This is a genomic window from Faecalitalea cylindroides, assembly GCF_028321995.1.
Taxonomy (GTDB): Bacteria; Bacillota_I; Bacilli_A; order Erysipelotrichales; family Erysipelotrichaceae; genus Faecalitalea; species Faecalitalea cylindroides.
In genome coordinates, this window is the sequence record NZ_JAQLXG010000008.1 from 1 (window position 1) to 57,671 (window position 57,671).

Below are 57,671 nucleotides of genomic sequence, written 5' to 3' on the forward strand. Positions count from 1 at the left end.
GAAGTTAAGCACTTCATCGGCGAAAATAGTTGGGCCTGCCCCTGCGAAGATAGCTTGCCGCCGGGTCCCTTTTTTTTTGCCTTTTTAATGATTCTAGATTATTTTTTTGTTATACTGTAAAAGCTGATAGGATGGTGTTTATGTATATTTCAACGATTCATTCTTTAGAAAGCCTTGAAAAACTTAAAGAAGCAGGAATTGATGCCGTTATTATAGGTGTTCAATATTATTCGATTCGTCATTGTATTGAAGTGGATAAAACAAACTTAAAAGTATGGAAAGACAAATGTAAAGAATTAAATATCAAGTTATATGTTAATTTTTTGAGAATGTGCTCTGAAAAGGAAATAGAAAAGGCGAAAGAATGGATGCAAATATTTAAAGATATTAATATAGATGGTATTTATTATGCAGATGAAGGCATTTTATATATCGCACAGGAAATGAATATCCAAAATAAACTTATCTATCAACCAGAAACTTTGGTTACTTCCAGCATGGATGTAAATTTCTATTTGGAACAAGGCATACAGGCTGTCAGTCTGGCTCATGAGATGAGCTTAGATGAAATTATGATGATTGCTCAAGCTGCTGATCATCTTGAAGTTTTAGTAAACGGCTATTTTTCTATTATGTATTCTAGAAGACCTTTGATTTCCAATTATCTAGATGCGATTAATTCAAATGCTATTAAAGAAAACAAACGTTACGATTTAATTGAAAAAACACGTGTTGAGCGAATGCCTATTTATGAAGATCATGCAGGCACACATATATTCAGTGCCAATCCTATATCTTCTTTTGAACAAATGGATTCATTAAAAGAAGCAGGAATCAAGCGTTTCCGTATTGATTCTATATTTTTCGATGATGGTTATACGATTCAAGTTTTGAATGCATATAAAACAAAAACGAATTTAAATATTGGTTGTGATCGATGGTATCATGAAACAACGATAAAGAAAAAGGAGGGGCAGTAATGAAAAAGATAGAATTATTAGCTCCTGCAGGAAATCTTGAAAAGGCAAAGATTGCGATCCTATATGGTGCAGATGCAGTATATATTGGAGGAAAACAGTTTTCATTGCGTTCACGTGCATCTAATTTCTCTCTTGAGGAAATCAAAGAGCTAGTTGATTTTGCCAATGCACATGATTCTCATGTGCATGTCACAGTCAATATGCTACCACATGAAAACGATACAGATGGACTACGAGAATATTTATTAGATCTTGATCATGCGGGTGTTCATGCAATCATTGTGGCAAGTCCAGCTATCATGACTTTGGCAAAGGAATTAAACTGTTCTTTTGAGGTTCATGTGTCTACGCAACATTCATCTACGAATTCCAGTGCTGTACGATTCTGGAAGTCTAAAGGAATGGATCGCGTTGTTTTAGCACGAGAATGTCAATTGGACGAGATACGACAGATTTGTAAACAAGATATATTACCAATCGAAGTTTTTATTCATGGAGGAATGTGTATTTCTTATTCAGGGCGTTGTGTCTTAAGCAATCATATGACTTTGCGTGATGCCAATCGAGGCGGATGTGCACAAAGCTGTCGTTGGAAATATCATTTAATGGATAAAAATGAAGAGATCTCAGATCCTTCCAATCTTTTCTCCATGTCATCAAAAGATCTACAGGCAGTTGATTATATTGAAGATTTCATCAACATGGGAGTAGCTTCCTTAAAAATAGAAGGACGCATGAAGAGTGCATATTATTTGGCAACTGTTGTTTCAAGTTATCGTTATTTGATCGATAAGATTTATGAGAATGGTCATGCGACACAAAATGATATTGATTATGTAAAAAAAGAGATTGCCAAAGCAGAGAATCGACCAACTGGTCCGGGGTTCTATCAAGGGCTTCCGAATTATAAAGTGCAATTATACCAAGATCATGATGAAACAGTTACACAGGAATATGTAGCAATTGTACTGGATTATGATGATAAGTCATCTATTGCGACATTACAGGTGAAAAACAATTTTATGCCGAATCAGATTATGGAAATTTTTGGGCCAACAATTCCTTCTACAAAAGTTATGATCAAGGATGTTTATGATGAAGATGAAAATCTTTGTGAAGTATGTAATAAACCAATGCAAATTGTTCATACAAAATGGACGGGTCCGATTGAAAAACACGCAATGATTCGCAAAATTCGTGTTGTATAAAAACACAGTATATGAGAGAATATACGAGTTGAAAAGAGGGACAATATGAAATTAAGTAAGAGTTTCTTTTATACATTAAGAGAAAATGCAAAAGATGAAGATAGTGTTTCCAGCAATTTACTAGTTCGTGCTGGAATGATCAAAAAAAGCTCAAATGGTATGTATATGATCATGCCTATGGGCAAAAAAGTATTAGCCAAGATTGAAAATATCGTTCGTGAAGAAATGGATGCAAAAGACGCTCAGGAATTATTGATGCCTGCTTTGATTCCGGAAGAAGTTTATATTAAATCTGGTAGACGTGAAGTGTTTGGTTCAAATATGTTTACAATGAATGATCGCTATATGAAACGTTATGTATTAGGACCTACACATGAGGAATTATTTGCTGTTGCGGCAAGTATGGATGGCAAGAGCTATAAAGATTTCCCTTATAACTTGTATCAGATCCAAACTAAATTCAGAGATGAAACACGACCACGTTATGGTTTGATTCGTGTACGCGAATTTATAATGAAAGATGCTTATACTTTTGATATCGATGAGGCTGGCTTGGATGAAGCCTACGCAAAGATGTATGATGCATATTGTCGTATTTTTGATCGAATGGAATTAGAATATAAGATCGTAAAAGCAGATACAGGGGCTATGGGTGGTCTTTTAAGTGAAGAATATCAGGCTATTTCAGGTATTGGAGAAGATATCGTTGTTGGATGCGAAGGTTGTGATTTCTCCAGCAATTTGGAAATCACAGAAGTTGTTGATACCTTACAGGATTCTCAGGAAGAAGAACTTGAGATTCAGTTAGTTGAAACACCAAATGCGAAGACTATTGAAGAAGTGGCTGCTTTCTTTGGCAAAGAGCCTAAGGATTTTGTTAAAACGCTTCTTTATAATGTAGATGGTAAAATTGTAGCTTTCTGTATTCCAGGAGATCGTGAACTAAATGAAACGAAAGCTTTAAAACTATTGAAAGCTAACGAGATGGAATTAGCATCTTTTGAAGATGTTGAAAGAGTAACGCATGCGCGTGTTGGTTTCGCCGGGCCTGTTGGTTTGGATTGCCCAGTATATATGGATCGTATGATCAAACATATGAAGAATTTTATCATTGGGGCAAATAAAAGCGATCATCATTATGTAAACGTGAATCTATCTGATTTTACACCAGAACTTGTAGCTGATCTATGTCAAGTAAAAGAAGGGGATATTTGTCCTGTATGTGGTAAACCATTAACATTCCAGCATGGAATCGAAGTTGGTAACTTGTTTAAACTGGGTACAAAATATGCCCAATCAATGAATCTATACTACACAGATGCAAACAACCAGTTACAGCCAGTATGGATGGGAAGCTACGGTATTGGATTGGAAAGATGTATGGCGGCAATCGTTGAACAACACCATGATGATAAAGGTATTATCTGGCCAAAAGAAGTAGCACCATTTATCTTATCAATTGTACCTATTTCTTTAAAAGATGAAAAACAGATGGAAATTGCCAATGATCTATATAACTATTGTACAAAGAATAAATACTCTGTATTACTAGACGATCGTAATGAAAGACCAGGAGTTAAATTCAAGGATATGGAACTTATTGGTATCCCATACCGCATAACAGTAGGACGTAAAGCACAAGAAGGCATTCTTGAATTCTCTAACCGTTATACAGGAGAAAAAGAAGAAGTTTCAATTGATTCAATCAAATCTATGATTGATGAATTATATAAGGCCTAAACGGCCTTTTCTTTAAAAAAAAGTTGAAAACGCTTACTGTATCATTATTGTTTACATTTGTTCATAAATCGTGTATCATTCGCATATAAGGAGGAAATATATAAAATGGATAAAAAAATATATCTAACAAATAATCAAGTAGTATTGAATTACAATAAAGCATACCCTAAATCAAGAGAGGTATTGTTGAAATCAAATACATTCAGAGTGTATCTACAGCACTTTATCAAAACACAAGAAACTCTGTATCCTGAGTTATATAACTATTTAACACAGAATGGAAAATATGATTCAAAAGAAGCCGCAAATAAATTCAGCAAATGTTTGAGAATGCTGTCTATTTTTAATATGGATGAAATCGAATCTGAATATTTAGAAGATAAAAAGAGTCTTTTAACTGTTGTACGTGAAATCTATAAAACATGGAGACATTTACAACGTTTTGCGTTTATCAAGAGCGATAGTTCAGATGACTTTGGAATCAATACTTTAGTACGTAGAGATTCTGAAATGAATGATTTGATCTTACGTACATATCGTTTATTTGAAGAAAGAATCATGGATCGTCCAAACTTGGTGTATCGTCAGATTCAGGCAGGTACAAATGCTTGTTTTTCTATTCATAACAGGGATAGTATCTGGTCAGAGCATTACAGTGCGTTAAAGGATATTCCGATTATTGACCATGTTATGTTGCGTACACCAATGATTCTTCACCCAAAATCAAGTAAACGTACAGGAACATTTACAGAAACAAAAGTTGATCCAATGACTTATTTTGAGGGTGATTCAGAGTCTTTCTTCTGTTTCCCATGTAAAGTCGGTAAATTACTGTGTTTTGTATATTTTAATGCTAAATATACTGCCAGTGCTTTAAGTATGGCTAACTTATTTGAGCTTGCGACAAAAGAAGAAGCGAATCAAAAACCAGATTTGGTTTTATTATTTGGTAATCCAGATGGTAAAGATGCAACTGAATTCTATTATGATGAAACTGAAAACATTTGGCTTGGTTGTATTAGTGATGATCCAAGAATTGAATATTTTGGTTATTTAAAGAAAATGTGTCTAACATTGCACAATCTTGCCGCTATGCAACAAGGATGGTTGCCTATTCATGGAGCATTTGTTAATATTACATTAAATGATGGTCGTAAAAAAGGAATTATGTTGATGGGAGATTCAGGTGCTGGAAAATCTGAATCAATTGAAGCCTTGAAGAGTGTAGGAAAAGATGTTATCAAAGATATTGAAGTGGTATTTGACGATATGGGAACAATTCATATTGAAGATGGTATCCCTTATGGACAGGGAACAGAAATTGGTGCCTTTATTCGTCTAGATGACCTTGATCCAGGAACTCCTTATCGTGACATGGATCGTTCTGTGTTCATGGCTCCGGAAAATCCAAACTCTCGTATGGTTACACCTGCTGCATCTTATGATGTTATCACTACTAACCACAAAATTGATTTATTTGCTTATGCAAATAATTATACAAATGAATTTGGTCTTAAGAAGTTAACGGTAGAAGAAGTAAAAGATACTTGTGTCATGGGTAAACGTATGGCATTAGGTACTACACAAGAAGTTGGAATTAGTACTACTTACTTTGCAAATCCATTCGGTCCAATGCAGAAACAGGAACTTTGTGAACCATTGATTACTAAAGTATTCAGTTCATTAGAAGAAAATGGAACTTTTGTTGGAGAAATTTATACACATCTAGGATTTGATAAGACTAATCGTCACGGCCTTGATATTGCGGCACATCAATTATTAGAATTTATTACAAAATAGAAGGTGATATCATGTATGAAAATACGTATTATCCACAAGAAACTTTGCGTAAAGCATTAACAACTTCGTTCGTGTGGATGGCTTTAGGGCTTTTAGTTACAGCTGCTACATCTTATCTATGTTATTCAACTGGCTGGTATTTATGGATGCTGACATCTATGCCTATGATTGGATTGCTGTTGTTTATTGTGCAGATTGGACTTGTATTTGCGTTTCAATCAGCTATGCAAAGATCTACAGCAACAGGAATTAAAGTATTGTTCATGGTGTATGCCGTAACGTTTGGCATTTCTTTAACTAGTTTGTTTTATACGAATAGTCAAGCTCAATTAACTGCTGCATTCTTAATTAGTGCTGTATATTTTATCTGTCTTGCTTTTATTGGATTAACGACAAAGAAAAATCTGAACAGCATAGGAATGATATGTGTTATTGGTTTAACTGTTTTGATTATCTCACAAGCTGTAATGCTTTTATTTGGTGTTTCTTTTGATACACGAATGATTTCTATTGTTGGATTGTTATTGTTTACGGGAATTACAGCCTGGGATATACAACGTATGAACAAGATCTTGTATCTCAGCAATGGGGATGTAGTGAGTCAAGAAAAAATTGCTATTTACATGGCTTTGGAGTTATATCTTGATTTCTTAAATATTTTCTTATATATCTTGCGTTTATTGGGATATAACAGAGATTAAAAGATTTGAGGAGTGTTTACTCCTCTCTTTTCTTTCCAGGAGGTTTTATGAAATTTTGTTTTGATTGTGATGACACACTTTACGATTTATCATATCCATTTAAAAAAGCATGCAATGAACTTTTAAATATAGATGAAACATATGATTTAGAGTCCATGTATACAATATATCGCAGCTGTGGAGATGAAATCTTTGATAAGATTCAGGATGGATCTATTTCTATTGATGAATCAGGAATTTATCGAATTCGTCAAATGTGCAAAATCTACCATATTGATGTTGAAGAAGACTTATATCGTGAATTTCAAAGAGTATATAAAACACTTCAAAAAGAAATATTTATGAGTAATGTTTTTCATGATTTTTTTAGATCGACAATATCAGAACTTGCGATACTGACAAATGGACAGGATGAACATCAAAGAATGAAACTTAAGGCATTAGATGTTTTTAAATATTTTAAAGAAGAAAATGTCTATACTAGTGGTCAATTAGGATTTGCCAAGCCTGATCCGAGGTCGTTTAAAACGATGTTTTCGAATATGAAAGAGAACATTTCAGATTGGTATTATATAGGGGATAATTATACAAACGATATGGAAGGAGCTAAAAAAGTTGGAATGAAAACCATACACTTTAATCGTCATCATGGCTTAGAGGGAACAAGCAGTGACCATGTTGTTTATAGTGAAAATGAATTGGTAAATCTGTTAAGAAAACTAGAAAAATAAAGATTTAGATTTTGATGAAATTATAAAATTTTTATTTGCAAGCTGTGTTATAATAGAATCACTAAAAGGGGATCAGAATGGATAGAATTATTCTAGAATTAAAAAAGTATAAGAATATCATAATTGGTATTGTTGTTGTTTGTGTTGTTATTGTTACGCTTTTTTTGTTATGGCCAAAGCATTCAACAAATGGTGTAGATTACATTAAAGAGTCTGAATCTAAGGATCCTTCAGCACTTTCTGAACAGTTAAGCGAAAGAAGGCTTGAAGAAAGAAAACGGGCTATTCAAGATGGGAAACTGGATGTATTTGGCTTGTTTGATGATTATTTGATTTTAGGAGATTCAAGGGCAACAGGTTTTTACTTGTACGGGTATTTGTTGGAAAGTCGTGTTTATGCTTATAATGGAGCTACGATCTTAAATATTGATGAGTGGATCGATTCGATTCAACAGTTACAGCCACAGAATATCTATATCGCTTTTGGCATGAATGACATAAAGAATAATTTAAACAATACCTCAAATGGCAGTTATTCACAATTATTGTCCGAACAAATCAAAAAGATTTTAAATGTATGTCCACAGGCAAATATATATGTGAATTCGATTATTCCTGCCAGTCAAAGTGTTACACAATCAAATAGTGATCTTTGGTCTCAAATTGATGTCTATAATGCACAGATCCAACAAGCTTGTCAAGATAATGGATGGACTTATATTGATAATTCTTCGTTGGTACAAGATCAAAGTGAACCTATCTATGAATCAGATGGTATTCACTTTGTGTCCTCTTTCTACGAAAAATGGGCACGTAATATCATGGGGGTTCTATAATGAAAAAAAGATTAAATGAAAAATTGGATATTCTTAATATCTTAAAAGGTTTGATCATTGGATTAATGTGTATATTCTTATATTTTACTTTTTCAACACCACAGGCATCGACAAAAGATTTTACAAGTGTTCAAAACGGAATGTTGAATAATATTGATCTTAGTACGATGGAATTAAAAGACAATATCTCAATCAAGAGATTTTTGGATTTGGAACCAGAGATGTTTGAAAATATTATTTATTATAAAAGTCAAGATGCATTAAATGCAGATGAAATTGTGCTGGTGCAATTCAAATCATCCAATGATGCTAAAACATTTGAAGATAAGATGAAGGCTAGGATTGATGAACAGACTAATATTTTTTCCGGATATGCACCTGAGCAGGCGGATAAATTAAACAATTCGGTCATTGATATTCAAGTTAATTATGCATGTATGATCGTAAGTCAAGATGCTAAGACGATCCACGATCAATTTTTACGAAGTTTATAAATAAGGGGGAAAGAGATATGATTTTTAATAGTTTAATTTTTATATTCTTTTTTCTTCCTGTTTCATTAATTCTTTATTATTTAACGCCTTCTACCTATTTTAAAAACATCGTTCTTTTGATAATCAGTTTGTTATTCTATTCATGGAATGATCCAGTCACATTGATCTTGTTGGTTTTATCAATCTTATGGAACTATATAAGCGGGATACAGATAGCAAAAGAAACTAAGCATAGAAAGTTAATCATTGTTACTTCTATTGCTTTCAATGTCCTGATTTTGTGTATATACAAATATATCGATATGGTCGTTCCTTTTGAAATTGATACTTCTCATGTACCAATTGGATTATCTTTTTTTACTTTTAGTGCAATTTCTTATTTAGGTGATGTTATCACTAAGAAAGTGGAACCACAAAGAGACATCGTTTTATTTTCCCTTTATATTTGTTTCTTTGGCAAAATATCTAGTGGTCCAATTGTAACTTACAGCCAGATGCAGTCTCAACTTAAGTCTCGTATAATGAATCGTGCAAAATTTAATGCAGGTATGGTTTTATTTATAAAAGGATTAATAAAGAAAATTATCTTTGCTGATCAGTTTGCTCTTGTTTTTCAAGCTTTATCTGGTAATGATACTGTATTAGGCACCTGGTTATATGCGATTTCTTATGCTTTACAGCTTTATTTTGATTTTTCTGGCTATAGTGATATGGCTATTGGTATTTCAAAGATGTTTGGTTTTGATTTTGACATCAACTTTGATCATCCTTATATGTCCAAAACAATTCAAGAATTTTTTAGACGGTGGCATATTTCATTGGGTAATTGGTTCAAAAACTATGTTTATTTTCCATTAGGAGGAAGTCGTGTCAATAATACTTTATATGTACGCAATATTTTGATAGTTTGGTTTTTAACAGGTATTTGGCATGGGGCTAATATCACTTATATTATATGGGGTTTGTATTTAGGATTGTTTGTCTTGATGGAAAAGTTCTTTCTTAAAAAAGCATTAAAAAAGCTTCCAAAGTTTATCAGCCACATTTATACACTTCTCGTTGTATTGATTGGTTGGGTATTTTTCTTTAGTCCATCTTTACTAAATGCATTTGATACACTTTTAAGAATGTTTGGTGTTGGGGCTTCATCTTTTATGAATTCAGACTTTTTGTTTGTATTTACTAGTTATTTAGTTTTGATTGTCTTTGGGATTTTCTTTACCACAACAATCTATGATAAGCTTCAAATTTTTTCTTACAATCATCTCAAAAATAAAGGTGTCATCATTACATCAGTTGTTTATGTTGTCTTTTTCGTCGTTTGTATTTCTATGATGGTTGGTAGTACATATCAATCATTCTTATATTCTGCATTTTAGGGAGGTGAGATCATGAAACAAAAACGTTCCGAGATTACTGCTCGCTATATTGCACGAATTGTTTTTGGTCTGATGTGTGTTGTTCTTATGATTAATATACTAGCTCCTGATAAGGCTACTTCACAGGCGGAAAATCGAAGCTTACAGACTTTTCCAAAATTTGATTCTGAAGATGTATTGAGTGGTCAATTTTCTCAAGAATTAAACAATTATGTCTCGGATCAATTTGTTGGAAGAGATAGCTTGATTCACATACGTTATCTATTGAATAAATTGACCGGAGTCAAAAAGATTAATGATGTATATCTTGGAAATGGTACCTTGATTCAAGAAAATTCAGCAATCAATGAAGAACAAATGAATCGTAATATAAATGCAATCAATAATTTCTGTATCAATCATCAAGTTCGTTCAGGTTTTTTATTGGCACCAAATGCCGCAAATATTCAATCAGATAATCTTCCTGCTTATTCAAATACTATAGATCAGGATGCACAAATGGACCAAATCTTTAGTATGTTGGATACTTCTATCACACAAATTGATGTACGAGATACATTGGATAAACATAAAGATGAATATTTGTATTATCATACAGATCATCACTGGACTTCTTTAGCGACTTTTTATGCGTTTCAACAACTTGCTTCTAGTTTTGAACTGGGGGAAGTAAAAAAATCAGATTATACTGTATATCAAGTCAGTGATAATTTTAAAGGAACTTTGGCAAAAAAGGTAGGTAGTGTAGGAATCCAGGATGATATTGAAATCTATGTTTCTGATAATATAAAGGACTATGTCATGATGGATGAAAGCAATGGAACAAGAACTTGTTCGATTTATAATTCAAAAGGATTGGAATCATCTAATCCGTATGATGTTTTTTTAGGGGGGAATACAGGACTTGTGCAGATTGAAAATTTAAATGACTCGGATCGTCATTTATTATTGATCAAAGATTCTTATGCCAATAGCATGGTTCAATTTTTATTGCCGTATTATCGTACGATCACGATTGTTGACCCACGCTATTTCTACGAAGATATTGAACGAATTTTTAATCTAAACTTAATAACAGATGTTTTGTTTTTGTATAATACAAACACCTTTGTACAAGACACATCGATTGCCGATGTTCTAGAATAAAAAAACCTCGAATTTTTCGAGGTTAGAAATTTTCGATTTCTTTGATTAATCTCTCAACGATTTTATCTTGAGGGATTTTTTCTATGATCTGACCTTTTTTGATTAATAATCCTTCATTGCGTCCTCCAGCAATGGCTATATCTGCATGTTTTGCTTCACCAGGGCCATTCACTGCACATCCCATGATAGCAACGGTGATATTTTTATTGACAGTTTGAAGATATTGTTCCATCTCATTAACAACTGGTTCCATGTTCCATTGAGTACGTCCACATGTTGGACAGGCAATTAAGTTTGGTACGTTGTTAATAAGTTTACATGATTTCAAGAGCTCTTTGACAATTGGGATCTCTTTTTCAGGACTTCCATTCACACTAATACGAATCGTATTTCCAATTCCTTCCAACAACAATGTTCCTAAGGCAAGGGAGCTTTTAATAGCACTGGTCATTGTCGTTCCAGCTTCAGTTACTCCTAGATGAAGAGGATAATCAAATGTTTTAGCGGCTAAACGATAAGCTTCGATGCATAATAAAGGATCACTGGATTTAAATGATAGAACAGTATCATAGAAATCAAGTTCTTCTAAGATTTCAATATGTCGTTTTGCACTTTCAATCATACCTTCTGCAGTGGGTTTACCATATTTTTCGTGAATGTCTTTTTCAAGTGACCCACTATTGATTCCAATACGAATTGGAATATTGTGTTGTTTACACGCCTGGACAACAACTTTTACATTCTCTTTTGAACCGATATTTCCTGGGTTTAAACGAATCTTATCAGCACCGGCTTCAATGCAGGCAAGTGCCAATTTATAATCAAAATGAATGTCTGCAACTAGAGGTATATGAATATTTTTCTTGATTGTTTCAATCGCTTTAGCATCTTCCATATCCATACAGCTGACACGTATAATCTCACAGCCCATTTTTTCCAAATTTAAGATTTGTTCGATAACTTTCTGAGCTTGTTTTGTTGGAATATTGCACATAGATTGAATATAAACATGATTATTGTGACCAAGCACAAGATCTTTTATCTTTACTTCTCTAGTCTCTGTTCTTTTCATAAGAATACCTCGCTTCTAAAAAGAGTATACTATAAGTTTTTTTAAATTGCTCGTTTTTCGTGTATAATAAGTAGTAAATTCAAGGGGGATGACGAATGGCTTTATTTAAACGTAGGTCCATGCGTAAAGTTAAAAATAAATCAAAAAAACCAACTATAGTGCTTGATAAGACCATTGACCACCGAGTTATGCTACTGGCAGGAGCAATTGTTATTTGTTTTTTGATCTTGTTTATTCGTTTGTTGTATATACAAGTTTTCTCGTACGAAGACTATACGGCTAAAAAAGATGACTATACATCAATCAAACAATATGTTAGTGCACCACGTGGGGAAATATATGATTGTAAAGGGCGCGTTTTGGCTAAAACAGTTATTTCGCATAACATCGTATATACTTCACCTAATAACATGACTATTGATGATTATAAATTATATGCAGAACGTGTCGTATCTGTTTTTGATATTGATGTTGATTCATTTACAGAACGGGATAAAAAAGAAGCCTATATGACATATTTATCTTTAAATGACGATCCCAATGCATTATTGACAGATAAAGAACAGGAAGAATATGAATCTGGTGCCTGGGGAAGTGATAGCGAGAGTATTCGTTATGGCTTGATGTATGATCGTATTGGGGATGATGAGCTAGAAGAGATGGACGAAGATACATTAAAAATGTGTATCGTTTATCAACGAATGACTACAAATTATTCTACCGGACAGGAAAATGTTATTTTGGAAGATGTGAGCGATAGTGATGTAGCGTATTTAGTAGAACATAAGACAGAATTTCCTGGATTTGATGTAGATTTCGGTGGATGGAAAAGAGAATATCCATATGGTGAAACATTGTCTGATGTTTTAGGTACAGTTACAACAAGTACAGAAGGCCTTCCTGAGGAATATTCTGATTACTATCTTCAAAAAGGATATCAATATAATGCTCCTGTAGGGAGATCTGGTCTTGAATACCAATATAATGATGTTTTAGCAGGTATAGCCGAAGAATCAAGAATCACTTATGATTCCAACGGTTTGGCAAAAAAAGAAGTAATTCGCCAGGCTCGTAAAGGGAATGATATTTATTTATCGATTGATATAGATCTTCAACAATCTCTCGATACAACACTTAAAACTGTACTGCAGGAAAATGGGGGAACCGAAAGACGTGAAAATTTCTATAGCTTATTCATGTGTATGATGGATCCATATACAGGAGAAGTTATCGCTTTATCTGGTTATCAAATGGATCCAGATACTCGACAAATGACCTATTTTGCCAGTGGAAATTACATGAGTCTTGTCAATCCTGGTTCCAGCATCAAAGGAGCTACAGTTTATATGGGACTAAGTGAAGGAGTGATTCAGCCTGGGGAAGTAATCAATGATGAAGTCATGAATATTGCTGGACAGGAATTTGGATCATATCAAGATCATGGTCCGGTCAATGATATCCAGGCACTATCCGTCTCAAGTAACGTCTATATGTTTAATATAGCGATTCGATTAGGGGGAGGAACTTATCAAGAAGGCGAACCTCTGAATATTAGCAATGTCTCAGGAACATTTGACAAGATGCGAAGTTATTATTCAATGTTTGGATTAGGAAATATAACAGGTCTTGATGTACCAGGAGAAGTCACTGGATATATGGGGGTTGGACGAGAGCCAGGTATGTTGTTGAACTACTCAATTGGTCAGTTTGATATGTATACACCAATTCAGTTGTTGGAATATGTTTCAACGATTGCAACCAATGGTTTGATTTATCAGCCTAAATTGATGAGTTATGTGATGGAAGTAAATAGTGAAGAAATCGTTTCCGTAAATGAATCTGTATTAAAGAATACTTTACCAGAAGAAAATAGTGAGTATTTATCGCGCGTTCAACAAGGTTTTAGAGCATGTGTTGCGGATGGAAATTGTGGTGTCTTACAGGATTTCTCAGTTCCAGTTGCAGGAAAGACAGGAACTGCGGAAGTTAATGAATGGACAACAGCGGCCTTTGTTGGCTGGGCTCCATATGAAGATGCTGACGTCAGTTTTGCGTGTGTGGCTCCAACTTCAAGTATCAACGATCAAAGCGTAGCCCCTAATATTTGTACGACCGAAGTTGTACCACAGGTACTTCAAAGATATTTCGAATTATACCCACAATAAAACAAAAAACGAACTTGTCAATGAATAGCGGAATATGTTATACTCAATCAGTAAATGTGAGGAGGACAGACCATGAGAGATCGTATTACATTTAAATGTTCTGTTTGTGGAGAAGAAAATTACATTGGTACAAGAAATAAAAAGAAACATCCTGAACGTATGACTATAAAGAAATATTGTCCAAAATGTAATCAGAAAACGGATCATAAGGAGAAAAAATAAAAAAGACCGATTATGGTCTTTTTTATGTATTGTTTATGAAGATCATCACAAGAGCATTGGGACCGGTTCAAGCTAATTGTTACCTATTGATTCAGGATGGTCATGCGTTAGTCATCGATCCAGGTGCTGAGTTTAAAGATTTAGATCGTTTATTAGAAGTAGAACATGCTAATTTAGATGCAATTCTATTAACGCATGCCCACTTTGATCATATTGGCGGAATTGATTCCATATTAAAAAATCATGATGTGGATGTCTATGTCAATCCACATGAAGTACAATTTTTAATCGATCCAGATCTAAATGGATCAAATGCATTTTTTACCCATGTTGTCAGTCATGCAAAGCCTAGAACTTTCAAAGAAGGCTTGATGACAATTGGCGCTTTTGATGTAGAGGTATTTTTCTTTCCGGGTCATTCTATTGGTTCAACTGTCTTTAAGATCGATGACAAACTATTTACTGGAGACTTTATTTTCCAAGGATCTATTGGAAGGATGGATCTGGAAACTGGTAGTGAGTATGCGATGTTTCAGTCTTTAAAGAAATTTATACAGTTTGATCAAAATTATCCTATCTACCCTGGACATGGACCATCGACAACTTTGGATTTGGAAAGACGTTGGAATCCATATCTGCAAAATTAATCGACGAAAGTCGATTTTTTTTGTCTTTTTAGAAGTTTCGATTGTATTAGATAATAGGAGGAAGTGAAATGGAAGAACTCTTATACAGTTTGATACAGCTTGCTATTGAGCATAAAGCCAGTGATATCCACTTTATCGTCAAAGAAGATCATATGAATATCCAGTTTCGAAATGATTTGGGCATGGAAAAGATCGAACAAGATATTTGGGATAAGGGTGTGTTTGAATATATGAAATTCATTGCCGGTTTTGATTTAACCAATCCTTTATGTCCTCAAAGTGGACAATTTTCTGTGCAGTTAGATGCAAAAGAAATCTTTTGTCGCTTTAGTGTTATTGTGAATCAATCGATTCAAACAGGAGTCTTGCGCTTATTGAGGACTAATCCATCAATGGCTATAGATCAGCTTACGCAAGATTCCAAAAGTATTTCGTTTTTAAAAAGTTTAACAAATTGCAGACAAGGTCTGGTTATTTTTTCTGGCCCAACGAATTCAGGCAAGACGACCACGTTGCATGCAATATTACATGAGATTGCCTGCAAGGACCAATATAATGTCATAAGCCTTGAAGATCCAATTGAAATTGAGGATGAATTGTATTTGCAGCTGCAGATCAATGAAGCTATGGGTTTTACATACGAAAAAGGAATTGAGGAATTATTAAGACATGATCCGGATGTGATTTTGATTGGTGAAACAAGAAATGCCTATACTGCCAGGATGGTCATACGAGCCGCTTTAACAGGTCACATGGTCTTTACTACTTTACATGCCAAGAATGCTTTGGAAAGCCTTCATCGTTTATTGGATTTTGGTTTAAGTGAGTATGATCTAAAAAATACTTTAACAGCTGTGATTTCCCAACGTCTTTATAAGACAAAGGATATTTTTAGAAAGGAGTGTGTATATGAAATTCTCGATGCCCAAGCACTTGATCATGCGATCGAAAAACACGAATATCCAAAGGAACACAGAAAATTGGAGGATGAGATTCAAAACGCTGTTGAACAAGGATATATCTTTGATCCGCAAGCCCAGTTCGACATTAAAGATTTCCAAAGATGAACTCGTAAAGATGAAGCTTTTATTAGATCAAGGATTAGACACCAAGACTGTCATCCAGCTCTGTTTTAAAGAACAGGATAAAATCATAACCAGATTAAAAAATGGAGAAGTTTTGATTGATATTTTATGTGATGGTCAAACTTTAAAACTCTTTAAGATCCTTCATGTTTTGGCTAAGCACATGTCTTTTAAACAGGCTTTAACGTGTGCAGAACGAATTGATAACAGTTCAAATACGATTTCTTATCATTTTTTCACAAAGATTGCCTATCCGATCTTCATCTTTTGTTTTGCCTATTTCATGATCCTATTCTTTTCTAGATCAATCATTCCTTCCATGATGGTGTATTCAAATGGTGAGAATAGTTTTCTACTATTGGATCTTTTGGAAATCTTGTTTACTTTGTTGTTTATCTGTATGGTCGTCTTGCTGGTATTGATGTTTATGTATGTAAAAGTTCCTGTTTTTAAAGAAAAAATCATTCCGTATCTATTAAAAAACAAGATATATCAACTGTATGTTACTATTCAATTTTCAATTGTGCTTGAGTCTTTATTGGCATCGAATCTTACATCAAAATCCTGCTTTCAAATATTATCGGAAATGAATTACTTTAAAGAAGTTCATTGTTTTGGAAGCCGAATCTATCTGGAACTTTTAGAAGGAAAGCGATTGGAAACGATCATAAACACGATTCCTTTTGATAAAACATTCCTTGTTTTCTTTAAGATTGGGATGAAGAGTGCAGATCTAGTTACAATTTTAAAAGTGTATTATGAACAGGCCATTAAATCTTTTAAAACGATCGTTAATAAGCTGATCGTTACGATGCAGGTGTTTTCGTATAGCTGTGTAGGTATTTTAGTATTAGTTGTATATCAGATCATGTTGTTGCCGCTGAATATGTTAAATACGATTTAGAAAGGAATAATGAAAATGCAGAATAAAAAGAATGGATTTACTGTCTTAGAAATGATGATCGTTATGTTAGTAATTGCCTTATTGTTATTGATCACATTACCCAATATCCAACAAAAAGAAACAATCATACGTGATAAAGGGTGTCAGGCTCTTTTAGATATTGTTGATTCACAAATTATCTTATATGAAATAGATAATCTAACGACACCTACAAGTGTACAGGAATTGATTAATGAAGGATATTTAAAAGAAGGACAAGATCGATGCCCAAATGGCGAAACGGTAGTGATTGTAGATGGACAGGCAAGTACACAGTAATGGTTTTACGATGATAGAAAGCTTGATCGTACTTTTGATCGTATGTGTATTGTCCATAGGAATATCACAGAATCAAAATCAATCGAACTTAACTATCTTTATGGAAAAGTTAATGTCGTATTGTGTTTTGATGCAGGAGAAAGCATTCATAGAAAAAAGAGAGACCCGTGTTGAGATTTATGAAGATCATGCTGTATTTGATGGAAAATATTATGAATTTGATGAATCCATTGCGTGTGAAACTTTAAGTTTTCACTATAATGCTAAAGGAAATATCTCAAAGGCAAATACTTTAGAGTGTCATGATCAAAAAGGTACAAAAAAATTGATCTTTCAATTAGGAAGTGGGCGAGTACGAATTGATTAAGAAAAATGGTTTTATTTTAACAGATGCGTTGTTTGGATTATTTGTTATGATCTTATGTGCAGGAGTTTTATTCAGTGTTTTTAAGATCGTAGAAGATGATTTTGGTTATTATGTGGATAAAGAAATCAATACCCAATGGTTTTACCATGATTGAAGCTTTGATTGCGTTATTTATCAGTTTGATCGTATCTTTTTGTGCGGTAATCTATTTAAGAACATGTGTCCTTTTTATCAACTATCGTCCAAATCATCAAGATCAGTTTGCCATCTTGCAATTACGTCAGATTGCAGCGGTATCCAAAGATAGAGAGGTAAAAGAAAGGACTTTATATATGATATATGAACATGAAAAGATACGAATCGAATTTGATCGCAATCGCCTAGTTAAACGAGATGGATATGAGATCTTGATGGAGAATATAGAATATGCAGAATTTTTTGAAGAAGATGAAAAAATTTATTTGCGATATCAAAAAGACAAGAAAACATTCTCGGTTCAAATCACATAATGGATATGCTTCCTGGTTAGCTTTAATTTGTTTTGCGCTATTGTTGCAGATCATATCATTAATGTCTATCTATGTTTTAAACTCAGCATACCTAATCCAGGCAAATCGTCAATCGATTGTTGATCTATCGTGTATTTCGCATGCAAAGATGATGATAGAAAACAACAACCTAGTTCGTCGATGTAATTATGCGGATGATCAATTGATCTTAAAGAAGATAGAAGAAATCAATGGACATATCGTGATTTTCATAGATGAAAATACGTATATTTCGTGTCAATATGATGATTTGGAACTAAAGGTATTCTATGATGAAAAAGGAATCAGTGGCATTGACTATTTAGCTAAAATCTGATAAATTCTTATCAGATGATTTTGAACCAGAGTAGTAAAAGATTCTTTGAATTTTAGAGAGCTGATGTTTGGTGGAAATCAGTATTCAAATCCTTTGAACTTGCTGGGGAGTCGATAAGTAATGTTATCCGTATTTCTTGCGTTAAAAGAAGAAAAGGGCATAGAGAAATCTATGAACTAAGGTGGTACCGCGTTAATAACGTCCTTAGATGAGGACGTTTTTTTATTTAGGAGGAAGAGAAAATGAGCTTTGACCACAAAGAAATCGAAAAGAAATGGCAGAATTACTGGGATGAAAATCAGACTTTCTATACAGATGTACATGATTTTTCTAAGCCAAAATACTATGCATTAGATATGTTCCCATATCCTTCTGGAGTGGGTCTTCATGCCGGACATCCTGAGGGTTATACTGCAACCGATATCGTATGTCGAATGAAAAGAATGCAAGGATATAATGTATTGCATCCAATGGGCTTTGATAGCTTTGGTTTGCCAGCTGAACAATATGCGATCCAGACAGGAAATCATCCAGATGGATTTACAAAACATAATATTGAAGTCTTTACTAAACAATTAAAAATGTTAGGTTTTAGCTATGACTGGACCAAAGAAGTATCTACTTGTGATCCGGATTTCTATAAATGGACTCAGTGGATCTTTAAACAGCTATTTGAAGATGGTTTAGCTAAATGTGTAGAAATGCCAGTTAACTGGTGTGAGGAACTTGGAACCGTATTAGCTAATGATGAAGTAGTTGATGGAAAAAGTGAGCGTGGAGGCTATCCTGTCGTTCGCAAAAACATGCGTCAATGGGTCATCGATATTGTAAAATATGCTGATCGTTTGTTGGAAGGCTTAGATGAGATTGACTGGCCTGAATCCACAAAGGAAATGCAGCGTAACTGGATTGGAAAATCAATTGGAGCTCATGTTGATTTCAAAGTTGCTGGTCATGAGGAAAGCTTTACTGTCTTTACGACACGTTGTGATACTTTGTTTGGCGCTACATATTGTGTTTTAGCACCAGAACATCGTTTGATCGATATGATAACAACAGAGGATAAAAAAGTAGAAGTAGAAGCGTATAAAGCAGCTTGTGCGACTAAATCTGAATTGGAAAGAACACAGTTAAATAAAGACAAAACGGGTGTATTCACTGGGGCTTATGCAATCAATCCTGTAAATGGAAAAGAAATTCCAATTTGGATTTCCGATTATGTATTGGCATCTTATGGTACAGGGGCTATCATGGCTGTTCCTGCACATGATACACGAGACTATGAATTTGCCAAGAAATTTGGTATTGAGATCATTCCTGTATTAGAAGGTGGAAATATTGAAGAAGAAGCATGGACACAGGATGGTGTTCATATCAATTCCGGATTCTTGGATGGATTAAATAAAGAAGATGCGATCAATGCGATGATCGATTGGTTAGAAGAACACAACTGTGGAAAGAAACATGTGAACTATCGTTTACGTGAATGGATCTTTGCCCGTCAGCGTTACTGGGGAGAACCAATTCCTATCGTACATATGGAAGATGGGGATATGATTGCCTTAAGTGATGATCAACTACCTTTGATCCTTCCTGAACTTGAAGATTATTCTCCTAGCAAAACAGGAGCTAGTCCACTTGAAAAAGCGGATTCCTGGGTCAATGTAGAAATTGATGGTAAAAAAGGAAAACGCGAAACAAGTACTATGCCAGGCAGTGCGGGAAGCAGCTGGTATTTCTTGCGATATATCGATCCACATAATGACAAAGAATTCGCCGATTATGAATTATTGAAACACTGGATGCCAGTCGATTTATATATTGGCGGTCCAGAACATGCGGTTGGTCACTTGTTGTATTCAAGAATGTGGACAAACTACTTATATGATAAAGGATTGGTACCTGTTAAAGAACCTTTTAAAAAGCTTGTTCATCAGGGATATATTTTGGGCGCAAACGGCATCAAAATGGGAAAACGTTTCCCTGAATTTGTCGTGAATCCAAATGATGTTGTTGAAAAATATGGTGCGGATACCCTTCGTTTATATGAGATGTTTATGGGACCATTGGAAGCCAGCAAACCTTGGAGCGAACAGGGTGTTGAAGGTTCACGTAAATGGTTGGAACGAGTATATCGCTTGATCGTTGAAAGTGGTAAGGTAACTGAAGAAAACGATCATGAATTGGATAAAGTGTATAATGCGACCGTTAAGAAAGTTTCGAATGATATTGAAACACTTAGTTTAAACACAGCCATTGCGCAGATGATGATCTTTATTAATGACGCTTATAAGGCAAAAACACTTTATAAAGGATATGCCGAAGGATTCGTTAAACTATTGTCTTGTTATGCACCGCATTTAGGTGAAGAAATGTGGCAAAAATTGGGACATGATCAATCTATTGCTTATGAACCATGGCCTACATATGATGAATCCGTTCTAGTGGAAGAAAATGTAACCATTGTTGTACAGGTAAACGGAAAAGTTCGTGGTAAATTTGATGTTCCAGTTGGAACACAGGAAGACGAATTAAAAGAAAAGGCATTGGAACTTGAAACAGTAAAACGTCAAATTGAAGGAAAAACAATTCGCAAAGTTATTGTTGTTAAAGGGAAGGTCATTAATATCGTCGCAAACTAGTATAAAATTAGAACCTCAATGCGAGGTTCTTTTTTATCTTATTATATTGAAATGATTCAATTTTCTATATTGCCTTTTAAAATTAATCATGTATAATAAGCATATCGCAACGAAGAGAAATAGTACATAGGAGTTCGTGTGTAGAGAAGGACTGGCTGGTGAAAAGTCTTGATTGAGCCTATGGAATACACCTTGGAGCTTCATTATATGACGTATACCTGCGTTAAAGGTTTGAGTGCATGTGAACATACATGAAGTAAGGTGGTACCGCGTTTATAACGTCCTTATTAAGGGCGTTTTTTTATTAGGAGGAATGAATATGAACCTGTTTGAAGAATTAGAATGGCGAGGCCTTGTAGATAATATTACAAGTCCAGAAGTAAAAGATGCGATCAATAATGAAAAGCTGACATTTTATATTGGGACCGATCCAACAGCGGATAGTTTGCACATTGGACATTACTCTTCTTTGTTAATGGCAAAACGTCTTGAAAAACACGGACATCATCCAATTATGTTGGTTGGTGGAGCTACTGGATTTATTGGAGATCCAAAGGCAACTGGTGAAAGAAATATGTTGACCCAGGAAACCCTTAAGGCTAATTATGATGCCTTGCATGCACAAATTTCAAAGCTTTGGGGATTTGAGATGGTCAATAACCTGGACTGGACCAAAGATATTTCTGTGATTGATTTCTTAAGAGATTATGGAAAGTTTTTTAACGTTAATTACATGATCAATAAAGAAACTGTTAAAAAACGTCTTGATACAGGTATCAGTTATACAGAATTTTCTTATATGATCCTTCAGTCTTTAGACTTTTTACACTTATATCAGGAAAAGAATTGCACTTTGCAGATTGGTGGACAGGATCAATGGGGAAATATTACTTCAGGTCTTGAATTGATTCGTAAAAAATGTGGAGCGGATGTTAAATGTTATGGTTTAACAATGCCTTTGATCACAAAAGCGGACGGAACGAAATTTGGTAAGAGTGAATCTGGAACAGTATGGTTGGATGCAAGTAAAACATCTCCTTATGAATTGTATCAATTCTTATTTAATACTGATGATCGTAAAGTCATTGAATACTTGAAGAAATTGACTTTCCTTACAAGAGAACAAATTGAAGAATTGGAAGTTTCTTTGCAGAATGAGCCACATAAACGTTTAGCACAGAAAACACTTGCCAGCGAAGTTGTACGAGATCTTCATGGTCAGGAAGGCTTGGATTGTGCATTAAAGATTACTGAAGCATTATTCAAAGGTAAGATCCAAGAGTTAACGGATGATCAAAAATTAGATGCGATCCGCAACATGGAAAAACTTCATTGTGAACAGGGAAAAACACTGTTAGAAACATTGGTGGAAAGTGGAATTGCGTCAAGTCGTCGTGAGGCAAGAGAATGGATCAAAGGAAATTCAATCATGGTCAATGGTACGAAGATCACAGATCCAGATTATATGATGACTCCAGATAATCATTGTGTATGCGTAAAAAATTACTCTATTATTCGTAGAGGAAAGAAAAACTATTATTGTCTTGAACTAAAATAGGATCGTCAATGCGATCCTATTTTTTGTAATATTTTCCCTGCCAGGTATTTCGTCTTACCATCTCTTTATCAATTTCATTTAATACGATGGTTTTTTTGATCGTCCATTGCGGTTCGATCAAATCATTTGCCATACCATCTCCGGTGAGCCTTTCAATGATCAGATCCGGTGGTAAAACTTCCAATTGTCGAATTACGATATCCACATAGTCTTCAATTGATAAAAGGGAAAATTTTTCATTAAAAAACTGTAATGCCATCTGTGTACCCTGTAGTATATGCAACATATGTATTTTAATCGCATCCGGCTTGCAGTTGGCAATCCAGCGTGCAGTTTCTAACATCATTTCTTTGGTTTCATATGGCAATGAATTCATGATATGAACACAGGATTTGATCGAGGTTTGTTTTAATTTATTAACAGTATCTTCAACGATCTGAGTAGAATGTTGCCGATTGCACATTTGCATCGTTTTTTCATGAATGCTTTGAAGACCCAGCTCGATCCAAACTTCTTTTTGTTTGGCTAGAGAATCAAAATAAGCAAGCTTTTCATCATCAAGACAGTCAGCACGAGTCGCAATCGAAATACCGGTAACTGTAGGATCTTTTATAAAAGGATCATAGATTTCTTTTAAGGCGTCTAGATCTGCATAGGTGTTGGAATAAGCTTGAAAATAGGCAAATCCAAGACAATCAGGCCATTTAGATCGCATTCTTGTTAAGCCTTGCTGGTATTGTGTATTTAAATCTTGAAAGAAGGCAAGGATACTATCACCAGACCCTTTTGCGGAACAAAAAGTACAGCCATGATTGCCTTTGGTTCCATCGCGGTTTGGACATGTAAATCCAGCATTCAATGGTACTTTTGCGACCTTTTTGTGGTATTTTGTTTGAAAATAATAGTTCATCGTATAATAACGTTTGTTATCTGAAGAATAAGGATATGGATTGTTATACATGTAAGATCACCTTTGTCATTCTATCATAAAACTTTTCATAATTTACATATATTAATTTACTTTTACATATGTTATATTATTAACACGCACGTTAAGGGGACAAATGGAGCAAAGGGAAGTAGGAGGCTCATCATATGTCAGACATTGCGAAGAAACAGAAGATAGACTCAATTGATTATGTAGTAAAAGTATCAAAACGAAAAGGTATTCGCATGAGCATAGCTCCAGGGGGTGAGTTGGTCGTACATGCAGATCCCTTTTGCAGCGATGATACAATCAAACAATTTGTGAAACAATATACCGATAAGATCAAAGTACAAAGTCATTCAGGGATGATACGATTGTTTGGAAAGAGCTTTAAAATAAAAAAGGCACAGGGGCAGACCAATCATATTACAACATGTGAGGATGAAATCATTATTCAAACAAAACCGAGTGCTGATGCAACATTGGTGTTTAAAGAATTTTTAAATCGATACGCAAAAGAAGTCTTTGAGGATATTATGGATATGACGTTATTACGCTTCAAAGAATATTCTTTAAATAAACCAACTTTAAAGGTTCGTACGATGAAAAGAAGCTGGGGAATCTGTCATCCAGAATCTAATTATATTACTCTTAATTTTGAATTGGTTCATTATCCTGTTGAATTTGTCGAATATGTGATTTGTCATGAATTTGTTCATCTTTTAGAGCCAAATCATTCAAAGCAGTTTTATGAAATATTGTCCAAGGTCATGCCAGATTATAAACGAAGACTGGATTTAATTGAAGAAGGTAAAGAAAAACAGTATCTGATGTAAGTTTCAGATACTGTTTCTTTTATAATGTACGTCCGATCACTTTGGCAATCACTTTACCTTTTTCAACTAAGGCTGCATATTTTTCTGGTTTTAAGCTCTGAGATCCATCACTCCATGCATTAGCAGGATCATCATGTACTTCAATGATCAATCCGTCTGCCCCTGCAGCAATAGCAGCCAAAGATAAACTTTCAATCAGTTTCCAATCTCCAGCAGCATGGCTAGGGTCAATGATAATAGGCAGGTGTGTTCTTTCTTTAATAATTGGAACAACGCTAAGATCTAATGTATTACGGGTATATGGTTCAAATGTACGAATTCCTCTTTCGCAGAAGATAACATTTGGATTGCCTTCAGACATGATATATTCAGCAGCCATGATCCATTCCTGGATCGTATTGGCAAGTCCGCGTTTTAAAAGAATTGGTTTCTTTGTTCGTCCAACGGCTTTTAATAAATCAAAGTTTTGCATATTTCTGGCACCAATTTGGATCACATCTACATGTTCTACGAATTCATCTAGATGCTCAACGGCCATTAATTCAGAAACAATTGGTAAACCAGTAAGTTTTCTTGCCTTGTCTAAAGCTAAGATTCCTTTGGTTCCCATTCCCTGGAAAGCATATGGACTTGTTCTAGGCTTGTAAGCTCCACCGCGTAACATACATGCACCTGCATCTTTAACTTGTTGAGCGATACGACAGATTTGATTTTCGCCTTCAACGCTGCATGGTCCGGCAATCATAACGATCTTATTTCCACCAACTTTGATTCCGTTGACATCAACAACAGTATCTTCAGGATGGAACATACGGTTGGCAAGTTTGTAAGGCTCGGCAACTCGCTGTACATTAAATACGATAGGGTTGGCTAGTACACTTTTTTCATCCACCTTGCTAGTGTCTCCAACTAACCCAAAGACATTATAATTGGCTCCTTGAATCAAGGTTACCTGTAGATCCATATTCTCGAATTTCTTTAATAATTTATCAACTTCCTGTTTTGGTGCTTCTTTCTTTAATGTAATAATCATATTCATTCACTCCTTTATTTAAATTTTTTATATAAGTTCTTATTCTTTAAACTTTCTATGCATATCTGCATCGTTTTTTGAATCGTTTTTTCGTTTTTTATTTTGATATCGCAGGCCTTTTCATAAAGATCCTTTCTTTCTTTATACAGTGTATGGATTCCTTCTTTTAGCTTAGGTCTAGATGGATCATGTCTAATGAGGTTGTCTAAAGGTCTATCTAGATAGATAATGATGCCATTTTGAGATAAGGCTTCAATATTTTCTTTTCTAAGTATGATTCCACCTCCACAGGCAATGACAACATTGTTTTTGATACAGTTTTTAAATGTTACCTGTGTTTCAAAGTTGCGAAATCTATCTTCACCATATCTTTCAAATATTTCGGCAATCTTCATTCCCGCTTCTTTTTCAATCTCTTCATCAAGATCGATCCACTCTTTATGCAGGTTATTGGCAAGCTGCCTAGATATCGTTGATTTACCGCAGCTAGGCATTCCAATAAAAACTAAATTGCATGTTTGTAAGATGATCGTGTCAACCAACGAATCTAGATCCATATCTATTTTTTGATTGAGAAAATATTCGGCTGCATATTTGGCTTGTGCCACTAACATGAGCAATCCGTTGGTACAGCGAATGTTTAATTTTTTTGCCTGTTGGATCAATTTTGTATTCAGTGGATTGTATATCGCATCAAAGACAAATTCAAGATTTGTAAAAGGCGAAAGATCTATAGGGGATGCATTGGAATGCATGGCCATCCCAACTGGAGTGGCATTGATCAAGATATCAGCATCTAAATAAGATCTTTGTACATCTTCATATGTGATACATCCTGGATATGGTTTGTAATAGACGATTTGCACTATAGCAGCCTGATGGTCTTTACAAACAGCTTCAAAAGCTTTGCTGGCGCCGCCTTTTCCTAAAATAAGGACTTTTTTATCTTTTAGATCGATATCAAAGTGTTTAAATGTTTCAACGATGCCATCATAATCTGTATTGTGTCCATAGAGTTTTCCATCTTTGTTTACGATACAGTTACAGGCCTGAATGGATTTGGCTTGTTCATCAAGGTGATCGCAGGCTTTAAAGGCAATTTCTTTATAGGGAATCGTCACATTGATTCCTTTAAAAGGATGTTCTTTAAAGTACTCTACGATATGATCCTTTGAGATCTCTTTTAAATCGTAATGATAGTAGCCAAACTTTTCATGAATCATTTTTGAGAAGCTGTGTCCTAGATGTTCTCCAATTAATCCATATTGCATAAAAACTCTCCTTCTTGAAAAAATAAAGAGCATCTCATGCGTGAAATGCTCTTGTATAAGCCTCAAAAAAAGAATCAACACATCGTTTGATTTTTCTTAAGGAATTAGATTGTAAATCGAAAACTAATATATTTTTTCATGAGTGCATTGTAACCTATTTACATGTTATTTTCAAGGTGTTTTCATAATTTTTTTCAAAATTGTGTTAAAATGATTTTGGTGAAGATTTATGAAAATAATATGTCCTTTTTTCTATTTAAATTTAAATGATGCTCTTGAAGAGTTAAAAGCGATGAATGAAAGTGCGTGTGATTTGATTGAGATTCGTCTTGATCGTGCCAAGGCATATAAGATCGAAGATCTAATTCAACTTGTAGCTCACGCAAAGAAAAAATGCATTCTTACACTTCGTAGTAAACAAGATGGTGGAGAAGCCGATATGGATCATGCGGTTTATGAAAAAAAGATCATTGAGCTTTTTCAAGTTCCGGATGTGATCGTTGATTTGGAGCTTTTACATTTACAACATTTTCAAGATACAAGGTTTAAGCAGTATCTGGATCGCTGTATCATCAGTTACCATAACTTTAACAAGACACCAGATAATCTAAATGAAATTTGGAAACAGATGGATATCTATCAGCCATATATTGAAAAAGTTGCCTGCATGCCACAAAGCAAAGAAGATGTTTTAACATTGTTGTTGTCTTGTTATGAGCATAAGACAATTTCAAAAAAATGTGCGATTTCCATGTCTGATATGGGTATGATTTCTCGCATCATAGGTGAAATGTTTGACAGCGAATATACTTTCTGCAGCCTTACCACATCCAGTGCGCCTGGTCAATTACCTTTGGAAAAGATGGTTGAATATTTGAACATTTTGGATTGATAAGGCACGAAATTGTGAATTCAAGAATATTGGTGTTATAATCTAATCAGAAGAACAATATAGCTAAGGAGGTATTCTTATGAAAGTTAATATTGTCGGAAAAAACATTACAGTTACACCAGGAATCTCTGAAAAGATTCAAAAGAAATTAAATACTTTAGCGAAGTATTTTATCATTGGAGAAGATGATACAGCCAATGTATTGGTTCGTACGTATCCAACAAAACAAAAAATAGAAGTTACAATTCCAACTAAGCATGCGATCCTGCGTGCTGAAGTTATAGATGATGATCTATATAGCGCTATTGATAAAGTTGTTGATAAACTTGAAGACCAGATTCGTCGTCAGAAGACTCGTTTAACAAGAAAGAATAAAGAATCTTTGGCAGCAGCTTTTATCGATCATGAAATCTTCAATGAATATAATGAGGAAGAAGATGAATTAGTTAAGACAAAATCGATTGTTCCTGTTGAAATGAGCCTTGATGAAGCAATCATGAAAATGGAATTGTTAGGACATGATTTCTTCATTTATACAGATGATGAAACTGAGAAGATCGCAGTTGTATATAGACGCCACAATGGTGGATATGGATTGATTGAAACAGAGTAGTTTTTCATTGATTCTACTTGAATATTCATAGAGGTTGTGTTAAATTAATATCGATAGAAACAAAAGGAGTGGGTAAAACCACTCCTTAATTTTGGAAAGGAAGAACGAATGAATCTAGATATTCTTAAAGAATGGATCGAGCCAGTATTAAATGAAAAAGATTGTGTGCTATATGATATAGAATGGCTGACAAATCAAAATCCACCTATCTTGCAGATTTCAGTTGAAAAACAAGATGGAACAATGGATCTTGATACATGTGCTATGTGTAGTGATGTAATTGGAACTCTATTAGATAATAAAGATTGGTATACGAAAGAATATATGTTGGAAGTGTGTTCTCCAGGTGCAGAAAGAGAATTGAAGACGGACCAGCAGCTTCGCGATGCGATTGGTAAATATGTATACGTTAAGCTTATTGATCCAAAACAAGGTCTTGACCAAGTATTGGGTGATCTTAAAGAAGTAAATGACGATTCGATCATAGTTGCGTATAAAGAGAAGACAAGAAATAAGACAATAGAGATCGATCGTAACAATATTAATGTGATTATGACAGCGGTAAAATTATAAGGGAGATAAGTATGAAATTAAAAGTAGACACATTACAGAAAGCTTTGCAGGGAATTGAAAATGATCGTCAATTATCAAGTGAGATCGTAGAGGATGCTTTACGAGAAGCATTAACCAAAGCCTACAGAAAACACATTGAAATTCCAGATGCTTATGTAGAAGTTGTTATTGAAGACGGTATCATTCACATTTATCATCAGCGTAAGGTCGTTGAAGATGTGGAAGATGATGAATTGGAAATTTCTTTGGAAGATGCAAGAAAAGTAAACAAGAACATCCAGCTGGATGATTTTGTCAATGAAGAAGTAGACTTTACGACATTTGATCGCGCAGCTGTTGTTTTGGCAAAAAATGTCATGAAACAAAAGATTCGTGAAGCTGAAAAGGCACAAGTGTATGAAGAATATTGCGATAAGCTTGATGAAATGGTATTGGGTGTCGTTGAAACTGTTGAAGAAAAGTTTGTGATCGTCAACATTGGGAAAACATTGGCAATGTTAAAAAAATCACAACAAATCCCAACTGAAAAATACTATGAAGGACAGAAATTGTTGGTTGTCATTACAGAAGTCAACAAAGAAACAAAAGGAGCACAGGTTTTAGTATCTCGTGCAACACCAGTGTTTGTACGTCGCTTATTTGAAAGAGAAGTTCCAGAGATCTATAATGGAATTATAGAAATCAAAGCAATTGCCAGAGATCCAGGTGAAAGATGTAAGATTGCCGTGTATTCTCACAATGAGAACATCGACCCTATTGGAGCTTGTATTGGGCCTCGTGGATCACGTGTCCAAACGATCATCAACGAGTTAAACGGAGAAAAGATCGATATCTTTGAATGGAGCGATAATATCTCTGAGTTGATTGAAAATGCATTAAGTCCAAGTGAAGCTGTTGCGGTCATTCCAAATGAAAATGTAAAAGATGGTTTGATCGTTGTTGTACCAGATTCTCAATTATCCTTAGCAATTGGTAAACGTGGTAAAAATGCTCGCCTTGCGGTTAAATTATCAAATCGTAAGATCGATATCAAATCAGAAAGTGAAATGCAGGAATTAGGTATTGATTACATGACCATTGCTAAAGAACTTCAAGAAGAATATGAAGCGAAAAAGGCAAAAGAACGTGCGTATAAACAGCAGCAGAAGATTGAGGAACTTAAACATTCTGAGATTGAAATTGAAAATGTGGATGTAGCTGATTTTGACTACGATGATGATATCGACACAACAACTTATGAAGAAGCTGAAGGTCCAATCCATCAGAATACAACAACTCTATTTGAAAAAGAAAGAGAAACAGAATTAGATGAGATGGAAGAAGCAGCTCGTATTGCCAAAGAAAAGCGCAAAGAAAAAACAGCTGCCGACATCAAAGAATATACTTCTAAATTTGAAAACTTTGCCGATGCCAGCAATAAGAGCGAGCAGGTAGTTTCAAAACCTAAGAAGAAAGTCGAAGAAGCGCATATAGAAACAAAAGACGAACAAAAAGAAGAAGAGCTTCAGAAGAAAAAAGCTATGTTTGAACAGATGAAGCCAATCTATTCAGAAGAAGAGTTAGCAGAAATCGAAGAGGCAGAATATGAAGAAGAAAATGCCTGGGATGATGATGTTGACTATGAAGAATATGATGAGTACTACGATTAGAGGTAAATATGAGAAAAATACCAATGAGAAAATGTGTTGTTACACAGGAGCGTTTTCCTAAAAAGGAATTAATCCGAGTTGTAAGAACACCAGAATCAGAAGTTGTCGTGGATCTAACTGGGAAAAAGAATGGGCATGGTGCTTATGTTCAAAAAAGTGAGGAAACGATCTTGAAAGCGAAAAAGAATAAAGCATTAGCCAAGGCTTTAGAGACTGAAATTCCCGAATCGGTTTATGACGAGCTATTGGAGTTAGTTCGTGAAAAATAAGGCTGTATCTTTGATTCAATTTGCCTTTAAAGCAAGAAAAGTTGTTTTGGGAGATGCTTTAATTCCAAGCATCCAAAAAACAACGGCAAAGCTGGTTTTGATTAGTAAAAAATGTGGTCAAAATCGCAAAAAAAAGTTAAAAGACAAATGTACATTTTACAATGTCCCATGGCTTGAAGTTGAACCAGAATTATTTGATCAGATTAGTCATCGTTCATTTAATTCTTTGGCGATATGTGAAGATGGCTTTGCTAAAGCCATTATGGAAGAGATGAAAGGGTAGGTGACTTTACATGCCAAATAACAATAGACCAAGAAGAAAACCTAGTAAAAAAGGACCTAATAAATACAAGAACACAAACAGTGCTCCTCGTAAAGTTGAAGCTGTAAAAGAAATTACATATAGTGATTCTTTAACAGTTGGTCAGTTGGCAAATTTACTCCATAAAAACAGTTCCGAAATAATTAAATTCTTGTTCATGATGGGAAATATGTCTACGATCAATACCGTATTGAGCGATGATGACATTGAATTGATTTGCATGGAGTTTGGTGTTGAAGTTCATAAAGAAGTGATCATCGACGAAGATGATATCGAAGAACAAATTGGCAATATCGAAGAAGATGATTCGAAAATGGTTCCAAGACCTCCAGTTGTGACGATCATGGGACATGTTGACCATGGCAAAACAACATTATTGGATACGATTCGTAAAACCAATGTTACAAGTGGAGAATTTGGTGGGATCACACAGCACATTGGTGCATATCAGGTTTCTTTAAAAGGACGTAAAGTTACTTTCCTTGATACACCAGGACATGAAGCATTTACGGCTATGCGTGCTCGTGGTGCTCAAGTAACTGATATCGTTATTATTGTTGTTGCTGCAGATGATGGTGTCATGCCACAGACAAAAGAAGCTGTTGACCATGCTAAAGCTGCAGGTGTTCCTATTGTTGTAGCAGTTAACAAAATTGATAAACCAGGTGCCAATCCAGATCGTATTATGTCAGAAATGGCAGAACTTGGTATCATGCCTGAAGAATGGGGTGGAGATACGATCTTCATGAATGTTTCCGCAAAGCAGGGAACAGGAGTTTCAGATTTGTTAGAAACAGTGCTATTAGTTGCGGATATGGCAGAATTAAAAGCAAATCCAGATCAGCTCGCCAGTGGTACGGTCATTGAGGCAAAACTGGATAAAGGTAGAGGTCCTGTTGCAACTTTATTAGTACAAAGGGGTACATTACATTCTGGTGACAGCATTGTTGTAGGTACTTCTTATGGACGTGTTCGTAAGATGACAAATGACAAGGGAATGGAAATTAAAAAGGCTGAACCGAGCTGTCCAGTAGAAATTATAGGTTTAAATGATGTTCCTAGAGCTGGTGATGTGTTCATGGCTTACGATAACTATAAAAAGGCACAGGAAATTGCTTCTCATCGTCTTGAAAAACAAATCGAAAAAGAGCGCAACGCAACAAGCGCTATGTCTTTGGAAGATCTTGCCAAGAAGATTGATGAAGGTGACGTAAAAGAAATTAATGTATTGATCAAAGCAGATGTTCAAGGTAGTGCAGAGGCTTTAAAAGCAAGTATGGAACGATTAGAAGTTGATACAGTACGTGTGAATGTCATTCGTTCCACTGTTGGTACGATCACTGAATCTGATATCTTATTAGCGAGTGCTTCAAATGCGATTATTTATGGTTTCAACATTCGTCCAAGTGCAGCAATACGTAAAAAAGCGGAAGAAGAAGGTATCGAAATTCGTCTTCATAACATCATCTATAAAGCTTTGGAAGAATTAGAATCTGCTATGAAAGGTATGCTTGCTCCAGTTTATGAAGAAGTTGTTATTGGGCAGGCTGAAGTTCGTCAGATTTATAAAGTTTCAAAAGTTGGTACAATTGCCGGCTGTAAAGTTGTAGATGGGCACATTAAACGTGACTGTAAGGTACGCTTGATTCGTGAAGGTATCGTCATTTATGATGGTAAACTTGGATCCTTAAGACGCTTTGAAAACGATGTTAAAGAAGTTCAAAATGGCTTTGAATGTGGTATGACAATTGAAAATTATAATGATATTAAAGTTGATGATATCATTGAGGCTTATGAAGATCAGGAAGTGTAATCATGACAGTTAAAAATGAAAGACTTGATATGATTCTTCAAAGAGAAATTTCTAATATTCTTCAGTTCGATTTAAAAAATCCAAAATTAGGGTTTGTAACTGTGACAGATGTACAATGTACTAGAGATCTTTCTCAAGCTAAAGTTTATGTAACATTCTTAGGAAAACAAGAACGTAATGATGCCGGAATGAAGATTTTAAAACAGTCAAAAGGTTTTATTCGCTCAACTTTAGCAAAACGAATGACAATCCGGAAAATGCCAGATCTTATTTTTATTCAGGACACAAGTCTTGAACAAGGAAATCGCATTGAAAGAATATTAAAAGATATACAGTAATATGAAATACCATGTCTTTGTATTCATTACAAATGACATGGTTTTTTAATATCTTTAATATTTTGACACATATATTAATACATACTTGAATAAAATCAGGACAGGAAATGATTTGGTTAAAGCGTCATTATGATAATAGATTTAGATTCATCTGAGTGCATTACTATCATAGAAGAATGAATTGAATCATCTTTTCGAATGATTCAAAGAGGGGGTATGAGGTGAAAATAATAAGATTTCTTATTAATTATGTAGCAACTTTGAGCTGTATGTTTTTTCGGTAATACCGGTTTTTGTGGAATCTACTTTGAAGTTTGTACTTAACAACAATGCTGGAATAGGCACTGGTAACTATGATGTTTAAAATAATGGTGGAGAAGGAATTTATCTAGGAGGTACCATTAATATGCGTACTGTTAATTCTGGATTTATTGTCAGAGGTATTTTTAATAGTAAAATAAATTCGATCACAACAGGTGATTTTGGATTGAAAATGAATAACCAGGGTTTAACTTTTAGTAATTTAAGCTATGCCAGTTAGGAATTATATAATCAACCAAATCAAATAATTTTGCGTATTATTCAGATGGTGTGTTTACTTATAAGCAATCTGATATTTCTTCTTTAGCCCAATATAATGGTACATATTTAGTTATGCCTTGTAATACAGTTTATCATTTTACTTTGACCCCTGAAGACGGATTATATCTTCCTTCCATAATCACAATTACTAAGGTAGGACAAGAACTGATTGAAGGTGCAGATTATACATATAATTTTTCAACAGGATATGTTTAAATTGATGATTCTGTGATCAATTATCCATTAGTTTTGGATGCCAATGCTCCGCAAGAAATCCCTCCAACAGAGGTTAATGATCTTCCAACGATTGAAGCAGATGATAAAGTGTTAGCTGTTGACGCTCCTTCGAATCCTTTAGAAGATGTAATAGCTTACGATACTGAAGATGGAACTTTGATTGAACAAATTATTGTTACTAATAATACAGCAGATAAAAGTCAACCTGGCAAATATGAAGTAACTTATCAAGTAACGGATGTAAAAGGTGCTTTCACTGCAAAGACAAAAATGGATAGTGATACAACAACGATTGAAAAGGATAGGACAGATACTAAGAAATATGATGTGAAAACAAATAAACAGAAGAATATGGTAATGAGGATCATTATATTAGCAGCAGTTATCACAACTGTTTTCCTAGTTTTAGAAAGAAGAAATCAAAATAACAAAATAGCTCGTACGATTACATGTACGAGCTTTGTCTATATTTCTAGATGTTTTGATTTTAAACGTAAGTTAGAATATTCACGAAGAGCAGAATAAAATAAGGCAAATACTGGAACACCCAAGAACATACCTAAAACACCGAATAATCCGCCACCAATTGTAACAGAAAACAAGATCCAGAATCCAGACATACCTAATTTATCGCCTAATACAATTGGTTTAATAACATTACCATCAATTTGTTGAAGGATTAGGATAAATATAGCGAAGATAAGTGCAGATATTGGATTGATCAACAACAATATGACAATTACAGGAATAGCACCTAGGAACGGTCCAAAGACTGGGATCAAGTTGGTTACTCCAACAATAAGTCCAATCATTGGTGCATATGGAATTTGAAGGATCAAGGTTCCTATATAGCATGTAATACCAATGATTGTAGAATCAATGATATTACCAACAATGTATTGTTCAAAAACTGTTTTAACATCAATGATCCAAAAATTTAATCCTTTTGCAGTATCTAGATTAAATATAGAATAGTTTAATTTTTTGATTACTCGGATGAGTTTTTCACGATCTAAAAGAATGTAGAAACCACTCACAACAGCTAGAATGAAATTAATAATTCCGCGGACAAAACCATAAGAGTAAGTAGCTAGTTTTGGTAATGTAGATGTAACTGTACCAGTTAAAGTTTCAACAATACGTAAATTTTCTGTCCATAGTTGGATATCTTGAGTTGAAATATTCAAAGAATTAGCAATAGTGTATGCATAGTGTGTAAAATTCTCTGTATAATCACTGATATTTTGAGCAAATGTCAAGATGGAATCAATAATACTAGGTATGATTGTTGCACATAGTAAGGCAAGAATAACGAGAACAATCAAAAATGTCAATAATGTTGACAACAAGCGCTTTTTACTTGCGGAAAACTTTGAATTCTCGAATAATTTTTTCTCCAGCCAATTTTGTGGATTATATAGTAAGAACGCTATCGCTACACCAAAAACAAATGGAAAGCAGATCACAAGAATTGTATTCACAAAGTCTTTGATTTGTTCGAATTGGTTGAAAAACATAAATAGTAATAAAGGAATGATCAATGAACAAGAGTTCACAAAGATCCTTTTTTTCATTTCTTCTGTAATTTGAAATCGCATAAAACACCTCGGGGTAATTCTATCATATATGGAAAAAAATGTCTTTAAATACTATAATAAGTTTATGTTAAAAATAATTGAAGGAAACATCTCCTGTAAGGCTGTATTAGAGGAACAAAAACGCAGATGTGAGATTCTTTATGTGGATAAGAAAAAAAGGACAAAAGATTTTGCGTATATTATCTCTTTAGCGAAAAGACAAGGTGTTAAAGTACAGACTTGTACAAGAGAAGTGATTGATGAAATTGCCACCGGAAAAACGCATGGTGGGATGATTTTAAAAGCCGACAAACGTGAAGATTCTTTTTTACAGGAAAAGATCGAGGGTTTTTTGTGTTATGTAAATGGAGTGGAAGATCCTTATAATCTAGGTAGCTTGATTCGTTCTCTATATGCTTCTGGATGCAACGCATTGATCTTACCATATCGTGATTGGTCAATGAGTGAGAACATCATCTTGAGAGCCAGTGCTGGTGCATATGAAAGGTTACCGATATATTTTATCCATTCGGATGAAGAATTGGTCGAGTATGTTCATAAATACGAAATTCCACTTTATTGTGCATATCGCAATCAGGCAAAAGCGCATTATGAGATAAAGTATCCGAATACTTGTTGTGTGGCAATTGGTGGAGCCTTGCGTGGATTAAGTGCAAAGATCGTTCAGGCCTCCAATCAAAATATTGTGATTGAATATGGACGAGATTTTAAAAACGCACTAGATACGCCAAGCGCTACAGCCGTGATTGCCTTTGAAATCATGAGACAAAAGAAAGGAGCTAACAATGTTAAAGTACAATAAAGAGGAGCTGGTAAAAATAGCGGTAACTGGATGTGTCGATCATCCAAGAGTAAAAGGGTATTATGTAGGATATGATGGAAAAGGTCGCATGCCAATTGGAACCGGAGGTATCGTCTATTCGCATGCAATCGGTGATTGCTGTATGAATATTGCTGGTGATCATATTGAACCAGGAATTTCTCTTGCCAATCCATCCGACAAAGAAAATCATGCTTTAGAAACATTTGCCTGTGTAGGAAATGAGGCAAAGATCATCAATGGACCAATGAAATCAAAAACAGGATATGTAACTGGAACACATGGTGGTGTTGATCATACAATGGTTTATATGGACAAAGAAATTTTGGAAGAAATGGATTCTAATGAAACGATTCTTGTAAAAGCATATGGGCAAGGGCTAAAGCTATTAGATTATCCAGAAATCCATATGATGAATATTGATCCAGATTTATTAATGGCCATGCCAATCCTTGAAGAAGAGGGAAAAGTATCGTTTCCAGTTGTGACAAGTGTTCCTAGTTATTTGATGGGTTCTGGTTTAGGTTCCTCTACCTTGATGGAGGGGGATTATGATATCATGACACAGGATGAAAGAGCTAACGAGATTCATGGACTCAATGATCTTCGTTTTGGAGACTTTGTTGCGATAATTGATCATGATTGTCATTATGGACCGCATTATTATAAAGGAGCCGTTTCTATTGGTGTCGTTGTACACAGTGATTCTTTTACCAGTGGGCATGGTCCAGGTTTATGTGTAGTTGCAACATCAAAATTCGGAAATATTACCTACAGGATTGAAGAAGATGCCAATCTAAAAACATATATGAAGCATATCAAAAGAAGTGTTTAAGGATATGCTTCTTTTTTATGAATTCAAAGGTATTTATGTTAGAATATTTTTATGAAATTGATCAATGTATACATAGAACATTTAACCTTACAATTGAACCAACTGTTTACTTATGCATGTGATGAACCAGTCCAAAAAGGGTGTCGTGTCAAAGTGGATTTTGCCCATAGAAAATGTATTGGATTTGTTCAGGAAACAGATGTAAAAAGTGATTTAAAAAATATTAAACCTGTTCTAGAAGTCATAGATAAAGAGCCTTTATTAAATGAGGAATTGTTAGATTTGGCGCAATATATATCTAAACGATATGTATGCAGTGTCATTAGTGCTTATAAGACAATGTTGCCACCAGCCTTAAGACCTAGCAGCACGTATAAAAAGATTATCTATGAAGATCATGTTTATTTATCTAGTTCTACTTTACCTTTAACGAGTAAACAGGCCAACGTGTATGAAGAAATAAAAGATAAACTGCCAATGAAGGCCAGTGAATTTAGAAAACTGACAAAGAGCTTGGCAAAACCATTGATTGAAAAAGGATATGTTAAACTAAGAAAACTGCCTAAATCAAATGATGTTTTGCCGTCCTATATAGAGGATTCAATTCATGAACTAACTCTTGAACAAAAAAATGCAATTGAAGAAATCGAGAACTCAAACGATTCGTGCTTTTTATTACATGGAGTGACTGGTTCTGGAAAAACAGAAGTTTTTTTACATTTAGCGCAAACTGTATTAGAACAAAACAAACAAGTTCTTTTTTTAGTGCCTGAAATTGGATTAACACCCATGATGATCGAGCGTGTCATGGCACGATTTCAACGTAAAGTTGCCATTTACCATTCTCAGTTAAATGATCAGGAGAAATACGAGCAATATTGTTTGGTCAAAGATAAGAAAGTTGATATTGTGATTGGTACACGATCTGCTGTTTTCATGCCTTTTGATAATCTAGGTTTGATCTTAATGGATGAAGAACACGATATAAGTTATAAACAAGATTCCATGCCTCGCTATCATACACGCGATATTGCGTTATGGCGAGCTAAATATCATGGTTGTAAAGTAGTTTTATCCAGTGCTACCCCAAGCCTTGAATCATATTCACGAGCTTATAAAAATGTATATCATTTGGTATCTTTGACAAAACGCATCTATGATCAAATGCCAGAAATTCACTTAGTGGATATGAAAGAAGAAAGAAATCAGTTTGGTTTGTCTCAAAGATTGATCGATGCAATCCAAAAGACATTAGATAAAAACGATCAAGTGATTTTGTTGTTGAACCGAAGAGGTTATTTGCCCGTTGTTCGATGCAGCAACTGCAATGAGGTCATGATGTGTCCAGATTGCGGGATTGCCTTGACATATCATAAATCTAATGATTCTTTAATGTGTCATTGTTGTGGTAATGTATATCGCTTTGATCATACCTGCCCTAAATGTCATTCCCATCATTTTTTTCAAGTCGGTATGGGTACGGAAAGACTTGAAGAAAATATTCAAATGTTATTTCCAAATGCCAATATTGTACGAATGGATGCAGATAGTACAAAACGAAAAAATGCTCATGCCAAGCTTCTAAAAGAGTTTGAACAGAGTGGTGATATTCTACTTGGCACGCAAATGGTTGCTAAAGGTCTTGATTTTGAAAGAGTGACTTTAGTTGGCATCTTACAGGCGGACAATGCTTTGATTCACAGTGATTATCGTTCCTGCGAAATAGCTTATCAGATGTTAGAACAGGCAAGTGGACGAAGTGGACGCGGTGTAAAAAAAGGGGATGTATATATTCAGACGTATGATCCCGGTCATTATGTAATGCAGTCCGTATTAAAACATGATTATCTTGGTTTTTTTAGAAAAGAAATGAGTTATCGTCATTTGGGTGTTTATCCACCATATGTTTTTTTATGCTGCATCATTTATTCGCATGAAAGTTTAGAGAAAGCTATGGATGTAGCTTTGTTGGGAAAACAGTTTTTATCCCAGTTTAAAGTATTGGGACCTTTAGAAATAAATATGCGTCAAAGACAAAAACGTGTTCGCTTGATCGTAAAATCAAAAGATGAAACACAGTTGAATCAAACGATCTGGAAATTAGTCGAGTATCATCGATCTTTAAAAACAAATGTTAAACAGGATATTAATATGTATCCTTTGATCTTGGAGGAATAATATGCGATCTTGGGTGTTTAAGGCATTATGTAGCGTTGTGCTGGAAGGAACATATTCAAATTTATATTTAAAAAATCATTTAAAAGAAGTGCCAAAGAAAGATCAGGCATTGTGCACAAGGATCTTTTATGGAACGATTCAAAACTATGATTATTGTCAATATATCTATCGACAGTTTACAAATAGAAAGAAAATTGAATCAAAAATTGATGTTTTATTGGTCATGAGCGTATATCAAATCAAGTTTTTAGATAAAGTTCCTGACTATGCGATCTGTAATGAAGCTGTCAATCTTGCCAAAAAGGTAAATTCAAAAAGTGCTGGTTTTGTTAATGCTATCTTGCATAAAGTGATTCAAAATGAAGTGAAACTTCCTGAGGATGAAGTTGAAAGGATTGCAATTATGAATTCAATCAAACCTTGGTTAATCAGAATGTGGTGCTCACAATATGGTCTGGATACAGCCAAAAAAATCGCGATACATTCAAATACGACCTTGCCAATTGTGGTTCGAAGAAACTCGCTTTTGATTAATGAAGAAAACTTTTTAAAGGATCCTTATATTGAAAAGATCAAAGATAGTGAGTTATATGTATATATAGGTGAAGAGATCTCAAGTCATCCTTATTATGTTAAAGGTTACATGTCTGCACAGGATCCTGGTTCTTATCAAATTGCCAGAACCTTAGACGTAAAGTGTGAAGAAAAGGTATTGGATGTCTGCAGCGCACCTGGAACCAAGGCTATGACATTGGCGCAATTTATGAATAATAGAGGAACAATCGATTGTTTAGATATTCATGAACATCGTGTGCAGTTGATCAAGAAAGATGCTAAAAGATTACATGTTGATATCATTCATGCGTATTGTAAAGATGCTACAAAGATCTTAGATTTAGGACTTTATGATCGCGTGCTTTGTGATGTTCCTTGTTCCGGGTATGGTGTTTTAGCTAGAAAACCAGATATCAAATTACGTATGAAATCAGAAGACATGGATTCACTTATCAAGATTCAAAGAGAAATCTTAGCTTCAGCCGCCAGTCATGTTAAAGAAAATGGCTGCTTGGTGTATTCAACTTGTACTTTAAATAAGAAGGAAAATGAAAAACAAATCGAGTATTTTATCAAGAATCATCCAGGATTTGCTTTGGAAAAAGAAGAGACGTTATTTCCTAATGAATATAGTGGAGGATTCTTTATTGCGAAACTAGTGCGAAATACGCACTAGAGTATGCTATAATGCATAAGTGATTGGAGTGTTATAGAACATGCAAAGCTTGTATGATTTTAATTATGAACAAATGCAGCAGTTTGCACTCGATTGTGGATGGAAAACATTTAGAGGTCATCAGATCTTTCAATGGTTATATCGCAATCGAGTTGACGAAATAGATGAAATGACAAATTTAAGTTTGGAGACTCGTGAACTTTTAAAGTCGCGTTTTATTATCAATCCTTTGAAATTGATTCGAAAACAAGTTTCCCACGATGGGACTACAAAGTTTTTGTTCCAGCTTGAAGATGGAGCTCTATTAGAGAGTGTTATGATGATTTTTGATTATGGAAAGAGCATCTGTGTATCCAGTCAGGTTGGCTGTAACATGGGATGTGCTTTTTGTGCGAGTGGATTGACCAAGAAAAAACGTAATCTAACAAGCGGTGAAATGGTAGCGCAGGTAATGTATGTCCAAAAAGAGTTGGATAAGACACAAGATCGTCTTTCCCATATTGTGGTCATGGGTACAGGGGAGCCATTTGATAATTATGAAAATGTCATGAATTTTTTATCCTGTGTAAATCATGATCGTGGTCTAGGTATTGGAAGCCGTCATATTACGATTTCAACATGTGGAATCGTTCCAAGAATCTATGATTTTGCCAATGAACATACCCAATATAATCTTGCGGTTTCCTTACATGCTCCTAATAATGAACTTCGTAATCAGCTGATGCCTGTTAATAAGGCATATCCAATTGAAGAACTAATGAAGGCATTGACGTATTATTCAACGGAGAATAATCGACGCCTTACATTTGAATATATTTTATTAAAAGGAGTCAATGACAAACCAAGTCATGCTAAAGAGTTAGCTAAGCTTTTAAAAGGATTAAATGCATATGTAAACTTGATTCCGTATAATTCTGTGGATGAAAAACATTTTAAGAGCGTTACTCATGATGAGGCAATGATCTTTTACGATATGTTGATGAAAAACCATGTGCGGTGCACGATTCGAAAAGAACATGGAAATGATATCGATGCAGCATGTGGTCAATTACGAATTAAAGAAATTAAGAAAGGAAACGGCGAATGAGAGCTTTTGGAAATACCGATATAGGTTGTACAAGAAAAGTGAATGAAGATGATTATTGCATCCTTCAAAATGAAAATGGTGACTGGCTTGCGGCTGTTTGTGATGGCATTGGTGGAAGTGCTGCCGGTGAAGTTGCCAGCCATTTAGCTGTTTCCAAATTAAGAGAAGCATTTTTAAAAGCACCTGTTTTCAAAAAAGATTCACAGGTGAATGATTGGATCCACGACACATTGAATAAGGCTAATGATGCAATCTATCTTGAAAGTATGCGTAATCGCAAGGAACGTGGAATGGGAACGACTTGTGTAGGTATGATCTATGCAAATAATGCTACGTATATCTTTAATGTAGGAGATTCACGTTTATATGCATATTACTCAGATGGTTTGATCCAAATGAGTGAAGATCACAGCGTGATTGCAAAATTGATCAAAGAAGGAAAAATCAAGCCTGAAGAGGCAAAGAGTCATGCGCAAAGAAACACTTTGACCAATGCTTTAGGAGTATGGCGGGTATTCCGCATTGATACTAATAAAATTGATTCGAATTACCGATATATCTTGATCTGCAGTGATGGCCTGCATGGTTATGTAAGCTATGAAGAAATTCAGGCAATTATCGATTCTTCGGCGTATAATTTGACAGATAAAGTCAATGCCTTGATCTCTAGAGCAAACCAGTCTGGCGGCTATGATAATTGTACAGTGATCTTAATGGAAAATGAGAGGTACCAAGATGGCTCAAACGATTAATCAAATAGCAAACCGTTACGAGATCATCTCTTTAGTTGGTCAAGGTGGTATGGCAGATGTTTATAAGGCACAAGATACGATCTTAAATCGAATCGTTGCCATTAAGATCCTTCGCCAAAAACTAAGTGAAGATCCTATGACGTTAGTACGTTTTCAACGAGAAGCCAGCGCTGCAAGCCGTCTTTCACATCCGAATGTTGTAGATATTTATGATGTAGGCGAATACAGTGGCATGCATTATATCGTTATGGAATTTATTCGTGGACGTACACTAAAAGAATTGATTGGTTTACGAGGACCATTAAGTGTTGATGAAGCAGTTCATATCATGCGTCAATTGACTAGTGCCATAGCACATGCACATGAACACAATATTATTCATCGTGATATCAAACCTCAGAACATTTTGGTCAAGGATGATGGAACGATCAAGATCACGGATTTTGGGATCGCCGTGGCAAATGATGCAGTTCAATTAACATTAAATAATGCGGTCATGGGTAGTGCTCATTATCTTGCACCAGAAACAGCACAGGGTAAAGATCCAGATCCTAAGATCGATATTTATTCTATGGGAATCGTGTTCTATGAATTGTTGACAGGAAGTGTTCCTTTTCAAGGCAAGACTCCAACGGAGATTGCGATCAAGCATCTGCGTGAACCAATTCCATTTGTCCGTGATTTTAATCCAGGCATTCCTCAATCAATTGAAAATATCGTATTAAAAGCTACGGCAAAAAATCCAGCAGAACGATATGATAGTGCTTCTGATATGTTGTATGAACTAATGCACTATAATGATATTTCGAATCGAAATGTTCAAAGAGTAACTTTTAAATCACAACCGGTATCCAATGTTGAAATAGATGATGACGGGTATGTGAAAGTGGAATATGAAAAGCCAAAAAAAGTTACAAAAAAACCTAAAAGAAGTTTTGTTCCATATGTTTTAGGTGCTTTAGGTACGATCATCGCAATTGTATTGATGTTTATGATTGCATCTTTGACCGGGCTTATTCGATTCAGCGGCTTCTTGGGATATCAGACAATGCCGGAAGTTGTCAGTCTAACACAGGAAGAAGCATTGAATGTATTAGAAGATGCTAATTTTGATACATCTAATGTGGAAATCAAAGAAGATGTGAGTGATAAATTTGATGAAGGGCTGGTCATTTCAGCAAATTATGATGAAGGTGAAATTATTCCCGGTGATGCTGATATTGTCTTAACAATAAGTAAAGGTCCAAGTTTTTTAGTGGAAGATTATACTTCAAGATCTTTAAGTGAAGTACAGGCGGAATTACAGGCAAAAGGTGTCACTTTGAATATAGAAGTCGAGTATCAAGGCGCCAAGGATATGGATCCAGGGATCATCTTGGAACAAAGTGGTTTAAATCCTGGTGACAGGATCGACCCGGATGCTAATGAAACAATTAAATTTGTGGTTAGTGAATATCCTACAATTACGATTCCTTATGATTTAATTGGCAAGGACGTTAATGAAGCACAAGCTGAATTAAACGCTTTAGGAATAGCTGTTTTACCAATTCAGCAGGAAGGAGGTTCAGGTTCCAATATTGTTGTAGCCGTATCTCCGGATGTTGGAAGCGAGTATACACAGGAAGGAACGGACAGTGTGGTAACACTGTATTATGATTAGTATGCTGCAGGGAAGAATTATTAAGATTATTTCAAATCAGTCTACAATTGAATTTGAAGGAAAACAAGTGATTGCCAGACCAAGAGGAAAGATGAAATTAGAAAAAAGCCCTCTTGTAGGTGATTTAGTTGAGTTTGAGCAAATTGATGATACCTATCGTATTCATCGAATTCTAGATCGAAAAAATCAGTTGTTACGTCCAGCCATTGCCAATGTGGATCAGGCTTTGATCGTTACAAGTCTTAAAGACCCAGATTATTCGTGTCATTTATTGAATCGATTGATTTTCCTTGTTGCGATTGCTGGTGTAGAACCTGTGATCTGTATCACAAAATCGGATTTATTAAATAAAGATAATGATATCTTTGAGGATTTAAAACATTATAAAGATGCCGGCTATAAAATGGTATTTACACATCCAGGAAGTGATGATAATGAACTAAAGGAAGTATTAGATGGTAAGGTAAGCGTATTATGTGGTCAATCGGGTGCTGGAAAAAGTTCCTTGTTGAATCGCCTTGATCCTAGTTTTAAATTAAATACACAGGAAATCTCAAAGGCATTAGGGCGTGGAAAGCACACGACCAGGTATTGTGAATTGCATCATGTTGCCAATGGTCTAGTAGCCGATACACCAGGTTTCTCAAGCTTAGATTTTACACGTTTAGATACATCACATCTTGATCGTTTGATCTTGGATTTTAAGCCATATTTGGATACATGCCGATTCAAAGACTGTTTGCATATCAATGAACCGGATTGTGGTATCAAACAAGCACTTGAAGATGGTAAGATCAATCCGAGCATATATGAAGATTATAAACAAATTATGTCAGAAAAAAGGAGATAAGTATGGAAAGAATCATAGCCCCTTCGGTTTTATCGTTGGATTATTCTAAGATGACTGAACAAATTGAACAATTAAATCAATCAAAAGCGAAATGGTTGCATTTTGATGTCATGGATGGCCATTTTGTTCCGAATATCACATTTGGTCCAGATATCTTAAAAGGGTTTCGAAAGGCAAGTCCTTTATTCATGGATGTTCATTTAATGATCAGTGATCCTGAATATTATGCACCAATTTTTGTAAAAGCTGGAGCAGATATGATCACTTTTCATGTGGAATCCTTTGATAATGACACTGATAAATGTCTTGCATTCATGCAGAAGATGCAAGATTTACATGTTCAAGTTGGATTTACATTACGTCCAGCTACACCAATTGAACCTTTTGAAGCTTTGTTGGAACAGGCGGATATGGTTCTTGTTATGAGTGTCAATCCAGGTTTTGGGGGACAGTCTTTTATGGACGATCAATTAGATAAGGTACGTTGGTTATATAAAAAAAGAGAAGAAAAACAATTGAATTATCGCATAGAAATTGATGGTGGAATCAATCATGAAACATATAAAAAAGCTTGTGATGCCGGTTGTGATACTTTAGTTGCAGGTTCTTATGTCTTTAAAAATGATATTGTTTCTACGATCGAAGGGCTTTTAAAATGAAAAAGGCCCTTTTGATTACTCCTATGTCAAAAAATATCATCCAAGATGATTCGTATGATTATATAGGGGTTGATTCAGGTGCGCTGTTATTGATGGAAGCAAAGATACCAATGCGCTTTGCGGTTGGAGATTTTGACTCTATGACCGAAGATGAATTTCAAAGGTTACAAGGGACGTGTCAAATCATTCGCCATCCTGTACAAAAAAATGAAACAGATAGTGAATTGGCTGTTTCTCTATGCAAGAAAAAAGGATATGATGAGATAGTTTTATATGGAGCTTTATCTGGAAGAATTGATCATACATTTGCCAATATTCGTTTATTGATGTATCGTTATCCTCATTTGGTGCTTTTAGATGATCATCAAAAGATCACTTTATTATCTAAAGGAGAGCATGTGATCAAAAAAGCATATACACATGTATCTTTCTTTGCACTTGAAGATACAATCATCACCTTAGAAGGATTTACATATCCGCTATACAAAGAACCTATTACTGTAAAAGATATATTCTGCGTGTCGAATTCAATCGTACATGAAGAGGCAAAAGTCACACTTGATATAGGAAAAGTGCTTTGCATTCAATCAAATTTTAAGTAGAAAGGGGTCAAGCAGATGTTTAATAAAGATGTAGCTTCAAACTTTATAGTTGGTCTATGTTTTATTGCAGCAGGCTTGGTAATGTTTTTTATACCAAATCGCGTTTTTTCGCTCATCTTAAAGACATCTATCATCCTTCTTTTGATCAATGGAGTTTATCTACTGATTCGGTTTCTCCAGCACAAGAAGAAAAGCGATTTATTATTTTTGATCTTGTCTATTTTATTCGCATTATTTTTAGTTGATCATGAAACTATTCCGCAATGGATCATCCGAGTTGCTTTTGGCTTGTATTGCTACATCAGTACACTGGCTAGTTTGATTCAGCTGGTCATCAATTATATAAATGATATTCCGGATAAGTTCTATCATTTTTTAATGATAGTAGCTTATGGAATCTTGGGCTTTAATTTATTGTTTGTAGATGAATTTGAAACGGATTTATTACTTCGTTTGTTTGGAATTTATTTTATCTTATTAGGATCTCGATATTTTAATGATGCCAATGTAGGGGTAAATCCTTTATTAAAATATGAATGGAAGCGTAAGATTCGCATATCATTACCAACCATAATATGCGCCTTTATTCCAGATTGGGCATTAACGTCTATTAACCGATATTTATCTTCTGGTAAACCATTTGCTTTAGAAAAAAAAGACTATGGAGATGATCAAATTTTAAAGGTCATGGTTCATGTTGGACCTAATGGAATTCAAAAAGTTGGTCACATTACATTTTCTTATAAAGGAATTGTTTACAGTTATGGAAATTATGATGAAGAATCGTTTCGTTTAAATCAAACGATTGGAGATGGCGTATTCTTTACAGTTCCATTTGAATATTATATTCCTAATATGATGAGTGCAGAAAACAATTCTATTTTTGAATATGGTATTCAAATCAAGAAAGAACAGGAAGCTTTGATCGAACAAGAGCTTGAAGCTTTCAAAAATAACAGTTATCGCTGGTACTGTAAAATTGAACGTGAATATGGATACGATCGATTTAATGAGTATAAAGAGAATTATCCTTCAAGGCTGCATTATAAGACTGGGGCGAAGTTTTATAAATTTAAATCGGGTCGGTTTAAGACATATTGGGCTTTAGGTGATAATTGTGCTTTGTTTACCGACCGTATCCTAGGAAAACTAGGCTGTGATGTATTAAGTATGCGGGGAATCATTTCGCCTGGTACATATCTTGAATATCTTCAGGGGGAATATATCAAAAAGAACAGCCCAGTTGTTTCTTTAAAGATTCATTCGATTGAGGCAAAATCAATACACTAAAAAAAGAGCTGAAATCAGCTCTTTCTTTATGATCCTTAATAATTAAATTAAATAGCGTTTTGTTTCTTTAATGTTCTTAGCGCACGAGCACTCACACGGATTGTTTGAGGTTTACCGTCAACAATAACTCTCACTTTTTGTAAGTTTACATTCCATTTACGACGAGTGGCACGCATAGAGTGAGAACGTTTATTTCCAGATAAAGGACCTCTACCAGACACTGCACATACTTTTGACATCTCGACCTGTCCTCCTTTTTCTTAATTTCATTTACGCAATCGCTTTAATATAATATCATTTGGTTTCTTATATTTCAAGCACTAATTTAAATTTGTTCAACAGGATGTTTGATGTTACAATATATCTAAATGAATGGAGAGATATTATGGAATTTAGTAATGGTTTTTATATGATCATTGGATTCATTCTATGTTTGGTTTTGATGTTTGTGATCATGCCACCAATGATCAATTACCTACATAAAATAAAGTTTGGCCAGACCGAAAGGGAAGAAGGCTTGGAATCGCATAAGAAGAAAAACGGTACACCGACCATGGGTGGAATCGCATTTATTCTTGTACCAGTTGTTGTGTACTTTTTGATGAGCTTATTTACACCTTTTAAATTAGATATGAATACAGGAATTATCCTTCTAGCCTTTGTGGGATATGGACTGATTGGATTTATTGATGATTACATTATTGTTGTTAAGAAGGATAACGAAGGGTTAAAACCGGCTTATAAATTTGCTTTACAGTCTATTCTTGCGGTTATTTTCTTCTTTATTTATCAGACATCCTCTTCTACGGAAATTTGGATTCCGATCATAGATGTTACTTTTGACTTGGGGTATTTTTATTTTATCTTGGTTTTTATCATGTTTACAGCCGAAACGAATGCAGTTAACTTTACAGATGGATTGGATGGTTTATGTTCGGGTCAGATGATCATTGCCTTGATTCCTTTTTTGTGTTTTGCCTTGATTCAAGGTGTGGACAATGTTGCGTTTTTGATTGTTTTGGTTATTGCGAGTTTACTTGGATATCTTAAATTCAATAAACATCCTGCCAAGATCTTTATGGGTGATACTGGATCTTTAGCTCTAGGTGGCTTGATAGCTGCTATTGCTATGGTGCTAAAACAGGAAATCTTATTGGTAATCATTGGATTTGTGTTTGTAGCAGAAGTCTTAAGTGTCATTATTCAGGTTACGTATTATAAGAAAACACATAAACGTATTTTTAAGATGGCACCTTTACACCATCATTTTGAAAAATGTGGTTGGTCTGAAACTAAGGTAGTTACTCGTTTTTGGCTTGTTGGTGTAGTTTTAGCGGTTATCGGTTTGATATTGGGGGTCATGTAATATGGAAACAGTTTTGGTCATAGGAGCTGCACGAAGTGGCATTGCGGTTAGTAAACTTCTTCAAAAGAATGGATATCATGTCATTTTGACAGATTCCAATGAAGTTAAAGAAAAAATGGATTTAGAAGCACTAGGCATTGAAGTCGTGGATAATGGTCATCCTGACTGGTTGCTAGAAAAAGACTATCCATTTGTGGTAAAAAATCCAGGAATTCCATATCGAGTTCCTATTGTTAAGCATTTTCAAGAAGCTGGTGTACCAATTTATACGGAAATAGAAATAGCTTATCGATTTGCGCCTGGATTTAAATATGCTGCCGTTACTGGAACAGATGGAAAAACAACGGTCACGACACTTTTGTATGAGATGTTAAACGCAAAAGAAAAAGCTTTGGTGGCCGGGAACATCGGAACACCATTAAGCGAACTTGCTTTAATACATCAAGAAGAAACCTTTAATGTAGCATTGGAATTAAGTAACTTCCAACTTTTAGGTATTGATACTTTTCGGCCAAAGATTTCTGTTGTAACAAACCTGGCACCAGATCATTTAGATTATATGGATTCTTTAGAAGAATATTATCAATCAAAGATGTTGATCTATAAAAACTGTAATTCTCAAGATTGGTTTATCCGTAATATAGATGATGAAAATATTGTAAAATATGCACAAAATATCCCGTGTCAGGTAATTGATTTTTCTTTAACGCAAGAAGCAGATTTATATAAAGATGACACATTTGCTTATCTAAAGGATAAGATTTTGTTTAAGCTAAGTGATTTAAAAATAGTAGGCGATTTTAATTGTGGAAATGCAATGATGGCAGCCTGCATGGCATATAAGATGGGAATTGATCTAGAAACGATCCAATCCGTGATTCGTAGCTTTAAAGGCGTAGAACATCGTATCGAATATGTTAATACGATCAATGGGGTTCGTTTCTATAATGATTCGAAAGCTACAAACACACATGCAGCTTGTGCAGCTTTATCCGCTTTTGATAAGAATGTGATCTTGTTATGTGGTGGTAAGGATAAGCATATATCTTTTGATGATCTAAAACAGTATGACCATAAGATCAAACATTGTTTCTCTTTTGGTCAGACCAAAGATCATTTTAAATCAATCTTTACAAATCAAACATCTTGTCAAACGATGAAAGATGCACTAAATCATGCGATTGAGATCATGGAAGAAGGGGATGTGATCTTATTAAGTCCAGCATGTTCAAGTTTTGATCAGTTTAAAAACTATGAAATTCGAGGGGAGATATTCAAAGGTCTTGTTGAAGAGATCGCTAAGAGAGGATAAAGACAATGGATTTCATATTTAATTTGATAAAAGCCTTCTTTTTAGGGATTATACAAGGTATTACGGAATGGCTGCCTATCAGCAGTACGGGTCATTTGATCATATTTGATACCATATGGCCATTAACGCCAGCAGCTTTCTTTGAAGTATTTAAAGTTGTGATTCAGTTTGGAAGTATATTGGCTGTTTTATTCTTATATTTTCGTAAATTAAATCCTTTTGACCCTGAAAAATCATCAAAAAAGAAAAGAGAAACATTTCATCTTTGGAAACTTGTTATTATAGGGTGTATTCCCGCGGCTGTCATAGGCTTTTTTCTAGATGATATCATTGAGCAGTTCTTATCTGCCAATTTTGTAATTGCGGTTGCTTTGATAACATATGGTATCATTTTTATCATTACAGCTAAGCATCCAAAAAAAGTAACGATAGAATCGCTGAACGAATTAGATGTTCTCACTTCTTTAAAGATAGGCTTTTTTCAATGTCTGGCCTTAATTCCAGGAACTTCTAGATCTGGAGCTACGATCTTAGGAGGTCTATATTGTGGATGCTCAAGATATGTCGCAAGCGAGTTTTCGTTTTTTATCGCAATTCCTGTAATGGCAGGTGCAAGCTTGTTGAAAATTGTTAAGTATTTCATGGAAACAGGCATGTTTACTCTTGATCAATGGGCCCTTTTATTTGTAGGTACATTTGTAAGTTTTGTCGTGAGTGTCTTTGCGATACAAGGACTATTGAATTATGTTAAAAAACATGACTTTACTAGTTTTGGATGGTATCGTATCGCACTTGGTATCTTTGTATTATTGTTCTTTTATATCTTATAATAAGAGTCAAAAATTATTAACGTACGACTAAATGTTTTAGAGTGTACATCTAAAATAAAATTCAGGAACTGTTTATGTTGCAGTTCCTGTTTTCTTTTTTTTAAACTATGTTGTTTAAGCATGAATAATGAGAATTTTATTAATTTTAGAAGAATTAATCTCATTTATAATATCAATAAAAAACGGATAAGATTTTCGAGGTAGATAAACAGACGGATTTAAGAATACATACGGAAAAGGAATCTTAATATTTTTAAATATAGATAGCAAGTATGAATAGTTCACCATGATCCTGATTTCAAAAGGAATGGAACTTAAATCATAATCATCTGTTGAATCAAGAAAGAAAATGTTTAAATTCTTTTTATTTCCATACTTTTCTTGATGGAGCGTTAAAAATATCATTAAAGCTTCTAAACGAATTACTCTATATCTTATTTTATTCTTTGCAAACTGTTTGAAGAATATGAACTGTTTATATGGGTTTAAACTGGAAATGTCCATATTGATAAAATTAAATATATTTTCAGTATACAGTTTATCATGAATCGTCTTTTCTAATAAATTCATTAAAACTTCAATACATTTGCCTTTTGTCAAATAAGAGGAATATTCAAAAAATTCCTCAATAGATAAATTATTTGATTCTCTTTTTAATTCGATGATTTCTTTTAAAGTGCTTAAATAATTGGATCTGGAGTCATATTCTACAAACATTTTTTTTAAGTCAAATAAGACAATTATTAAATTATGATCTTCTGCATAAAGGACAGGATCCTCAATCACTTTTATAAACGTTTCTTTACCTTTCATAAACATATCCTCCTGGATACATTTTATAGATATCCATGAACCAAAAAGAGTGCATCAAAGAAAAGCCTATATGGTATACTAGAGATGAGGACAATATCATGAAACAGTCAAAGAAACTGATAATAATGAATATTTTAAAAATATTAAAAGAGCATTCAGATGTAGAGCATCCTTTAACACAGAAAGAAATTCAGAATATTCTTGAGTTCGAGTATGATATGAAGATTGATCGAAAAGCAATCAAAAGAAATCTAATGAATCTGATTGATTTTGGCTATGATATAAATTACACTGAGAAAACCCGACAAAAGAAAAATGGAGATCATGAAATTGTTTATACAGACTGGTATTTAGAAAGAGAGTTTGAAGATTCTGAACTTAGATATATTATTGATGGATTATTATTCTCAAAACACATTCCAACATCACAGTGCAAACAACTCATTGATAAGATTTCTAGATTATCTTCCAACGAAGATAAAATTAAGATCAAACATATGAACAACCTTCCTGAAAATACGATTCAGAACAAAGAACTGTTCTATACAATCGAAGTTTTAGATGAAGCTATAGACAAACAAAGACAAGTTCAATTTACATATAATGTTTATGGGATCGATAAAAAGATGCATCCTAAAAGAGAAGAAAAATATATTGTTAATCCATATCAGATGGCTGCGACAAATGGTCGGTATTATTTAATTTGCAATTATGATAAATATGACAATATATCCCATTATAGAATCGATAGGATTACAGATATTGAAATACTGTCTACTTCATGTAAGCCAAAAGAAGAAGTAAAAGACATCAAATATGGCTTAGATTTGCCAAAACATATGGCTGAACATATCTATATGTTTGCGGGAAAAAGTGTTCGAGTAGTTTTCGAAGCAAAAGCATATTTGGTTACTGAAATATTAGATTGGTTTGGAAAGGAGACTGAGTTTGAAAGAATAGACGAAGACACATTGAAAGTAAGCGTATATGTCAATTTAAGCGCTATGAAGTATTGGGCTTTACAGTATGTAAGACATGTTAAAGTATTAAGCCCAAAAGAATTAGTTGAAACGATCAAAGAAGAAATAGAAATAGGAGCTAAGAATTATGAGTGAAGAACAATTATACGAAACATACGAACAAAAAGTAAACACACTAGAAGATGAGATTTGTAACCATGAAAAAATGAGCGCCATAATGGATAAAGATTTAAAAATTGATTCTAAGTTAATTGAAGCTATATTTAAACCATATTTTAAGAAGGCCACAAAAGAAAATGGTGATCAAGTTATTAAAGTTTTAAATAACTTCTATAAGTATCATCCTTTTTTAATTCCATTTGTCGGAAAAGACTACCCGCAAAATGACAAGAAAAAATTTCTGTTTGTTATGGAAAGCCATTATTTACCAGAGTTTTCAGATTTTTATGTCAATATGCCTAGAAAAAGTAAAGACAAAAACGAATGGTTGAAAGAACAATGGTATAAACGTGATTTTAGTTGGGAAAAATTACAATCATCTCCGGAAAGTGAAATCTCTTTGTGTAGAGAAGATATTGATTATATATGTACTGAAAGTGTTGTGAAAAATAACATTAAAAATAATAATAAGTTTAAAGCATTATTCAGAAATATGTTAAAACCAATATTCAATATTGAAAATGACCAAATCGAGAATACTATAAAGTCAATCGCTTTCATGAATTATTTTTTAAGACCATCAGAATATACAGGCGTCTCTATAAAAGGAAAAGATATTGATGAGTTATTCAGTTATTTAAACTTAATAAGAGTTTGGAAAGCTTTAGATGAACCATACATTATCATATGTTCTGCAATAGCTAGAAAATCTTTTTATTTTTATTGGAAAGAACACAAGAAATGTTTAGAAGATCCGGGGGTAAAAAATATAGTTGATGACACTGCTTTTACAACTGACGCTGAATTCTGTTTATGCAATCATCCGAATAATAGAAGTTGGAATAAAAGTATGGAAAATAATGAGACCAGCGAAGAAAGATTATTAAAATTCATAAAGAACGTCTATCAATAAAAATGACTGAGAAAATAAAAAAGAACTGGTTTTAAAAATTCCAGTTCTTTATATGTTTTGTGTTGGTATTAACTTTATTTTGTGATAGTAAAGCCAATTTTTTTATAGACTTTACGAATTTTTTTGTTGGCAACATAGCTTGCTTTTTTAGCTCCTTCTTCAAGGATCTGGTCAATAACGTTGCTTTCAATGATTTTTTTATATTTTGCTTGTAAATCTGTTAAAAAATCAAATACAGTTTGCCCAATTTCCTTTTTCAATTCTCCATAACCTTTACCTTCGTAGCGTTTTACAATATCTTCAATTGGTTCATTGGCTAAAACTGATTGTATTGTTAATAAATTTGCAAGGCCTGGTTGGCTTTCTGGGTCATATTGAATAATACCTACTGAATCTGTTACGGCAGACATGATTTTCTTTCTTGCCACAGCTGGATCATCTAACAAGTCAATCGTACCTTTTGTGTCTGTTTCGCTTTTTGACATTTTCTTGGTTGGATCTTGTAAAGAGAAGATTTTTTTACCAACTTTTGTTTCAAGTGGTTGTGGAACGACAAAAGTTTCACTGTATCGATTGTTAAAACGCTCTGCTAGATGTCTTGTTAATTCAACGTGTTGTTTTTGATCTTGTCCAACAGGAACATAGTCGGCATCGTATAGAAGAATATCGGCAGCCATTAAACATGGGTAAGTAAATAGACCATCTGTGATACCTGTTTCACCTTTGGCTGTTTTATCTTTATACTGTGTCATACGTTGCAATTCACCCATATATGTAAGGCAGGTGAACACCCATCCTAATTTAACGTGGGCATCCACATCACTCTGTAAAAATAATGTACATTTTTCAGGATCTAAACCAGCTGCCAAATAAAGGGCAATCAAATCTTTTGTGTTTTGACGTAATGCCTTTGGATCGGTTGGAACCGTAATAGCGTGTTGATTCGCAATGAAAATATACATTTCATATTCATCCTGGTATTTCACAAATTGTGAAATAGCTCCAATATAATTTCCTAAATGCAATCTACCAGTTGGCTTGATTCCACTTAACATTCTTTCCATATAAATCACCTCAGTGAATATATTTTACTTCTTTTATAAGTGACATACAAGCTAGAATTTTTAAGTAAAATTAACTAATTTAATACATTGTTTGAAAAGTGGGCATATTCATTGCGAAAGGAACACAATCCATATATAATTATAGAAAGGAGGATGACTATGGTAATAATTTATACATCACCAGGTTGTGCAAGTTGTCGAAAAGCGAAACAGTGGCTAAAAGACAACAATATAGAATTTGTTGAGAAGAACATATTTACCTCTCTTTTAAATGAAAAAGAGATCAAATATATTTTATCAAGATGTGAAAATGGGACAGAAGATATTATTTCAGTACGATCTAAAGCTTTCCAGTCACTTAAAAAGGGAATTGATGATCTTTCTACAAAAGAACTTGTGGAATTGATTCAAAAGAATCCATCGATATTAAAAAGACCAATCATGTTGTCAAAAAAGAGTTTGGTGGTTGGTTATGATGATGATGAGATCACTATGATGATGCCAAGTGATCTTCGTAAGGTTTGCGAAGAAACTTGTAATGATTCCTGTCCAAATTATGAGGTTTGTGGCAAGCTTCGTGTCGAAGAAGTGCAACCTACAATGAATGTAAATCTGCAACAGTAGAAATATCTACTGTTTTTTTCTATCTTTTATTGTAAATATGTGATATATTATTTAAGTAATGAAAACGTTTACATAAATGTAATCAAAGGAGGTTTACTTAATGGCTAAAAAATATGTTTACAATTTCCATGAAGGAAATGGTAGCATGCGTGAATTGCTAGGTGGTAAAGGAGCCAACCTGGCTGAAATGATGAACCTTGGAATGCCAGTTCCATATGGTTTTACAGTAACGACAGAAGCATGTAATCAATACTATGCGGATGATGAAAAAATCAGTGTGGGTATTATTGCAGAAATCATGAATCATTTAAGAGATCTAGAAGAAGAATCTGGAAAAGAATTTGGTTCTCCAGAAAACCCACTTTTGGTTTCTGTTCGTTCTGGAGCTCGTGCCAGTATGCCTGGTATGATGGATACTATCTTAAATTTAGGTTTAAATGATGAAGTTGTTGAAGGACTTGCTACATTAACAAATAATCCACGCTTTGCTTATGACAGCTATCGTCGTTTTATCCAAATGTTTGCCGATGTTGTAATGGGACTTTCAAAAGCTAAATTTGAAACTGTTATTGACGAAATCAAAGAAGCTAAACATGTTAAATTGGATACTGAACTTGATACAGATGACTTAAAATTGATGGTTAAAAAATTTAAAGAATTCTATCACGAACAATTACATGATGATTTCCCAACAGATCCAAAAGAACAGTTGATCCTGGCTGTAGAGGCAGTATTTAAATCTTGGGAAAATCCTCGTGCTCAATACTATCGTAAGATGAATGATATCCCATCTAGTTGGGGAACAGCTGTTAACGTTCAAATGATGGTATTTGGTAACATGGGAGAAACTTCTGGTACAGGTGTTGCCTTTACTCGTAACCCAGCAACTGGCGAAAACAAACTATACGGTGAATTCTTGATGAATGCACAGGGCGAAGATGTTGTTGCAGGTATTCGTACACCACAAACAATTGATCATTTAAAAGACATCATGCCTAAGGCTTATGAACAATTTGTAGACATCACAAAGAAACTTGAAAATCATTATAAAGATATGCAGGATATGGAGTTTACTATTGAAAATGAAAAACTGTTTATGTTGCAGACTCGTAATGGTAAACGTACTGCTTCTGCTGCTTTAAAGATTGCATGTGATATGGTAGCCGAAGGTCTTTTGACAAAAGAAGAAGCTATCCTAAATGTTGATCCAAGTCAGTTGGATGCATTGTTACATCCAACATTCGATGGGGCCGCATTAAAAGATGCACAGGTAATTACTCGTGGTCTTCCTGCAAGTCCAGGTGCAGCGACTGGTAAGGTCGTATTTAATGCCGAAGATGCAAAACGTGCAGCAAATGCTGGACATCGTGTTGTCTTGGTTCGTCTAGAAACATCTCCAGAAGATATCGAAGGTATGGCTGCAGCTCAAGGTGTATTAACAGTTCGTGGTGGTATGACAAGCCATGCAGCCGTTGTTGCTCGTGGTATGGGTACATGCTGTGTATCTGGTTGTGGCGATATCAAAGTAAACGAAGAAGAAAAATACTTTACAGTTAATGGATTGAAATTCACAGAAAATGACTATATCTCTTTAGATGGAAGTACAGGTAATGTATATGGCGAAGAAGTTCGCACTGTTCCAGCTAAGATTGTTGGTGATTTTGAGACATTTATGTCTTGGGCTGATGAATTTAGAAAATTAAAAGTACGTACAAATGCAGATACTCCAAGAGATGCGAAAAAAGCATATGAATTTGGTGCAGAAGGTATTGGTTTAGTTCGTACAGAACATATGTTCTTTGATGGTGATCGTATCAAAGCAATTCGTGAAAT

The 57,671-nt window shown here is 34.4% G+C and carries 60 protein-coding genes and 2 other annotated features (1 of these 62 running past the window's edge); of the genes, 52 read left to right on the forward strand and 8 right to left on the reverse strand.

Annotation, left to right across the window (positions count from 1 at the left end; translation table 11 throughout):
• Positions 1–140: 140 nt before the first annotated feature.
• The 10 genes from PND65_RS05515 to PND65_RS05560 all read left to right on the forward strand — a co-directional run bounded on the left by PND65_RS05515 (position 141) and on the right by PND65_RS05560 (position 11,015).
• Positions 141–980 (forward strand): peptidase U32 family protein, encoded by an 840-nt coding sequence (locus tag PND65_RS05515; protein ID WP_271990886.1) that lies wholly within the window; start codon positions 141–143, stop codon positions 978–980.
• Positions 980–2,188: a peptidase U32 family protein gene (locus PND65_RS05520; RefSeq protein ID WP_271990887.1), complete on the forward strand. Its 1,209-nt coding sequence runs from the start codon at positions 980–982 to the stop codon at positions 2,186–2,188. The genes PND65_RS05515 and PND65_RS05520 overlap by 1 nt, the downstream gene beginning before the upstream one ends.
• Before the next feature lie 45 nt (positions 2,189–2,233).
• On the forward strand, positions 2,234–3,928 hold the full coding sequence (locus PND65_RS05525; protein ID WP_271990889.1) for a proline--tRNA ligase: 1,695 nt from the start codon (positions 2,234–2,236) through the stop codon (positions 3,926–3,928).
• 105 nt (positions 3,929–4,033) lie between these two features.
• On the forward strand, positions 4,034–5,728 hold the full coding sequence (locus tag PND65_RS05530) for a hypothetical protein (protein ID WP_087319935.1): 1,695 nt from the start codon (positions 4,034–4,036) through the stop codon (positions 5,726–5,728).
• Positions 5,729–5,739: 11 nt separating this feature from the next.
• Positions 5,740–6,429 carry a Bax inhibitor-1/YccA family protein gene (locus PND65_RS05535; protein WP_087158838.1) on the forward strand — a complete coding sequence of 230 codons (690 nt, stop codon included), beginning with the start codon at positions 5,740–5,742 and terminating at the stop codon, positions 6,427–6,429.
• 47 nt (positions 6,430–6,476) lie between these two features.
• Positions 6,477–7,160, forward strand: coding sequence for an HAD family hydrolase (locus PND65_RS05540; protein WP_195191395.1), 684 nt, complete (start codon positions 6,477–6,479; stop codon positions 7,158–7,160).
• Between the two features lie 77 nt (positions 7,161–7,237).
• Positions 7,238–7,996, forward strand: coding sequence for an SGNH/GDSL hydrolase family protein (locus tag PND65_RS05545; RefSeq protein ID WP_195191394.1), 759 nt, complete (start codon positions 7,238–7,240; stop codon positions 7,994–7,996).
• Positions 7,996–8,490: a DUF4358 domain-containing protein gene (locus PND65_RS05550; RefSeq protein WP_087158840.1), complete on the forward strand. Its 495-nt coding sequence runs from the start codon at positions 7,996–7,998 to the stop codon at positions 8,488–8,490. The genes PND65_RS05545 and PND65_RS05550 overlap by 1 nt, the downstream gene beginning before the upstream one ends.
• Positions 8,491–8,507: 17 nt before the next feature.
• The gene (locus PND65_RS05555) at positions 8,508–9,869 is read left to right on the forward strand and encodes an MBOAT family O-acyltransferase (protein ID WP_271990891.1); all 1,362 of its coding nucleotides are present in this window, start codon (positions 8,508–8,510) and stop codon (positions 9,867–9,869) included.
• A gap of 12 nt (positions 9,870–9,881) precedes the next feature.
• Entirely contained in the window at positions 9,882–11,015 is a 1,134-nt protein-coding gene (locus PND65_RS05560) for a DHHW family protein (RefSeq protein WP_271990892.1), read from the forward strand.
• Between the two features lie 22 nt (positions 11,016–11,037).
• Here the strand turns inward: PND65_RS05560 and ispG are convergent, their stop codons facing one another.
• Positions 11,038–12,087, reverse strand: coding sequence for a flavodoxin-dependent (E)-4-hydroxy-3-methylbut-2-enyl-diphosphate synthase (gene ispG, locus PND65_RS05565; RefSeq protein ID WP_035401130.1), 1,050 nt, complete (start codon positions 12,085–12,087; stop codon positions 11,038–11,040).
• Between the two features lie 95 nt (positions 12,088–12,182).
• On the opposite strand from ispG, the gene PND65_RS05570 reads away from it, so the two are divergent.
• The 12 genes from PND65_RS05570 (at position 12,183) to tyrS (ending at position 22,859) form a co-directional block, all read left to right on the forward strand.
• Positions 12,183–14,252: a peptidoglycan D,D-transpeptidase FtsI family protein gene (locus PND65_RS05570; protein WP_195376078.1), complete on the forward strand. Its 2,070-nt coding sequence runs from the start codon at positions 12,183–12,185 to the stop codon at positions 14,250–14,252.
• Positions 14,253–14,324: 72 nt separating this feature from the next.
• Positions 14,325–14,474 (forward strand): 50S ribosomal protein L33, encoded by a 150-nt coding sequence (rpmG, locus tag PND65_RS05575; protein WP_022355275.1) that lies wholly within the window; start codon positions 14,325–14,327, stop codon positions 14,472–14,474.
• Positions 14,475–14,509: 35 nt separating this feature from the next.
• Positions 14,510–15,121 (forward strand): MBL fold metallo-hydrolase, encoded by a 612-nt coding sequence (locus tag PND65_RS05580; RefSeq protein WP_271990895.1) that lies wholly within the window; start codon positions 14,510–14,512, stop codon positions 15,119–15,121.
• 68 nt (positions 15,122–15,189) lie between these two features.
• Positions 15,190–16,188 carry an ATPase, T2SS/T4P/T4SS family gene (locus tag PND65_RS05585; protein ID WP_271990898.1) on the forward strand — a complete coding sequence of 333 codons (999 nt, stop codon included), beginning with the start codon at positions 15,190–15,192 and terminating at the stop codon, positions 16,186–16,188.
• Positions 16,109–17,110, forward strand: coding sequence for a type II secretion system F family protein (locus PND65_RS05590; RefSeq protein WP_271990900.1), 1,002 nt, complete (start codon positions 16,109–16,111; stop codon positions 17,108–17,110). The genes PND65_RS05585 and PND65_RS05590 overlap by 80 nt, the downstream gene beginning before the upstream one ends.
• A 15-nt stretch (positions 17,111–17,125) precedes the next feature.
• Positions 17,126–17,428: a competence type IV pilus major pilin ComGC gene (comGC, locus tag PND65_RS05595; RefSeq protein ID WP_022355279.1), complete on the forward strand. Its 303-nt coding sequence runs from the start codon at positions 17,126–17,128 to the stop codon at positions 17,426–17,428.
• Positions 17,406–17,795, forward strand: a complete 390-nt coding sequence (gene comGD / locus PND65_RS05600) for a competence type IV pilus minor pilin ComGD (RefSeq protein ID WP_271990902.1) — start codon at positions 17,406–17,408, stop codon at positions 17,793–17,795. Before comGC ends, comGD begins: the two co-directional genes overlap by 23 nt.
• Complete coding sequence (locus tag PND65_RS05605) at positions 17,788–17,949, forward strand: hypothetical protein (RefSeq protein WP_162606955.1); 162 nt, start codon at positions 17,788–17,790, stop codon at positions 17,947–17,949. The genes comGD and PND65_RS05605 overlap by 8 nt, the downstream gene beginning before the upstream one ends.
• Entirely contained in the window at positions 17,906–18,304 is a 399-nt protein-coding gene (locus PND65_RS05610) for a prepilin-type N-terminal cleavage/methylation domain-containing protein (RefSeq protein ID WP_195294927.1), read from the forward strand. The genes PND65_RS05605 and PND65_RS05610 overlap by 44 nt, the downstream gene beginning before the upstream one ends.
• Complete coding sequence (locus PND65_RS05615; RefSeq protein WP_271990904.1) at positions 18,222–18,659, forward strand: hypothetical protein; 438 nt, start codon at positions 18,222–18,224, stop codon at positions 18,657–18,659. Before PND65_RS05610 ends, PND65_RS05615 begins: the two co-directional genes overlap by 83 nt.
• A gap of 11 nt (positions 18,660–18,670) precedes the next feature.
• Positions 18,671–18,868 (forward strand) — a binding site (T-box leader).
• Positions 18,869–18,901: 33 nt separating this feature from the next.
• A complete protein-coding gene (leuS, locus tag PND65_RS05620; RefSeq protein WP_087158849.1) occupies positions 18,902–21,301 on the forward strand; it encodes a leucine--tRNA ligase in 2,400 nt (799 codons plus the stop codon).
• 100 nt (positions 21,302–21,401) lie between these two features.
• Positions 21,402–21,590, forward strand: a binding site (T-box leader).
• Positions 21,591–21,620: 30 nt separating this feature from the next.
• Positions 21,621–22,859: a tyrosine--tRNA ligase gene (tyrS, locus tag PND65_RS05625; protein ID WP_271994338.1), complete on the forward strand. Its 1,239-nt coding sequence runs from the start codon at positions 21,621–21,623 to the stop codon at positions 22,857–22,859.
• Positions 22,860–22,875: 16 nt separating this feature from the next.
• On the opposite strand, the gene PND65_RS05630 is transcribed toward tyrS, so the two are convergent.
• Positions 22,876–23,820, reverse strand: coding sequence for a TIGR01212 family radical SAM protein (locus PND65_RS05630; RefSeq protein ID WP_204712901.1), 945 nt, complete (start codon positions 23,818–23,820; stop codon positions 22,876–22,878).
• A gap of 134 nt (positions 23,821–23,954) precedes the next feature.
• Here PND65_RS05630 and PND65_RS05635 point away from each other — a divergent pair, with 134 nt between their 5' ends.
• Positions 23,955–24,623, forward strand: coding sequence for a M48 family metallopeptidase (locus PND65_RS05635; RefSeq protein WP_022355286.1), 669 nt, complete (start codon positions 23,955–23,957; stop codon positions 24,621–24,623).
• A gap of 19 nt (positions 24,624–24,642) precedes the next feature.
• On the opposite strand, the gene aroF is transcribed toward PND65_RS05635, so the two are convergent.
• Positions 24,643–25,656, reverse strand: a complete 1,014-nt coding sequence (aroF, locus tag PND65_RS05640; RefSeq protein ID WP_270459982.1) for a 3-deoxy-7-phosphoheptulonate synthase — start codon at positions 25,654–25,656, stop codon at positions 24,643–24,645.
• 14 nt (positions 25,657–25,670) lie between these two features.
• Positions 25,671–26,927 (reverse strand): shikimate kinase, encoded by a 1,257-nt coding sequence (locus PND65_RS05645; protein WP_271990910.1) that lies wholly within the window; start codon positions 26,925–26,927, stop codon positions 25,671–25,673.
• A gap of 229 nt (positions 26,928–27,156) precedes the next feature.
• Between PND65_RS05645 and aroD the strand changes: the two genes are divergently transcribed.
• The 11 genes from aroD (at position 27,157) to PND65_RS05700 (ending at position 34,740) form a co-directional block, all read left to right on the forward strand.
• A complete protein-coding gene (gene aroD, locus PND65_RS05650; RefSeq protein WP_035401098.1) occupies positions 27,157–27,819 on the forward strand; it encodes a type I 3-dehydroquinate dehydratase in 663 nt (220 codons plus the stop codon).
• 79 nt (positions 27,820–27,898) lie between these two features.
• Positions 27,899–28,432 carry a ribosome hibernation-promoting factor, HPF/YfiA family gene (gene hpf / locus PND65_RS05655; protein WP_022355290.1) on the forward strand — a complete coding sequence of 178 codons (534 nt, stop codon included), beginning with the start codon at positions 27,899–27,901 and terminating at the stop codon, positions 28,430–28,432.
• Positions 28,433–28,540: 108 nt separating this feature from the next.
• The gene (locus tag PND65_RS05660) at positions 28,541–29,005 is read left to right on the forward strand and encodes a ribosome maturation factor RimP (RefSeq protein ID WP_015535264.1); all 465 of its coding nucleotides are present in this window, start codon (positions 28,541–28,543) and stop codon (positions 29,003–29,005) included.
• An 11-nt stretch (positions 29,006–29,016) separates the two neighbouring features.
• Positions 29,017–30,654 carry a transcription termination factor NusA gene (nusA, locus tag PND65_RS05665; RefSeq protein ID WP_271990912.1) on the forward strand — a complete coding sequence of 546 codons (1,638 nt, stop codon included), beginning with the start codon at positions 29,017–29,019 and terminating at the stop codon, positions 30,652–30,654.
• Between the two features lie 8 nt (positions 30,655–30,662).
• Positions 30,663–30,923 carry an RNase P modulator RnpM gene (gene rnpM / locus PND65_RS05670; RefSeq protein WP_022355291.1) on the forward strand — a complete coding sequence of 87 codons (261 nt, stop codon included), beginning with the start codon at positions 30,663–30,665 and terminating at the stop codon, positions 30,921–30,923.
• Positions 30,913–31,206 carry a L7Ae/L30e/S12e/Gadd45 family ribosomal protein gene (locus PND65_RS05675; RefSeq protein WP_044932285.1) on the forward strand — a complete coding sequence of 98 codons (294 nt, stop codon included), beginning with the start codon at positions 30,913–30,915 and terminating at the stop codon, positions 31,204–31,206. Before rnpM ends, PND65_RS05675 begins: the two co-directional genes overlap by 11 nt.
• Positions 31,207–31,216: 10 nt before the next feature.
• Complete coding sequence (infB, locus tag PND65_RS05680; protein ID WP_271990914.1) at positions 31,217–33,058, forward strand: translation initiation factor IF-2; 1,842 nt, start codon at positions 31,217–31,219, stop codon at positions 33,056–33,058.
• A gap of 2 nt (positions 33,059–33,060) precedes the next feature.
• Positions 33,061–33,396, forward strand: a complete 336-nt coding sequence (gene rbfA / locus PND65_RS05685) for a 30S ribosome-binding factor RbfA (protein WP_015535259.1) — start codon at positions 33,061–33,063, stop codon at positions 33,394–33,396.
• 406 nt (positions 33,397–33,802) lie between these two features.
• Positions 33,803–33,937, forward strand: coding sequence for a hypothetical protein (locus tag PND65_RS05690; RefSeq protein ID WP_271990916.1), 135 nt, complete (start codon positions 33,803–33,805; stop codon positions 33,935–33,937).
• Positions 33,938–33,987: 50 nt separating this feature from the next.
• Complete coding sequence (locus PND65_RS05695) at positions 33,988–34,194, forward strand: hypothetical protein (RefSeq protein WP_271990918.1); 207 nt, start codon at positions 33,988–33,990, stop codon at positions 34,192–34,194.
• A 12-nt stretch (positions 34,195–34,206) separates the two neighbouring features.
• Positions 34,207–34,740 (forward strand): immunoglobulin-like domain-containing protein, encoded by a 534-nt coding sequence (locus PND65_RS05700; RefSeq protein WP_271990919.1) that lies wholly within the window; start codon positions 34,207–34,209, stop codon positions 34,738–34,740.
• Here PND65_RS05700 and PND65_RS05705 read toward each other — a convergent pair.
• Positions 34,680–35,813 (reverse strand): AI-2E family transporter, encoded by a 1,134-nt coding sequence (locus PND65_RS05705; RefSeq protein ID WP_271990923.1) that lies wholly within the window; start codon positions 35,811–35,813, stop codon positions 34,680–34,682. The genes PND65_RS05700 and PND65_RS05705 overlap by 61 nt on opposite strands.
• 28 nt (positions 35,814–35,841) lie before the next feature.
• Here PND65_RS05705 and PND65_RS05710 point away from each other — a divergent pair, with 28 nt between their 5' ends.
• Genes PND65_RS05710 through PND65_RS05760 form a run of 11 tightly spaced genes read left to right on the forward strand, consistent with a single transcriptional unit; the run spans position 35,842 to position 47,777 of the window.
• On the forward strand, positions 35,842–36,615 hold the full coding sequence (locus PND65_RS05710; protein ID WP_051335146.1) for a TrmH family RNA methyltransferase: 774 nt from the start codon (positions 35,842–35,844) through the stop codon (positions 36,613–36,615).
• Positions 36,599–37,468 carry a DUF4438 domain-containing protein gene (locus PND65_RS05715; RefSeq protein ID WP_271990925.1) on the forward strand — a complete coding sequence of 290 codons (870 nt, stop codon included), beginning with the start codon at positions 36,599–36,601 and terminating at the stop codon, positions 37,466–37,468. Before PND65_RS05710 ends, PND65_RS05715 begins: the two co-directional genes overlap by 17 nt.
• 51 nt (positions 37,469–37,519) lie before the next feature.
• On the forward strand, positions 37,520–39,646 hold the full coding sequence (gene priA, locus PND65_RS05720; RefSeq protein WP_271990926.1) for a replication restart helicase PriA: 2,127 nt from the start codon (positions 37,520–37,522) through the stop codon (positions 39,644–39,646).
• Position 39,647: 1 nt separating this feature from the next.
• Positions 39,648–40,877, forward strand: a complete 1,230-nt coding sequence (rsmB, locus tag PND65_RS05725) for a 16S rRNA (cytosine(967)-C(5))-methyltransferase RsmB (RefSeq protein WP_271990928.1) — start codon at positions 39,648–39,650, stop codon at positions 40,875–40,877.
• 40 nt (positions 40,878–40,917) lie between these two features.
• Positions 40,918–41,964 (forward strand): 23S rRNA (adenine(2503)-C(2))-methyltransferase RlmN, encoded by a 1,047-nt coding sequence (gene rlmN, locus PND65_RS05730; protein ID WP_022355301.1) that lies wholly within the window; start codon positions 40,918–40,920, stop codon positions 41,962–41,964.
• Positions 41,961–42,716, forward strand: coding sequence for a Stp1/IreP family PP2C-type Ser/Thr phosphatase (locus PND65_RS05735; RefSeq protein ID WP_015535256.1), 756 nt, complete (start codon positions 41,961–41,963; stop codon positions 42,714–42,716). Before rlmN ends, PND65_RS05735 begins: the two co-directional genes overlap by 4 nt.
• On the forward strand, positions 42,700–44,376 hold the full coding sequence (gene pknB, locus PND65_RS05740; RefSeq protein ID WP_271990930.1) for a Stk1 family PASTA domain-containing Ser/Thr kinase: 1,677 nt from the start codon (positions 42,700–42,702) through the stop codon (positions 44,374–44,376). The genes PND65_RS05735 and pknB overlap by 17 nt, the downstream gene beginning before the upstream one ends.
• Positions 44,369–45,226 (forward strand): ribosome small subunit-dependent GTPase A, encoded by an 858-nt coding sequence (gene rsgA, locus PND65_RS05745; protein ID WP_087158861.1) that lies wholly within the window; start codon positions 44,369–44,371, stop codon positions 45,224–45,226. Before pknB ends, rsgA begins: the two co-directional genes overlap by 8 nt.
• A gap of 2 nt (positions 45,227–45,228) precedes the next feature.
• The gene (gene rpe, locus PND65_RS05750; protein WP_022355304.1) at positions 45,229–45,885 is read left to right on the forward strand and encodes a ribulose-phosphate 3-epimerase; all 657 of its coding nucleotides are present in this window, start codon (positions 45,229–45,231) and stop codon (positions 45,883–45,885) included.
• Positions 45,882–46,487, forward strand: coding sequence for a thiamine diphosphokinase (locus tag PND65_RS05755; RefSeq protein WP_271990932.1), 606 nt, complete (start codon positions 45,882–45,884; stop codon positions 46,485–46,487). The genes rpe and PND65_RS05755 overlap by 4 nt, the downstream gene beginning before the upstream one ends.
• A gap of 15 nt (positions 46,488–46,502) precedes the next feature.
• Entirely contained in the window at positions 46,503–47,777 is a 1,275-nt protein-coding gene (locus tag PND65_RS05760) for a hypothetical protein (RefSeq protein ID WP_271990935.1), read from the forward strand.
• Positions 47,778–47,824: 47 nt separating this feature from the next.
• Here PND65_RS05760 and rpmB read toward each other — a convergent pair whose 3' ends face one another.
• A complete protein-coding gene (gene rpmB, locus PND65_RS05765; protein ID WP_022355307.1) occupies positions 47,825–48,016 on the reverse strand; it encodes a 50S ribosomal protein L28 in 192 nt (63 codons plus the stop codon).
• A 146-nt stretch (positions 48,017–48,162) separates the two neighbouring features.
• On the opposite strand from rpmB, the gene mraY reads away from it, so the two are divergent.
• From mraY to PND65_RS05780, 3 genes are read left to right on the forward strand one after another with little or no spacing between them, the layout of a single operon-like run.
• A complete protein-coding gene (gene mraY / locus PND65_RS05770; protein WP_022355308.1) occupies positions 48,163–49,143 on the forward strand; it encodes a phospho-N-acetylmuramoyl-pentapeptide-transferase in 981 nt (326 codons plus the stop codon).
• A gap of 1 nt (position 49,144) precedes the next feature.
• The gene (murD, locus tag PND65_RS05775) at positions 49,145–50,455 is read left to right on the forward strand and encodes a UDP-N-acetylmuramoyl-L-alanine--D-glutamate ligase (RefSeq protein WP_271990936.1); all 1,311 of its coding nucleotides are present in this window, start codon (positions 49,145–49,147) and stop codon (positions 50,453–50,455) included.
• A 5-nt stretch (positions 50,456–50,460) separates the two neighbouring features.
• Positions 50,461–51,285: an undecaprenyl-diphosphate phosphatase gene (locus PND65_RS05780; RefSeq protein WP_022355310.1), complete on the forward strand. Its 825-nt coding sequence runs from the start codon at positions 50,461–50,463 to the stop codon at positions 51,283–51,285.
• A 114-nt stretch (positions 51,286–51,399) separates the two neighbouring features.
• On the opposite strand, the gene PND65_RS05785 is transcribed toward PND65_RS05780, so the two are convergent.
• On the reverse strand, positions 51,400–52,098 hold the full coding sequence (locus PND65_RS05785; RefSeq protein WP_271990937.1) for a hypothetical protein: 699 nt from the start codon (positions 52,096–52,098) through the stop codon (positions 51,400–51,402).
• Positions 52,099–52,196: 98 nt separating this feature from the next.
• Between PND65_RS05785 and PND65_RS05790 the strand changes: the two genes are divergently transcribed.
• Positions 52,197–53,213, forward strand: a complete 1,017-nt coding sequence (locus PND65_RS05790; RefSeq protein WP_271990939.1) for a helix-turn-helix transcriptional regulator — start codon at positions 52,197–52,199, stop codon at positions 53,211–53,213.
• A complete protein-coding gene (locus tag PND65_RS05795; protein ID WP_271990941.1) occupies positions 53,206–54,150 on the forward strand; it encodes a hypothetical protein in 945 nt (314 codons plus the stop codon). Before PND65_RS05790 ends, PND65_RS05795 begins: the two co-directional genes overlap by 8 nt.
• Before the next feature lie 74 nt (positions 54,151–54,224).
• On the opposite strand, the gene trpS is transcribed toward PND65_RS05795, so the two are convergent.
• Positions 54,225–55,214, reverse strand: coding sequence for a tryptophan--tRNA ligase (trpS, locus tag PND65_RS05800; RefSeq protein ID WP_015535248.1), 990 nt, complete (start codon positions 55,212–55,214; stop codon positions 54,225–54,227).
• Between the two features lie 159 nt (positions 55,215–55,373).
• On the opposite strand from trpS, the gene PND65_RS05805 reads away from it, so the two are divergent.
• Entirely contained in the window at positions 55,374–55,838 is a 465-nt protein-coding gene (locus tag PND65_RS05805) for a Spx/MgsR family RNA polymerase-binding regulatory protein (protein WP_015535247.1), read from the forward strand.
• A gap of 100 nt (positions 55,839–55,938) precedes the next feature.
• A protein-coding gene (gene ppdK, locus PND65_RS05810; protein ID WP_195295546.1) for a pyruvate, phosphate dikinase crosses the window boundary here: on the forward strand, positions 55,939–57,671 show its 5' portion. 895 nt of this gene lie beyond the right edge of the window; the window shows 1,733 of its 2,628 coding nt (coding positions 1–1,733); its start codon is at positions 55,939–55,941; its stop codon lies beyond the right edge, outside the window.

What these genes read in the sequence shown, in the direction of transcription:
- rpe (WP_022355304.1), top strand. Translation starts at nt 45,229, where the DNA reads ATGGAAAGAATCATAGCCCCTTCGGTTTTATCGTTGGATTATTCTAAG.
- PND65_RS05660 (WP_015535264.1), top strand. Translation starts at nt 28,541, where the DNA reads ATGAATCTAGATATTCTTAAAGAATGGATCGAGCCAGTATTAAATGAA.
- PND65_RS05585 (WP_271990898.1), top strand. Translation starts at nt 15,190, where the DNA reads ATGGAAGAACTCTTATACAGTTTGATACAGCTTGCTATTGAGCATAAA.
- PND65_RS05590 (WP_271990900.1), top strand. Translation starts at nt 16,109, where the DNA reads ATGAGATTCAAAACGCTGTTGAACAAGGATATATCTTTGATCCGCAAG.
- nusA (WP_271990912.1), top strand. Translation starts at nt 29,017, where the DNA reads ATGAAATTAAAAGTAGACACATTACAGAAAGCTTTGCAGGGAATTGAA.
- PND65_RS05645 (WP_271990910.1), bottom strand. Translation starts at nt 26,927, where the DNA reads ATGCAATATGGATTAATTGGAGAACATCTAGGACACAGCTTCTCAAAA.
- murD (WP_271990936.1), top strand. Translation starts at nt 49,145, where the DNA reads ATGGAAACAGTTTTGGTCATAGGAGCTGCACGAAGTGGCATTGCGGTT.
- PND65_RS05550 (WP_087158840.1), top strand. Translation starts at nt 7,996, where the DNA reads ATGAAAAAAAGATTAAATGAAAAATTGGATATTCTTAATATCTTAAAA.
- aroD (WP_035401098.1), top strand. Translation starts at nt 27,157, where the DNA reads ATGAAAATAATATGTCCTTTTTTCTATTTAAATTTAAATGATGCTCTT.
- PND65_RS05560 (WP_271990892.1), top strand. Translation starts at nt 9,882, where the DNA reads ATGAAACAAAAACGTTCCGAGATTACTGCTCGCTATATTGCACGAATT.
- leuS (WP_087158849.1), top strand. Translation starts at nt 18,902, where the DNA reads ATGAGCTTTGACCACAAAGAAATCGAAAAGAAATGGCAGAATTACTGG.
- PND65_RS05705 (WP_271990923.1), bottom strand. Translation starts at nt 35,813, where the DNA reads ATGCGATTTCAAATTACAGAAGAAATGAAAAAAAGGATCTTTGTGAAC.
- PND65_RS05525 (WP_271990889.1), top strand. Translation starts at nt 2,234, where the DNA reads ATGAAATTAAGTAAGAGTTTCTTTTATACATTAAGAGAAAATGCAAAA.
- trpS (WP_015535248.1), bottom strand. Translation starts at nt 55,214, where the DNA reads ATGGAAAGAATGTTAAGTGGAATCAAGCCAACTGGTAGATTGCATTTA.
- priA (WP_271990926.1), top strand. Translation starts at nt 37,520, where the DNA reads ATGAAATTGATCAATGTATACATAGAACATTTAACCTTACAATTGAAC.
- PND65_RS05555 (WP_271990891.1), top strand. Translation starts at nt 8,508, where the DNA reads ATGATTTTTAATAGTTTAATTTTTATATTCTTTTTTCTTCCTGTTTCA.
- PND65_RS05710 (WP_051335146.1), top strand. Translation starts at nt 35,842, where the DNA reads ATGGAAAAAAATGTCTTTAAATACTATAATAAGTTTATGTTAAAAATA.
- PND65_RS05790 (WP_271990939.1), top strand. Translation starts at nt 52,197, where the DNA reads ATGAAACAGTCAAAGAAACTGATAATAATGAATATTTTAAAAATATTA.
- infB (WP_271990914.1), top strand. Translation starts at nt 31,217, where the DNA reads ATGCCAAATAACAATAGACCAAGAAGAAAACCTAGTAAAAAAGGACCT.
- rlmN (WP_022355301.1), top strand. Translation starts at nt 40,918, where the DNA reads ATGCAAAGCTTGTATGATTTTAATTATGAACAAATGCAGCAGTTTGCA.
- PND65_RS05530 (WP_087319935.1), top strand. Translation starts at nt 4,034, where the DNA reads ATGGATAAAAAAATATATCTAACAAATAATCAAGTAGTATTGAATTAC.
- PND65_RS05795 (WP_271990941.1), top strand. Translation starts at nt 53,206, where the DNA reads ATGAGTGAAGAACAATTATACGAAACATACGAACAAAAAGTAAACACA.
- pknB (WP_271990930.1), top strand. Translation starts at nt 42,700, where the DNA reads ATGGCTCAAACGATTAATCAAATAGCAAACCGTTACGAGATCATCTCT.
- PND65_RS05615 (WP_271990904.1), top strand. Translation starts at nt 18,222, where the DNA reads ATGCAGAATTTTTTGAAGAAGATGAAAAAATTTATTTGCGATATCAAA.
- PND65_RS05715 (WP_271990925.1), top strand. Translation starts at nt 36,599, where the DNA reads ATGTTAAAGTACAATAAAGAGGAGCTGGTAAAAATAGCGGTAACTGGA.
- mraY (WP_022355308.1), top strand. Translation starts at nt 48,163, where the DNA reads ATGGAATTTAGTAATGGTTTTTATATGATCATTGGATTCATTCTATGT.
- PND65_RS05755 (WP_271990932.1), top strand. Translation starts at nt 45,882, where the DNA reads ATGAAAAAGGCCCTTTTGATTACTCCTATGTCAAAAAATATCATCCAA.
- aroF (WP_270459982.1), bottom strand. Translation starts at nt 25,656, where the DNA reads ATGATTATTACATTAAAGAAAGAAGCACCAAAACAGGAAGTTGATAAA.
- PND65_RS05785 (WP_271990937.1), bottom strand. Translation starts at nt 52,098, where the DNA reads ATGAAAGGTAAAGAAACGTTTATAAAAGTGATTGAGGATCCTGTCCTT.
- rsmB (WP_271990928.1), top strand. Translation starts at nt 39,648, where the DNA reads ATGCGATCTTGGGTGTTTAAGGCATTATGTAGCGTTGTGCTGGAAGGA.
- PND65_RS05735 (WP_015535256.1), top strand. Translation starts at nt 41,961, where the DNA reads ATGAGAGCTTTTGGAAATACCGATATAGGTTGTACAAGAAAAGTGAAT.
- PND65_RS05570 (WP_195376078.1), top strand. Translation starts at nt 12,183, where the DNA reads ATGGCTTTATTTAAACGTAGGTCCATGCGTAAAGTTAAAAATAAATCA.
- PND65_RS05545 (WP_195191394.1), top strand. Translation starts at nt 7,238, where the DNA reads ATGGATAGAATTATTCTAGAATTAAAAAAGTATAAGAATATCATAATT.
- PND65_RS05805 (WP_015535247.1), top strand. Translation starts at nt 55,374, where the DNA reads ATGGTAATAATTTATACATCACCAGGTTGTGCAAGTTGTCGAAAAGCG.
- PND65_RS05540 (WP_195191395.1), top strand. Translation starts at nt 6,477, where the DNA reads ATGAAATTTTGTTTTGATTGTGATGACACACTTTACGATTTATCATAT.
- hpf (WP_022355290.1), top strand. Translation starts at nt 27,899, where the DNA reads ATGAAAGTTAATATTGTCGGAAAAAACATTACAGTTACACCAGGAATC.
- rsgA (WP_087158861.1), top strand. Translation starts at nt 44,369, where the DNA reads ATGATTAGTATGCTGCAGGGAAGAATTATTAAGATTATTTCAAATCAG.
- PND65_RS05610 (WP_195294927.1), top strand. Translation starts at nt 17,906, where the DNA reads ATGTGGATAAAGAAATCAATACCCAATGGTTTTACCATGATTGAAGCT.
- PND65_RS05520 (WP_271990887.1), top strand. Translation starts at nt 980, where the DNA reads ATGAAAAAGATAGAATTATTAGCTCCTGCAGGAAATCTTGAAAAGGCA.
- rpmB (WP_022355307.1), bottom strand. Translation starts at nt 48,016, where the DNA reads ATGTCAAAAGTATGTGCAGTGTCTGGTAGAGGTCCTTTATCTGGAAAT.
- rbfA (WP_015535259.1), top strand. Translation starts at nt 33,061, where the DNA reads ATGACAGTTAAAAATGAAAGACTTGATATGATTCTTCAAAGAGAAATT.
- rpmG (WP_022355275.1), top strand. Translation starts at nt 14,325, where the DNA reads ATGAGAGATCGTATTACATTTAAATGTTCTGTTTGTGGAGAAGAAAAT.
- comGC (WP_022355279.1), top strand. Translation starts at nt 17,126, where the DNA reads ATGCAGAATAAAAAGAATGGATTTACTGTCTTAGAAATGATGATCGTT.
- PND65_RS05580 (WP_271990895.1), top strand. Translation starts at nt 14,510, where the DNA reads ATGAAGATCATCACAAGAGCATTGGGACCGGTTCAAGCTAATTGTTAC.
- PND65_RS05690 (WP_271990916.1), top strand. Translation starts at nt 33,803, where the DNA reads ATGCGTACTGTTAATTCTGGATTTATTGTCAGAGGTATTTTTAATAGT.
- PND65_RS05780 (WP_022355310.1), top strand. Translation starts at nt 50,461, where the DNA reads ATGGATTTCATATTTAATTTGATAAAAGCCTTCTTTTTAGGGATTATA.
- PND65_RS05635 (WP_022355286.1), top strand. Translation starts at nt 23,955, where the DNA reads ATGTCAGACATTGCGAAGAAACAGAAGATAGACTCAATTGATTATGTA.
- tyrS (WP_271994338.1), top strand. Translation starts at nt 21,621, where the DNA reads ATGAACCTGTTTGAAGAATTAGAATGGCGAGGCCTTGTAGATAATATT.
- rnpM (WP_022355291.1), top strand. Translation starts at nt 30,663, where the DNA reads ATGAGAAAAATACCAATGAGAAAATGTGTTGTTACACAGGAGCGTTTT.
- comGD (WP_271990902.1), top strand. Translation starts at nt 17,406, where the DNA reads ATGGACAGGCAAGTACACAGTAATGGTTTTACGATGATAGAAAGCTTG.
- PND65_RS05630 (WP_204712901.1), bottom strand. Translation starts at nt 23,820, where the DNA reads ATGTATAACAATCCATATCCTTATTCTTCAGATAACAAACGTTATTAT.
- ispG (WP_035401130.1), bottom strand. Translation starts at nt 12,087, where the DNA reads ATGAAAAGAACAGAGACTAGAGAAGTAAAGATAAAAGATCTTGTGCTT.
- PND65_RS05535 (WP_087158838.1), top strand. Translation starts at nt 5,740, where the DNA reads ATGTATGAAAATACGTATTATCCACAAGAAACTTTGCGTAAAGCATTA.
- PND65_RS05515 (WP_271990886.1), top strand. Translation starts at nt 141, where the DNA reads ATGTATATTTCAACGATTCATTCTTTAGAAAGCCTTGAAAAACTTAAA.
- PND65_RS05760 (WP_271990935.1), top strand. Translation starts at nt 46,503, where the DNA reads ATGTTTAATAAAGATGTAGCTTCAAACTTTATAGTTGGTCTATGTTTT.